Annotated in this window: 54 protein-coding genes and 5 pseudogenes (1 of these 59 only partly in view); 26 read left to right on the forward strand and 33 right to left on the reverse strand. The window is 27.4% G+C overall.

Translation table 11 applies throughout. The features are described 5' to 3' along the window. Positions 1–207 precede the first annotated feature (207 nt). Complete coding sequence (locus CMOL_RS00565) at positions 208–804, forward strand: peroxiredoxin (protein ID WP_239820359.1); 597 nt, start codon at positions 208–210, stop codon at positions 802–804. A gap of 111 nt (positions 805–915) precedes the next feature. After that, positions 916–2007 carry a flagellar biosynthesis protein FlhB gene (flhB, locus tag CMOL_RS00570; RefSeq protein ID WP_200282098.1) on the forward strand — a complete coding sequence of 364 codons (1092 nt, stop codon included), beginning with the start codon at positions 916–918 and terminating at the stop codon, positions 2005–2007. Positions 2008–2017: 10 nt separating this feature from the next. On the opposite strand, the gene motB is transcribed toward flhB, so the two are convergent. From motB to CMOL_RS00595, 5 genes are all read right to left on the reverse strand, one after another. Further along, complete coding sequence (motB, locus tag CMOL_RS00575; RefSeq protein WP_239820360.1) at positions 2018–2749, reverse strand: flagellar motor protein MotB; 732 nt, start codon at positions 2747–2749, stop codon at positions 2018–2020. Positions 2750–2751: 2 nt separating this feature from the next. Further along, positions 2752–3528, reverse strand: a complete 777-nt coding sequence (motA, locus tag CMOL_RS00580; protein ID WP_200282094.1) for a flagellar motor stator protein MotA — start codon at positions 3526–3528, stop codon at positions 2752–2754. A gap of 10 nt (positions 3529–3538) precedes the next feature. After that, on the reverse strand, positions 3539–6181 hold the full coding sequence (gene polA / locus CMOL_RS00585) for a DNA polymerase I (RefSeq protein WP_239820361.1): 2643 nt from the start codon (positions 6179–6181) through the stop codon (positions 3539–3541). Between the two features lie 73 nt (positions 6182–6254). Further along, positions 6255–6698: a YqaA family protein gene (locus tag CMOL_RS00590; RefSeq protein WP_239820362.1), complete on the reverse strand. Its 444-nt coding sequence runs from the start codon at positions 6696–6698 to the stop codon at positions 6255–6257. Between the two features lie 1378 nt (positions 6699–8076). After that, the gene (locus CMOL_RS00595; RefSeq protein WP_239820363.1) at positions 8077–8712 is read right to left on the reverse strand and encodes an NAD(P)-dependent oxidoreductase; all 636 of its coding nucleotides are present in this window, start codon (positions 8710–8712) and stop codon (positions 8077–8079) included. A 190-nt stretch (positions 8713–8902) separates the two neighbouring features. On the opposite strand from CMOL_RS00595, the gene rrpB reads away from it, so the two are divergent. The 3 genes and pseudogenes from rrpB (at position 8903) to CMOL_RS00610 (ending at position 10562) form a co-directional block, all read left to right on the forward strand. Then, on the forward strand, positions 8903–9235 hold the full coding sequence (gene rrpB, locus CMOL_RS00600) for a MarR family transcription factor RrpB (protein ID WP_200282083.1): 333 nt from the start codon (positions 8903–8905) through the stop codon (positions 9233–9235). An 82-nt stretch (positions 9236–9317) separates the two neighbouring features. Further along, positions 9318–10241: pseudogene (locus CMOL_RS00605) on the forward strand (permease). 1 nt (position 10242) lies between these two features. Beyond that, positions 10243–10562: pseudogene (locus CMOL_RS00610) on the forward strand (ArsR/SmtB family transcription factor). Positions 10563–10569: 7 nt separating this feature from the next. Here CMOL_RS00610 and CMOL_RS00615 read toward each other — a convergent pair. The 3 genes and pseudogenes from CMOL_RS00615 to CMOL_RS00625 all read right to left on the reverse strand — a co-directional run bounded on the left by CMOL_RS00615 (position 10570) and on the right by CMOL_RS00625 (position 15349). Continuing rightward, positions 10570–10952: pseudogene (locus CMOL_RS00615) on the reverse strand (MerR family transcriptional regulator). Positions 10953–11689: 737 nt separating this feature from the next. Then, positions 11690–14512 (reverse strand): excinuclease ABC subunit UvrA, encoded by a 2823-nt coding sequence (gene uvrA / locus CMOL_RS00620; RefSeq protein WP_239820364.1) that lies wholly within the window; start codon positions 14510–14512, stop codon positions 11690–11692. A gap of 51 nt (positions 14513–14563) precedes the next feature. After that, positions 14564–15349 carry a sulfite exporter TauE/SafE family protein gene (locus CMOL_RS00625; RefSeq protein ID WP_200282074.1) on the reverse strand — a complete coding sequence of 262 codons (786 nt, stop codon included), beginning with the start codon at positions 15347–15349 and terminating at the stop codon, positions 14564–14566. 209 nt (positions 15350–15558) lie between these two features. Between CMOL_RS00625 and CMOL_RS00630 the strand changes: the two genes are divergently transcribed. Genes CMOL_RS00630 through CMOL_RS00640 form a run of 3 tightly spaced genes read left to right on the forward strand, consistent with a single transcriptional unit; the run spans position 15559 to position 17076 of the window. Continuing rightward, positions 15559–15984, forward strand: a complete 426-nt coding sequence (locus tag CMOL_RS00630) for a hypothetical protein (protein WP_200282070.1) — start codon at positions 15559–15561, stop codon at positions 15982–15984. Beyond that, positions 15984–16289: a flagellar motor switch protein FliN gene (gene fliN, locus CMOL_RS00635; protein WP_200282067.1), complete on the forward strand. Its 306-nt coding sequence runs from the start codon at positions 15984–15986 to the stop codon at positions 16287–16289. Before CMOL_RS00630 ends, fliN begins: the two co-directional genes overlap by 1 nt. Position 16290: 1 nt before the next feature. Beyond that, a complete protein-coding gene (locus CMOL_RS00640) occupies positions 16291–17076 on the forward strand; it encodes a hypothetical protein (protein ID WP_239820365.1) in 786 nt (261 codons plus the stop codon). Here the strand turns inward: CMOL_RS00640 and CMOL_RS00645 are convergent. The 5 genes from CMOL_RS00645 to plsY form a co-directional block, all read right to left on the reverse strand. After that, a complete protein-coding gene (locus CMOL_RS00645) occupies positions 17051–18520 on the reverse strand; it encodes a Ppx/GppA phosphatase family protein (RefSeq protein ID WP_239820366.1) in 1470 nt (489 codons plus the stop codon). The two genes, CMOL_RS00640 and CMOL_RS00645, sit on opposite strands and share 26 nt — an antisense overlap. After that, positions 18520–18765 (reverse strand): YfhL family 4Fe-4S dicluster ferredoxin, encoded by a 246-nt coding sequence (locus CMOL_RS00650; protein ID WP_137623267.1) that lies wholly within the window; start codon positions 18763–18765, stop codon positions 18520–18522. Before CMOL_RS00650 ends, CMOL_RS00645 begins: the two co-directional genes overlap by 1 nt. Before the next feature lie 121 nt (positions 18766–18886). Beyond that, positions 18887–19558 (reverse strand): homeostatic response regulator transcription factor HsrA, encoded by a 672-nt coding sequence (gene hsrA, locus CMOL_RS00655; RefSeq protein ID WP_200282058.1) that lies wholly within the window; start codon positions 19556–19558, stop codon positions 18887–18889. Between the two features lie 80 nt (positions 19559–19638). After that, positions 19639–19956, reverse strand: a complete 318-nt coding sequence (locus CMOL_RS00660) for a dihydroneopterin aldolase (RefSeq protein ID WP_200282041.1) — start codon at positions 19954–19956, stop codon at positions 19639–19641. Next, complete coding sequence (gene plsY, locus CMOL_RS00665) at positions 19941–20552, reverse strand: glycerol-3-phosphate 1-O-acyltransferase PlsY (RefSeq protein WP_239820367.1); 612 nt, start codon at positions 20550–20552, stop codon at positions 19941–19943. The genes CMOL_RS00660 and plsY overlap by 16 nt, the downstream gene beginning before the upstream one ends. A 202-nt stretch (positions 20553–20754) precedes the next feature. On the opposite strand from plsY, the gene CMOL_RS00670 reads away from it, so the two are divergent. From CMOL_RS00670 to hemJ, 4 genes are all read left to right on the forward strand, one after another. Further along, positions 20755–21774 carry a cytochrome-c peroxidase gene (locus tag CMOL_RS00670; RefSeq protein ID WP_239820368.1) on the forward strand — a complete coding sequence of 340 codons (1020 nt, stop codon included), beginning with the start codon at positions 20755–20757 and terminating at the stop codon, positions 21772–21774. Between the two features lie 90 nt (positions 21775–21864). Further along, positions 21865–23202, forward strand: a complete 1338-nt coding sequence (glmM, locus tag CMOL_RS00675) for a phosphoglucosamine mutase (RefSeq protein ID WP_239820369.1) — start codon at positions 21865–21867, stop codon at positions 23200–23202. Further along, entirely contained in the window at positions 23195–23656 is a 462-nt protein-coding gene (gene lspA / locus CMOL_RS00680; RefSeq protein WP_200282031.1) for a signal peptidase II, read from the forward strand. The genes glmM and lspA overlap by 8 nt, the downstream gene beginning before the upstream one ends. Then, entirely contained in the window at positions 23640–24092 is a 453-nt protein-coding gene (gene hemJ, locus CMOL_RS00685; RefSeq protein ID WP_200282028.1) for a protoporphyrinogen oxidase HemJ, read from the forward strand. Before lspA ends, hemJ begins: the two co-directional genes overlap by 17 nt. A 2-nt stretch (positions 24093–24094) precedes the next feature. Here hemJ and CMOL_RS00690 read toward each other — a convergent pair whose 3' ends face one another. Continuing rightward, positions 24095–25435 carry a coproporphyrinogen III oxidase family protein gene (locus CMOL_RS00690; protein ID WP_200282025.1) on the reverse strand — a complete coding sequence of 447 codons (1341 nt, stop codon included), beginning with the start codon at positions 25433–25435 and terminating at the stop codon, positions 24095–24097. A gap of 111 nt (positions 25436–25546) precedes the next feature. On the opposite strand from CMOL_RS00690, the gene cmeU reads away from it, so the two are divergent. After that, positions 25547–25798: a CmeU family protein gene (cmeU, locus tag CMOL_RS00695; RefSeq protein WP_239820370.1), complete on the forward strand. Its 252-nt coding sequence runs from the start codon at positions 25547–25549 to the stop codon at positions 25796–25798. Between the two features lie 9 nt (positions 25799–25807). On the opposite strand, the gene CMOL_RS00700 is transcribed toward cmeU, so the two are convergent. The 5 genes from CMOL_RS00700 to ccoG form a co-directional block, all read right to left on the reverse strand. Further along, positions 25808–27268 carry an efflux transporter outer membrane subunit gene (locus tag CMOL_RS00700; RefSeq protein WP_239820371.1) on the reverse strand — a complete coding sequence of 487 codons (1461 nt, stop codon included), beginning with the start codon at positions 27266–27268 and terminating at the stop codon, positions 25808–25810. Beyond that, positions 27261–30380 (reverse strand): efflux RND transporter permease subunit, encoded by a 3120-nt coding sequence (locus tag CMOL_RS00705; RefSeq protein ID WP_239820372.1) that lies wholly within the window; start codon positions 30378–30380, stop codon positions 27261–27263. The genes CMOL_RS00700 and CMOL_RS00705 overlap by 8 nt, the downstream gene beginning before the upstream one ends. Continuing rightward, positions 30380–31480: an efflux RND transporter periplasmic adaptor subunit gene (locus CMOL_RS00710; protein WP_239820373.1), complete on the reverse strand. Its 1101-nt coding sequence runs from the start codon at positions 31478–31480 to the stop codon at positions 30380–30382. Before CMOL_RS00710 ends, CMOL_RS00705 begins: the two co-directional genes overlap by 1 nt. 69 nt (positions 31481–31549) lie before the next feature. Then, positions 31550–32197 carry a TetR/AcrR family transcriptional regulator gene (locus CMOL_RS00715; protein ID WP_239820374.1) on the reverse strand — a complete coding sequence of 216 codons (648 nt, stop codon included), beginning with the start codon at positions 32195–32197 and terminating at the stop codon, positions 31550–31552. After that, positions 32194–33561, reverse strand: a complete 1368-nt coding sequence (ccoG, locus tag CMOL_RS00720; RefSeq protein WP_239820375.1) for a cytochrome c oxidase accessory protein CcoG — start codon at positions 33559–33561, stop codon at positions 32194–32196. The genes CMOL_RS00715 and ccoG overlap by 4 nt, the downstream gene beginning before the upstream one ends. 190 nt (positions 33562–33751) lie before the next feature. Between ccoG and rpsU the strand changes: the two genes are divergently transcribed. From rpsU to CMOL_RS00760, 8 genes are all read left to right on the forward strand, one after another. Continuing rightward, positions 33752–33964 (forward strand): 30S ribosomal protein S21, encoded by a 213-nt coding sequence (gene rpsU, locus CMOL_RS00725; RefSeq protein ID WP_002780697.1) that lies wholly within the window; start codon positions 33752–33754, stop codon positions 33962–33964. Between the two features lie 150 nt (positions 33965–34114). Further along, positions 34115–34705 (forward strand): UPF0323 family lipoprotein, encoded by a 591-nt coding sequence (locus CMOL_RS00730; RefSeq protein ID WP_200282005.1) that lies wholly within the window; start codon positions 34115–34117, stop codon positions 34703–34705. 10 nt (positions 34706–34715) lie between these two features. Further along, positions 34716–35885, forward strand: coding sequence for a glutathionylspermidine synthase family protein (locus tag CMOL_RS00735; RefSeq protein ID WP_239820376.1), 1170 nt, complete (start codon positions 34716–34718; stop codon positions 35883–35885). 3 nt (positions 35886–35888) lie between these two features. Further along, the gene (locus CMOL_RS00740) at positions 35889–36827 is read left to right on the forward strand and encodes a D-2-hydroxyacid dehydrogenase (protein WP_239820377.1); all 939 of its coding nucleotides are present in this window, start codon (positions 35889–35891) and stop codon (positions 36825–36827) included. After that, complete coding sequence (locus CMOL_RS00745) at positions 36817–37308, forward strand: YajQ family cyclic di-GMP-binding protein (RefSeq protein ID WP_239820378.1); 492 nt, start codon at positions 36817–36819, stop codon at positions 37306–37308. Before CMOL_RS00740 ends, CMOL_RS00745 begins: the two co-directional genes overlap by 11 nt. 11 nt (positions 37309–37319) lie before the next feature. Further along, positions 37320–37796: a hypothetical protein gene (locus CMOL_RS00750; RefSeq protein ID WP_200281996.1), complete on the forward strand. Its 477-nt coding sequence runs from the start codon at positions 37320–37322 to the stop codon at positions 37794–37796. A gap of 5 nt (positions 37797–37801) precedes the next feature. After that, a complete protein-coding gene (locus CMOL_RS00755; RefSeq protein WP_239820379.1) occupies positions 37802–38623 on the forward strand; it encodes a hypothetical protein in 822 nt (273 codons plus the stop codon). Beyond that, positions 38623–40338 (forward strand): ATP-binding protein, encoded by a 1716-nt coding sequence (locus CMOL_RS00760; protein ID WP_239820380.1) that lies wholly within the window; start codon positions 38623–38625, stop codon positions 40336–40338. Before CMOL_RS00755 ends, CMOL_RS00760 begins: the two co-directional genes overlap by 1 nt. Here the strand turns inward: CMOL_RS00760 and CMOL_RS00765 are convergent. From CMOL_RS00765 to CMOL_RS00800, 8 genes and pseudogenes are all read right to left on the reverse strand, one after another. Further along, positions 40304–40855 carry a ferric reductase-like transmembrane domain-containing protein gene (locus tag CMOL_RS00765; protein ID WP_239820381.1) on the reverse strand — a complete coding sequence of 184 codons (552 nt, stop codon included), beginning with the start codon at positions 40853–40855 and terminating at the stop codon, positions 40304–40306. The two genes, CMOL_RS00760 and CMOL_RS00765, sit on opposite strands and share 35 nt — an antisense overlap. Continuing rightward, complete coding sequence (gene msrP, locus CMOL_RS00770) at positions 40855–41748, reverse strand: protein-methionine-sulfoxide reductase catalytic subunit MsrP (protein ID WP_200282605.1); 894 nt, start codon at positions 41746–41748, stop codon at positions 40855–40857. The genes CMOL_RS00765 and msrP overlap by 1 nt, the downstream gene beginning before the upstream one ends. A gap of 61 nt (positions 41749–41809) precedes the next feature. Further along, positions 41810–42575, reverse strand: a pseudogene (locus tag CMOL_RS00775) (hypothetical protein). Beyond that, positions 42572–43416, reverse strand: a pseudogene (gene pyrF / locus CMOL_RS00780) (orotidine-5'-phosphate decarboxylase). Before pyrF ends, CMOL_RS00775 begins: the two co-directional pseudogenes overlap by 4 nt. Further along, on the reverse strand, positions 43413–43811 hold the full coding sequence (gene nusB / locus CMOL_RS00785) for a transcription antitermination factor NusB (protein ID WP_239820382.1): 399 nt from the start codon (positions 43809–43811) through the stop codon (positions 43413–43415). The pseudogene pyrF and the gene nusB overlap by 4 nt, the downstream one beginning before the upstream one ends. Next, positions 43811–44275: a 6,7-dimethyl-8-ribityllumazine synthase gene (ribH, locus tag CMOL_RS00790; protein WP_200282614.1), complete on the reverse strand. Its 465-nt coding sequence runs from the start codon at positions 44273–44275 to the stop codon at positions 43811–43813. Before ribH ends, nusB begins: the two co-directional genes overlap by 1 nt. After that, the gene (gene kdsA, locus CMOL_RS00795; RefSeq protein ID WP_239820383.1) at positions 44275–45087 is read right to left on the reverse strand and encodes a 3-deoxy-8-phosphooctulonate synthase; all 813 of its coding nucleotides are present in this window, start codon (positions 45085–45087) and stop codon (positions 44275–44277) included. The genes ribH and kdsA overlap by 1 nt, the downstream gene beginning before the upstream one ends. After that, positions 45084–46004 (reverse strand): DMT family transporter, encoded by a 921-nt coding sequence (locus CMOL_RS00800; protein ID WP_200282619.1) that lies wholly within the window; start codon positions 46002–46004, stop codon positions 45084–45086. The genes kdsA and CMOL_RS00800 overlap by 4 nt, the downstream gene beginning before the upstream one ends. Positions 46005–46121: 117 nt before the next feature. On the opposite strand from CMOL_RS00800, the gene der reads away from it, so the two are divergent. Genes der through pflB form a run of 5 tightly spaced genes read left to right on the forward strand, consistent with a single transcriptional unit; the run spans position 46122 to position 52656 of the window. Continuing rightward, on the forward strand, positions 46122–47507 hold the full coding sequence (gene der / locus CMOL_RS00805) for a ribosome biogenesis GTPase Der (RefSeq protein WP_239820384.1): 1386 nt from the start codon (positions 46122–46124) through the stop codon (positions 47505–47507). Then, positions 47494–47988, forward strand: coding sequence for a shikimate kinase (locus CMOL_RS00810; protein WP_239820385.1), 495 nt, complete (start codon positions 47494–47496; stop codon positions 47986–47988). Before der ends, CMOL_RS00810 begins: the two co-directional genes overlap by 14 nt. Then, positions 47985–48944, forward strand: coding sequence for a tryptophan--tRNA ligase (gene trpS, locus CMOL_RS00815; RefSeq protein ID WP_239820386.1), 960 nt, complete (start codon positions 47985–47987; stop codon positions 48942–48944). Before CMOL_RS00810 ends, trpS begins: the two co-directional genes overlap by 4 nt. A gap of 10 nt (positions 48945–48954) precedes the next feature. Next, positions 48955–50190 carry a serine--tRNA ligase gene (gene serS / locus CMOL_RS00820; RefSeq protein ID WP_239820387.1) on the forward strand — a complete coding sequence of 412 codons (1236 nt, stop codon included), beginning with the start codon at positions 48955–48957 and terminating at the stop codon, positions 50188–50190. 9 nt (positions 50191–50199) lie between these two features. Next, on the forward strand, positions 50200–52656 hold the full coding sequence (gene pflB, locus CMOL_RS00825) for a motility protein PflB (RefSeq protein ID WP_239820388.1): 2457 nt from the start codon (positions 50200–50202) through the stop codon (positions 52654–52656). A gap of 34 nt (positions 52657–52690) precedes the next feature. Here the strand turns inward: pflB and CMOL_RS00830 are convergent, their stop codons facing one another. From CMOL_RS00830 to CMOL_RS00855, 6 genes are all read right to left on the reverse strand, one after another. Next, positions 52691–53329, reverse strand: coding sequence for a hypothetical protein (locus tag CMOL_RS00830; RefSeq protein ID WP_239820389.1), 639 nt, complete (start codon positions 53327–53329; stop codon positions 52691–52693). 70 nt (positions 53330–53399) lie between these two features. Further along, positions 53400–54842: a pyruvate kinase gene (pyk, locus tag CMOL_RS00835; RefSeq protein WP_239820390.1), complete on the reverse strand. Its 1443-nt coding sequence runs from the start codon at positions 54840–54842 to the stop codon at positions 53400–53402. A gap of 14 nt (positions 54843–54856) precedes the next feature. Further along, on the reverse strand, positions 54857–56203 hold the full coding sequence (locus CMOL_RS00840) for an FAD-dependent oxidoreductase (protein WP_239820391.1): 1347 nt from the start codon (positions 56201–56203) through the stop codon (positions 54857–54859). Positions 56204–56320: 117 nt separating this feature from the next. Then, the gene (locus tag CMOL_RS00845; RefSeq protein WP_200282644.1) at positions 56321–56950 is read right to left on the reverse strand and encodes a type III pantothenate kinase; all 630 of its coding nucleotides are present in this window, start codon (positions 56948–56950) and stop codon (positions 56321–56323) included. Continuing rightward, positions 56937–57224 carry a tram-like protein gene (locus tag CMOL_RS00850; RefSeq protein WP_200282647.1) on the reverse strand — a complete coding sequence of 96 codons (288 nt, stop codon included), beginning with the start codon at positions 57222–57224 and terminating at the stop codon, positions 56937–56939. The genes CMOL_RS00845 and CMOL_RS00850 overlap by 14 nt, the downstream gene beginning before the upstream one ends. Next, positions 57221–57671, reverse strand: the end of a protein-coding gene (locus tag CMOL_RS00855) for a hypothetical protein (RefSeq protein ID WP_239820392.1). Its footprint extends 548 nt past the window's final position; the window shows 451 of its 999 coding nt (coding positions 549–999); its start codon lies beyond the right edge, outside the window; it ends in the stop codon at positions 57221–57223. Before CMOL_RS00855 ends, CMOL_RS00850 begins: the two co-directional genes overlap by 4 nt.

Consider the following 57671-nt stretch of genomic DNA (forward strand, 5'->3'; position numbering starts at 1 on the left):
AAAAAAACTAAAATTTTGATAATCAAAAAATTAAAATTTTGATAATAATATTATAATACTATAAAATTACATTTATAAAATTACTTATTAAATATTTGCTAAATTTAAGTTTGAATAATATATTTATTGCAATTATTTTAAAAATTTTTTAAAGATTTAAATGATATAATTTTGTTACTAATAAAATTTATTAATTAGGAGAAAAATATGATCGTTACAAAAAAAGCTTTAGATTTTACTGCGCCTGCAGTATTAGGAAATAATGAAATAGTTCAAGATTTTAATCTTTATAAAAATATAGGACCAAAAGGTGCTGTAGTATTTTTTTATCCAAAAGATTTTACTTTTGTGTGCCCTTCAGAAATTATTGCTTTTGATAAAAGATATCAAGAATTTAAAAATCGTGGTATTGAAGTAATTGGAATTTCAGGAGATAATGAATTTTCACATTTTGCTTGGAAAAATACACCAGTTAATCAAGGTGGTATTGGCCAAGTTAAATTTCCACTTGTAGCAGATTTAACAAAACAAATTGCTAGAAATTTTGATGTTCTTTATGCTGAAGCAGTAGCACTTAGAGGTTCTTTCTTATTAGATGCTGATGGAACAGTTCGTCATGCAGTTATTAATGATTTACCATTAGGTAGAAATATCGATGAGATGATTAGAATGGTAGATACTATGCTTTTCACAAATGAACATGGCGAAGTTTGTCCAGCTGGTTGGAATAAAGGTGATGAAGGTATGAAAGCCGATCCTAAAGGTGTTGCTGAATATCTTAATAAAAACGAAAATAAACTATAATCAATATGCCTCTTTAAGAGGCATTCTTTCTTAATAAAACTTCTAATAATTTTATTGAATTTCATAACTTTTCATTATATAATTTTCTTATAATTTTAATTAGGATTACCAATGCCAGGCGAAGATCAAGAAAAAACCGAAGAGCCCACGTCCAAAAAAATAGAAGATGCTCGTAATGAAGGTAATGTTCCAAAATCTCAAGACGCTGCAGCTATAGTAACTTTAATAATAGGCTTAGCCGTTACTTTATTTACTATGGGTTTTATAGGGGAAAGAATTACAAATTTATATAGATATTATCAAAGTTTTGTAGGCATAGAGTTAGATTTGCGTATCGTTCAAGGTATTATGATTAAAAGTATTTTAGAGGTTTTAATCATGCTTGCCCCTATAGTTTTAAGTATTATGGTGGCTGGAGTTTTAGGTAATATTATGCAATTTGGTTTTATTTTTACCACTAAACCTATTATGCCAAATTTAGGAAAAATTAATCCCTTAAAAGGAATTAAAAATTTAATTTCTTTAAAAAAGATATTAGATACTTTTAAAATTCTTTTAAAAGTAGGGGTGGTTTTTACTATAGCTTTTGTAGTTCTCTTAAAATTTATGAATGAATTACCACTTCTTGAACGCTACAACTTAGTTGAACAACTTAATTGGCTTAGAGATAAAGTTATTATTTTAGCTTCTATTGTAATTATTGCTTTTTTAGTGATCGCTGTTTTAGATGTTTTTTTGGTACGATTTCAATATTTTAAAAGTTTGCGAATGAGTAAACAAGAGATAAAAGATGAATACAAGCAAATGGAAGGAGATCCGCAAGTTAAAGGTAGAATCAGGCGTTTGCAAATGGAAGCTGCGAGGCGTCGTATGGTGCAAGATGTTGCTGGAGCTGATGTTGTAATTACAAACCCTACACATTATGCTGTTGCGATACGTTACGATACTACAAAAGAGCAAGCACCTCGCGTGGTGGCTAAGGGAGTTGATTTTCTTGCTTTACGTATCAAACAAGTTGCCTATGATAATAACGTAGTGGTTTATGAAAATCCCCCTTTAGCAAGAGAGCTTTATAAGGTTTGTGATGTTGATGATTTAATTCCTAGGGAATTATTTAAAGCAGTTGCTGAAGTATTAGGCTTTGTTTATAATACTAATAATAAAGGGCGTTTAGCTGGCCAAGTAAAGAAAAATAATGGTTGAAAAGAGTAAATTATTTACTCTTTTGAATAAGATTTAATACAGATTGCTTAGCATCTTTATCTTGTGTATCGACTTTAAAATAAATTTCTACTCGATTATTTTCTAAAGCTTGAGGATTTCCATTTAAAGGATCATTAAGCCCATAGCTTTTCAAGGTAATATTTTTGGTGTTAATTCCACCTTCCATAAGATATTTTAAAACACTTTGAGCTCTAGCATATCCCAATTCATAACTTCTAAGAGAAGATTCGCTATTATCTGTATAGCCTCTTATTTCAATTTTTACTTGAGGTGGTAAATATGAAATGAGCTGAGCTATGCGTTTTAAATAATCTTGAATATCAGCAGATTCTATTTCAGAGCTATTTTTTTTAAATTCAACTTTAGAAGGTAGATTGAGTATTTCTTGATTATCCGATTGATCCAGTGCAGCTTGAAGTTTTTTGATGATTTCTTGTTGTGTAAGAGTCATTTTTTTTAATTTATTTAATTCATCATCTTTTTCTTCTTGAGAACCTTTAAATTTATGGGTATCTTGATTTTGTTGTTGTATTGTTTGAGTTGCAGTATAATCAAAAATTTTAACAAATTCAGTTTTTAAGGCTTCTACTTTAGCTGGATTGGTTTTTGAAATAGCCCAAAGAGCGATAAAAAGTGCTAAAAGTAAAGATAAAAAATCTGCATAAGGGACAGCCCATTTTTCACCAGCTGGGCATTCTGGACATTTTACTTTTTTAGCCATTTTTAACCTTTATCAAATTGTGAAATTCTAACATCATCATGACTTAGAAAATTAAAGAGTTTAGCTTCCAAATCCCTAGGATTTGCTCCTTCTGCTATACCTTTAATAGCTTCTGTAATTACAATCTGCTCTTTAACAAACTCCATTCCATTAGCTTTTAATTTTCTACCCCATGGAGTATATAAAGCATATGCCCCAAAGATTCCTGTAACTGTAGCTGTAAATGCACCTGAAATACCTGCTGCCATTGCTTGAGGGTTATCTAAAAGTTTAAGGGCCAAAATCAAACCAAAAACAGCTCCAACGAGTCCCATAGTTGGACAAGTTTCTCCAAAGACTATCCAATATTCAGCACATTCTTTATAGTGTTCTTCTAATTGTTCGGTTTGAATTTCCATACTTTCATGAATTTCTTCAAAACTTTTACCATCAACGAGCATCATCATAGCATTTTTCAAAAATTCATTTTCAATTTCATTAGTTCTTGATTCAAGAGCTAAAAGCCCATCTCTACGTGCTATAACTGCAAATTCAATCAATTGAGCTATTCTTTCTGGTAAATTAACCCCAGAGCCTTTGAAAACAATTTTTAATTCTTTATAAGCCGCTTTAACGATTTTTTTATGAGTTGAAGTCATTGCACAAAAAGCAGCAGTTGGCATAACGATAAGAAAAGAAGAAAGGTGAATAACATGTAAAGGATTCCCCCCTTCTAAAATATCCCCTACAGAAATACTTGTTACCGCAAGAACCATCCCTAGTATGGTTGAAAGATCCATTAAATTCTCCTTATTTACTCAAATCGCCCCATTTTTTGGCGATGCTAGAACTTGTTTGCAATTTTACTTTTAATTTTACTATATTTTCCATAATATCACTAGCTTTTTTAACAAAATTTATACATAAATCATCTTTAACTTCAAAAATTAATTCATCATGAATTTGTAAAATAAGTTTTTTGTTTTCATTTAAATCTTTTGAAATTTCTATCATGGCTAATTTTATAATATCCGCAGCAGATCCTTGCAAAATAGAATTAATACTTTCTCTTTCATACATAGCTAATTGCATAGGTTTTGCATTTTCAAAATCAAAATAACGTTTGCGTCCTAATAGAGTCGAGATAAAACCATTTTGTTTTGCTTCTTTTTTAACCTTTTCAAAATAATTTTTAATACTAGTGAAATTTTGAAAATATTTTTCTATATAAGATTTTGCAAGATTGGTTTCAATTTTTAAATTTTTACTTAAAGTTTTATAACCCATTCCATAAATGAGACCAAAATTAATACTTTTTGCTATACTTCTTGTTTGATAATTATTTTCTCCAAAAATCATTAAAGCTGTTTTAGCATGAATGTCTTCATTTTTTTCAAAAGCGTTTAAAAGTTTTTCATCTTCACTAAAATGAGCTAGCATTCTAAGTTCTATCTGAGAATAATCAAGACTAATAAAACTAAAACCATCTTGAGCGATAAAACATGATTTATAATCTTTAGCGTATTGTCCATGAGCAGGGATATTTTGTAAATTTGGATCTTTTGAGGAAAGACGTCCTGTAGCAGTCCCAGTTTGTAAAAAACTTGAGTAAATACGTGAATTTTTATCTTTTAAAGCTAATTTTATTAAAGGTTCGCAATAGGTAGAATAAAGTTTTGCAAGCTCTCTATAATCTAGAATTTTGGCTACAACTGGATGTTGATCAATGATTTCATTTAAAACTTTTTCATCTGTAGAATACCCAGTTTTGGTTTTTTTGCCACTAGGAAGTTTTAGCTTTTCAAATAGTATATCTCCTACTTGTTTTGGCGAGTTAAGATTAAATTTATCTTGGCATAGCGTATAGATTTCTTCACTTAAATTTTTAATTTCATTCTCGAATTTTTTCATTAAATTTTCAAGTGATTTTGTATCAAGTTTAATGCCATTTTCTTCCATCATCATAATGATTTTTATGAAATTAAATTCATAATTTTTAGCAATTTCTAATAAGCTAGAATCAAGATTTTTTAAAAAATAAAGATAAAATTTTAAGGTAATATAAGCATCTTCAGCTGCGTACTCGCAAGCTTTTTCAAGTTCTACATTTGCAAAATTTTCGCCTTTTTTTACAATATTTTCAAAATGCAAAGTTTCATAATCAAAAAGTCTAAGGGCTAAATCATCCATATTAACTTTTAAAGATGGATTAAAAAGCCAAGCTAAAACCATAGTATCTGCGTAATTTTTTGGAGGATTTAGAGCAAAATTATTTTGAATAATTTGAAAATCATATTTTAGATTGTGTCCTATTACAAAATGTTTAAAAATTAATTCTATTGCTCTTTTAGCACTAATAAGTGAAATTTGCTCTTTGACTCCTAAATAGCTATGTGTCAAAGGTACATAAAAGGCTTCATTTTCATTGATGCAAAAACTAAATCCTACAATTTTAGCTTCTTTGGTGTCAAGTCCTGTCGTTTCTGTGTCAAAAGCTATAATACTTTCTTGATCAAGTGAATTTAAAATGTCAAAAAGTTTATTTTCATTTAAAATTAACTTAGCTTTAAAATCTAATTTTTTATCTTGATTTTCAGCGTTATTGTGTATTTTTTTTAGTAAAGAATTAAGCTCATAATGTTTTAAAATTTCAAGCACATTTAAAAGAGGTTCACCTTCAGGAAACATAGATTTTTCAAGTAAATTTTCAAATTTTAAATCTTCATATAAAGAAGTGAGTTTTTTGCTCAAAAAAGCATTCTCTTTTCCTTCTAAAAGCATAGAACGAGTTCTTTCATTGCGAATCAATGTTAAATTTTCATATATATTTTCAATATTTTCAAATTCATCAAGTAATTTTTTAGCTCCTTTAGCTCCTATACCTTTAACTCCTGGAATATTATCTGAAGTATCGCCACAAAGTGCTAAAAAATCTCTAATTTGACAAGGTTTAACGCCATATTTTTCTAAGCAAGCTTCCTCGTTATACTCATTTTTTGAAATAGGACTATAAATACTTGTTTTTCCATTTTTTATAAGCTGATAAAGATCTTTATCTTGGGTAATAATACGGATAAAAATATCCTTATCTTTAAAAGTTTTTACTACAGAAGCGATGATATCATCAGCTTCATATCCTTCGCAAGAAATATTCATAAAGCCCATTTTTTCTATCATTTGTATGCAAATTGGAATTTGTTCTAATAATTCAGAAGGTGGAGGAGTTCTATTTTGTTTATAATTTGGATCGATATCACTTCTAAAAGTTTTTCCTTTAGAATCTAAGGCAAAAATAATGTAATCACTTTGATATTCATTTTTTAAACTATAAATGAAGTTGGCAAAGCCACTAATCATTCCACTAGCTTGCCCTTGTGAATTTTTAAAACCTTTTAAAGCGTAAAAAAGTCTAAAAAAAAAGCCAAAAGTATCTATAATTGTTAAAGTTTTCAATTTTTTCTCTTTTATTTTTTAAATTTTTAAGATTTTTATATTATGTCAATTTTTATATTAAAAACTCATGATTTTAAAAATAACTTGATAAAAAAATGATGAAAAAATAGCGACTAAATTTTCCAAGTAAAATAAAAAATGCACTTTTTAAAAAAGGATATTTTGCAAAACCTAGCCCAAGTGCAAAAATATCACCAACCAAAGGCAAAAAAGTAAAAAAAGCAAAAAAAGCACCGAATTTGAAAAAATTTGTATCCCATTTTTCAAGCTTTTTTAAAGATTTTTTAAAATATTTTTCCAAAATATTTTTTTTACCTAAAAAAGCCAAACCATAGGTACTTAAGCTTCCTAAAGTGTTACCTAAAGTAGCTATTATGAGCACAAGTGATGGGTTGAAATTAAGTTTTATAAAACCTAAGACAAAAGCTTCGCTTGCCAAAGGTAAAAGAGTGCTTGAGAGAAAGCATACTAAAAAAAGTCCTAAGTAGCTTATATCACTATATAAAAAATCAAACATTTTTAATCCACCAAATAAAAATAAATATTATATAAAAAATTATAATTTTTATAGTTAGGATTGGAAATAAGACAATGAGTAAATTTTTCTCACCGTTTAATCAAATTTGATTTTTCGCTTGTTTAATATTAAGCAATCTTTTTGATATTATAATTGTTTTTATATTAATAATTTTAATCATAAAAAGGGTTAAAATGAAAAAATATTTAAGTTTAGTAATATCACTTCATTATCCAGTGTTGCTTTAGCTCCAAAGTACAAACAACAAATTAATTTATTTGCTAACATGAAGTTTGTACTAATTAGATATTTGTATATATCACTAAAATAATTATTATAGAATTAGTATATTCTCAATTATTGATACGACTTTGCGTTATATATCAAAACTTCTATTAAGCTTGAAGAAACAAAGCTTATATAGTAAAATGAGAAAAATAAAAAAATATCAAAGTAAGTAAAGATATTAATAAAAATGTCGATAATCAAACATACACTAGCAAAAAAGATCGGCTTTTAATTATATCTACTTATATCTTTAAAAGGACAGTAGGTTTTGTTTCTTTGTCTATTAATCTAGAAAGTCCTTGCACTCTTTTACAAATCATAATATTTAAATTAGGTATGGATTCGCTTTAGTTAGTTATTAAAAAAGTTTTTATTATTCTATCATTAGAACTGTCCAATCGACATAATTCAATAAAATTTTTTGTGAAATAATTATTTTTATATCTAGGTTAAAAAATTCTTTAAAATGGTATATTTTGCTTTTTAGTAATAGCTATAAATATCCATTTGCATAATTTTAAGTTCTGGCATAGGCAAAAAGATTTAAATTATGATTATAATTTTAACAACACTGCTTATAGTTTTTATCCATTTCTATATGGTCTTATTTTGAAAATATCATCATTTTAAGTTTAAAAAGCTTGAATTTAGATATATTAGAATATTTTTTATTCTAAAAAGCCTTTGGTTGTGTACTTCTACCAAGAGTTAAAATTCTATGTAATATATTAAGAGGTTTTTCATAAAGCCTTTTAATAATTTATATTTACTCTTTTAATACTTGGAGAAGCACTTTGAATAAGGGATAGAATATTCCATAGAAAATATGCAAGAGAGAATTTTGATAAAAAATCAATCTGTATTTCGACTAATACCTATTTAAAAATTTCTAAGAAACTAGGCGTTTCTTGCTCTTTTTTATTAACATAGTAGAGCAAGAACTTTTATTTGTGTATTTTAGATTAACTTTATTCCTTCGTACTTCCTATTTTACTAATTAAGCTATTAAAAAATATAGCATTTAGGTATATATAGTATTTCTAGGTTGTAATGGAATTATAGGTTTGGAAATTTTGAATTAAATTGTATTTCATAGACCTATTACACCAATACGTGTGTTTTCATAATGAGAATTAAGTACTAAGTCTATCATAGCATTGGCATAATCACTATAGCTGATTTTACTTTCATTGTTAGCATTAACTTCAAATTTTTCGCCTATGATTTTATAATGATTGGTTTTTGGAAGATCTGGTGAAAAAATAGCAGATGGACTCACATATACCCATTTAAAACCTTTTTCATTGCGTAAAAATTCCAATACTTCCGCATTTGCTTTAGCTATATCCAAATACTCTTTAGGAAAATCAGGCATATCCATAAGTCTTGTAGTATGATTCTCATCCATATATAAACTTCCAGCACCCCCTACAACAAATAATTTAACCTTGCTTCCTTGTAAAATTTCACTCAACCATTCTATATGCTTTTTATGCAAGCTTAAATTTTCCCATTCTCCAAAAGCGTCGATAATAATATCAAAATCTATCAGATCTTTAGAATCAAGCTCAAAAAGATCTTTTTGTACTATTTTAGCTTGAGGTAAAAATTCATTCATTTTAGAGCTATTGCGTACAAAACATACCGGCTCTAAATTTCTTTTTAAAGCTTCTTTGCTGATTTCTTTGCCTACTTTACCACTTGCACATAAAATTGCTATTTTCATAAATATCTCCTTTTTAAGTATTTTTACATAAAAAATGCAATCTTGAAATTATAAATATATTTACTACTAAAAATCAAGTAGATATTATTTTATAATATAGTATCTATTTTAGGAGTATTGTGTTATTTTAATATTTTAATGAGATAAATTTTTTAAAAATATGTTATAATTTTAAAAAATAAGGATTATAATGAAAAAATATCATTCTCTTTGTCCTATTGAAACCACGCTTAATTTGATAGGAAATAAATGGAAAATTTTAATTATTCGAGATTTATTGCAGGGGACTAAAAGATTTGGAGAGTTGAGAAAAAGCATTTCATCTACAAAAAATCAAAATATCTCTCAAAATGTCCTTACACAAAATTTACGAGAATTAGAAGAAGCAAAACTGATCAAACGCAAAGTTTATGCAGAAGTTCCTCCAAGAGTTGAGTACTCACTTACATCTTTAGGCAATAGTTTAGAACCCATCTTAAAAAGTCTTGAGAATTGGGGAGATAGCTATAAAAATATCGTTTAAAAAATAAATTAATATATCAATATATATTGACATATTAATTTATATATGTTTATTTTTGGAAATATTTTTACAAGGATAAAAAATGCAGTCTTTTTTAAATACTTTCAAAGAGTTTTTATATCTATTTGCTGAGCTTTCTATACTTTTTATAGCTATTTCTTTTTTAGTTTCTATATATCAATCAAAAATACGAAGGAATTTTTAAAACAACTTGCTGGTAGTAAAATTTCAAGTTATTTTAAGCTATATTTTTAGGTGCTTTAACGCTATTTTGTTCTTGTTCTACCATACCACTTTTAAGAGCTTTTTTGGAAGTGAAAGTAAAACTTAGCGTAACTTTAGTTTATCTTTTTACTTCGTCTGTTATTAATCCTATTTTTTCCATGCTTTTTGTAACTTTTGGTTTAAAGTTAAGTTTGATTTATGTGGTTTTTTTTGATATTTATTATTTCTTTTGTTTTTTCTAAATTTAATGAAGAGAGTTTTTTAAAACATATTTCTAAAAAATACAAAATCAAATATTTTTATTCAACCTTGCAATCCTAGCGATTTTATTTTTAAACAAAAATCATGTTGTGCAAATACTCAAGATAAGCCTAAAAATATAACGATAAACTATAAAGAATTATTCAAAGAAAGTTTGAAAAATTATAAAAATTATTACCTTATATGGTTGTGGCAGTTTTTATTGGTGCTTTTATTCATGGTTTTATTTCTCAAGAAATTTAAAAATACCTAAATAGCAATGAAATTTTAAGCATTATATTAGCGGTTTTTTAGGAATTTTCCTTTATTTAAGAGTGGAAACTATTATTCTTATAGGCTTAGCACTTTTGCAAATGGGAATTTCTCAACGAGTGATTATAAGTTTTTTAATCGCTGGTACTGGATGTTCTTTATCTGAGCTTATTTTACTCAAGCAAATGTTAAAATGAAATTTTTATTTGTTATGATTATTTTAGGCGTGTTTATATCTTTTGGAATTTTTATTAATTTAAGGAAATAAAATGCAAAAATTTTTAACCATTATTTCAGCGATCAATGATGAAAGTAGGGTTTTGATTTTGTATCATCTTTTAAGATATAAAGAACTTTGTGTTTGTGATTTGCAAGAGTTTTTAAACATGGATCAATCAAGACTTTCAAGACATTTAAAAATTTTAAAAGATGCGGGTTTTTGTATGTAAGACGTCAAGAAACTTGGGCGTATTATGGGATTAATGATGAGCTTTTAAAACTGCATTTAGATATTTTTGACAATATTAAAAATTTAGAGCTTAAAAATGCTATTAAAAATGAAAATATTATTATCCAAATTTGCCTTTAATATAAAATCAGCCCTTGAACTTATGTAATTTATCACAAGGTTGATAATCCTTACTTTCTAGATTAAACCTATCAATTTGATCTTTTAACATATCATCATAAATTTTTATTTTTTAGCTAGAATTTTTTCACTTTTTTTAATATTTTGATCTGATTTTGTATTTTTTTTTCTTTATTTGCTTTAACATCTCTTATCTTTTTTGGCAATTTTTATATCCAAAGAGTAAAATGTTTTATATAATGCCTAATTTGTTCTATTGATATACTTGAATTTCTAAGCCATTCTATCTATTTTACCTATCCTACATCGCTTTTTGAAAAATATTTCACACTATTTTCAATTTTTTGACAAAAGAAAACAAACCTTTTTTATTAAAGTATGGGCACTAATTTTTGTTTCTTTTTATACTTCTTTTATAGTAAAGCCATAATTTTCTTCTTTTAAATAATTATTTACAATAAAAGTTTATTTTGTATTTTATTTGATAAAATAATATTAAAAATTTTAGTTTTAAACTAAAAATAAGCATAAAATATATTTTTCAAGATTATGTTTAAAACTCTTTAGTATTTAATTTTTTCTATTCTTTTGGTTTTTTTAAATTTAGAGTAAATTTTATAATCTTATATGTATCAGGATTTGTTATAGCATATAATAAATTTTTTGCTATAGTTCTATAAAGTTAGGTAGCTTAATTTTATTAAAATCGCTATAGTATTTAACTTTCATTATTCATTTGTGTATCTAAGTAAGCTAATCAAATTAAGGAGTTTTTATGTCTCCCCTATGGTTTCAACTTTAAGTTTAAAAAACCTAAAATTTAGATATAATTTCACAAAATGCTTACTATATCACTTCATAGTTAAATTTGATTAAGAAATTTCACCAAAGGTTAAAACTTAAGGCGGATTTTATTATATTAGAATGCAAATTGTTAATATTTTTTATCTCTTTTAATACTCGTTTTTCTGCCCTTTTTTTCTCCTTTTTTAAAATATAATGTTTATAAAGCTTAAAAAGTATATTAAAATACTTTAAAATTAAAGAAGGAGTTTATGAAAATTATTATACTTATTTTATTAATAATTTCCATATTTGCTTATATTGATAAAGTCAAAAAGAAAAAATTATTTTTTAGTATTGTTAATTTCTAAATCCAAATAATATCCAGTATAAGATCCAGTTTTTTTATGATCTTTTGCTACTTTTTCTACATTTCCTGTGCTGATTACTTTTCCACCTTTTATCCCACCTTCTGGACCCATATCGATGATATAATCAGCATTTTTAATTACATCTAAATTATGTTCTATAACAAAAACAGAATTTTTAAGATCAACTAAATGTTGCAATACGGAAATAAGTTTATTAACATCTTCAAAATGAAGTCCAGTAGTAGGTTCATCAAGAATATAAAGTGTTTTTCCAGTATCGCTTCTACTTAATTCTTTAGCAAGTTTAATTCTTTGAGCTTCTCCGCCGCTTAAAGTTGTGGCATTTTGTCCCAAAGTAAGATAATCAAGTCCTACCTTAACTAAAGTGTCTAGTTTTTGACGAATTTTTGGTACTGAAGCAAAAAATTCATTAGCTTCTAAAACACTCATATTTAATACTTCACTGATATTTTTTCCTTTATAATTAATTTCTAAGGTGGCATCATTATAGCGTTTTCCATGACAAGTATCACAAACCACCATAACATCGGGTAGAAAATGCATTTCTATTTTAATTTCTCCATCACCACTGCATTTTTCACAACGTCCTCCTTTAACATTAAAAGAAAAACGTCCAGCTTTATAACCTCGCATTTTTGCTTCTTTGGTAGCTGCAAAAAGATTTCTTATTTCATCCATAGCACCTGTATAAGTAGCAGGATTAGAACGTGGAGTTCTTCCTATAGGACTTTGATCAAGATAAATAACTTTATCTAGCTTATCAAGTCCTTCAATTTCTACGCCACCAAGTTTTTTAACTTTTTTGGCACGATTTAATTCTTCTTGAGCGAAGGGCAAAAGAGTTTGCAGAATAAGAGAACTCTTACCCGATCCTGAAACACCAGTAATAGCAACTAGATTTTGTAAAGGAAAACTAACGCTTAGATTTTTAATATTATTAATATTAACATTTTTAAGTTCTAGCCATTCTTTTTGTTTTCTGTTATAAAGTTGTGAAATTTGTTTTTTGCCATTCATATAAAGCGCGGTTTCACTTTTACTTTTTAAAAGTTCTTTATAAGTTCCGCAAAATACAACTTCTCCGCCAAATTTTCCTGCTTTTGGGCCAATATCTACTATAAAATCTGCTTCTTCAATAGTCATTTTATCATGTTCTACAACAATTAAAGTATTACCTTTTTGTTGCAAATTTCTTAAAGTTTTTATGAGTTTTGCTGTATCTCTTTCGTGAAGTCCAATACTTGGCTCATCTAATACATACATAACTCCACTTAATCCACTTCCAATTTGAGAAGCAATGCGAATTCTTTGTGCTTCGCCACCACTTATAGTTCTTGCATCACGTCCTAAAGAAAGATAACCAAGACCTACATCATACAAGAAAAAAAGTCTTTCATTAATTTCTTTTAATATGGGTTTTGCAATAAGTTTTTGTTGCTTACTTAAATAGGAAAAATTTTTTTCATTGGAAAAAAAAGTTGTGCTATCTTCTATGCTCATATCTAAAATTTCACCTAAATCTTTTTTTGCAACGCGCACAGCTAAACTTTCAGGTTTTAAACGATATCCTTGACAATCTTTACAGATTTTTTCACTCATGTATTCGCCTAAATCTTTTTCATCTTTTAGCATCTCATAAGCCATTTTAACAACACCCTCAAAAGTTCGTTTTAAACGATTTCTTTTCCAAAAAAATTCTATAGTTTTTGCATTGCCATATAATACAAGACGTTTTTCTTCTTCGCTAAGTTCTAAAAAAGGTTTTTTGATGGAAATTTCATTTTGTTCGCAAAAGGCAATTAAAAATTTATAATAATAACTTTTATTAAAACCATACATGATTTTTACAGCACCATTTTCTATACTTAAATTTTCATCAATAATCTTTTTCATATCTAAAGTATAACGAATACCTAATCCATCACAAGATTGACAAGCGCCTTTTGGAGAATTAAATGAAAAGCTTAAAGGTTCTAGGGGAACAAAAGAAATTTTACAATTAAAACAGGCTGAATGCTCACTATAATGGTAGTGTTTATTAATACCCATTTCTTCGTGATTTAAAACTTCAATTTCAATTTCTCCAAAACTTTCTTCCAAACCTTTTTCGATATCACTTGCAAGCCTTGAAAGTAAATCTTCACTAATTTCAAGACGATCAATAACTAATTTTATCGTGTGTTTTTTTGTTTTTGCAAGTTCTATTTCTTCATCAAGTCTAACTAAAACTCCATCAATTTGAGCTCTAACATAGCCTTTATTGCGTAAATTTTCAAGCAAATCAGTATAGGTGCCTTTTTTTTCTCTTATTAAAGGTGCATAAATAATAATTTTTGCTCCTTTGGGAAATTTTAGAATTTCATTGACTATATCATTAGCGCTCATGGATGAAATTTCTTGACCGCATTGATGGCAATGTTGTATACCTATTCTTGCATATAAAAGTCTTAAATAGTCATAAATTTCGGTAATAGTTCCAACAGTAGAGCGAGGATTTTTAGAAGTTGTTTTTTGATCAATAGCAATAGCAGGAGTCAAGCCTTCTATTTTATCCACATCAGGTTTTCCTACTTTATCCAAAAATTGTCTCGCATAAGCACTTAAACTTTCTATATAACGGCGTTGTCCTTCAGCATAAAGTGTTCCAAAAGCAAGTGTTGATTTTCCACTACCGCTAAGACCCGTAAAGACTATAAGTTTATTTTTTGGAATTTCAAGATTAATATTTTTTAAATTATTTTCTTTGGCGCCAATAATTTTAATTTTATCATTCATAGTTTTTCCTAAAAATTTATATAAAAAATCTAAAATTTTAACACAATTTTACTAAAAGCTGATAATTGCAAGCTTTTTAAGCAAGGAATGCGTTGTTCCAAGTATCGATAAAGCGTAAATGCAAAGTAAAATTTTTCTATGAGAAGAAATTTGCATTTTTTCAATAATTTTTATACCAATAAAAACTCCTATCATTGAGGCAATACCTACAATAATACCTTTATGAATCACCACATGATCGATAACTCCTGAAGTTGATAGAGATAAAACTCCAGAAATAGAGGCAAAAATAACAAAAAATAAGGATAAAGAAACTACTTTTTTACTATCATATCCTAAAAAATAAGCTAAAATCGGAGCAATTAAAAGCCCACCGCCTATACCTAAAGAAATTGCAAAAATTCCAGTAAAAGAACCGGCTATAAACAAAATAATATTTTTTTGCAAGGTGCTTCTTTCATTTTTAACAGCATTTTCCTTAACACCAAAAGCATATTTTATAAAAAAAACACAACTAACACATAAAAAGATTGTTGTTAAACTAATATCATTTAAAAATTTTAAAAGTAATCCACTAAAGCTTGCTCCTAAAAGCCCACCAAGTCCTATAACAATACCATCTTTAATATTTAAATTTTTCTTTTTATAATTAATATAAGATCCAAAAATTGCAGCAAAAATCATTTGTAAAACTGAAATTCCAATTGCATGATGAGAGCTTTCGTTTAAAACAAGCATTGCAGGGACTATAACCATGCCTCCACCTATACCAAAAAGACCTGAAGTTATACCCGAAAATATGCCTATTAATAAATAAGGTAGATCTGAAAAATTCATATTTCTTCCTAAGTGGTTGGTTGATTTTATAAGTTAAATATTTTATCTTATTAAACTAAGTCTTATCTTACATTTAGTGATAAAAAGTATTTTAATATTTATCTTTTCGTGTTATTTATCTAGTTTGTATAAATAGTTTATAAGCAAATTTATTTTATTATAATTTATAATAATTATTATAGGGTTTTAATTAAAGGCGGTTATATATTATGTTAAAAACTCTTGAATATTCCATAGTCCATTTTTTTGAGCACATTTTAGAGATCCATATGGAACCTGTTGAAGAATTAAAAGGTGAATTTTATGGCTCTAGTATTTCTGTAGTAGAAAGAAATAATAGAGAATATAATTTTTATTTATTTTTTTCGACAGAATTTTTACATTTAGTTTCAACAATTTTAATTGGAGAAGAAGATTTTCAAGAAGATGATAGGTGTGATCTTGCTAAAGAATGCGCCAATCAAATTGTAGGATATGCAAAAAAATTGCTCAATGATGCTAAAGGTAGTGATGATGAGTATAAGCTTGGCATACCAGAATATTTAGGAAGAATAAATAACCCAAATATTATTTTAGACCAGTCATTAACTTATGGTTTTAAAGATTATTGTTTTAGAATAGGATATTGTCAATAATGAGTAATGAAATAGAATTTGAAGCTCATGGACTCTTACAATCTTATGAGGATATTTTAGATATCAGTGTAGATTTTGTCAGTGAGCTTGGTACGACAAATATGAGCGTGGCAGATCTTTTAAGATTAGAAGTGGGTTCTGTGATTGATCTTGAAAAACCTGCTGGCGAAAGTGTGGAGCTTTATATCAATAAACGTATCTTCGGTAAAGGAGAAGTGATGGTTTATGAAAAAAATTTAGCAATAAGAATTAATGAAATTTTAGATTCTAAAACTGTACTTCAATACTTTAAAAAAGAAATATAGAATGAGATTTTTTTTATTGTGTTTTTTAACTTTACCTTTGTTTGCAGTTAAATTGGTCGATTATAATATTTATGATAGAAATGATCGAGTGGATTTGATGCTTTCTTTTGATAATGCTTATAATGGAAAAATTTCTCAAACAAAAGATAAAAATTTCATTCTTTTAACTTTTAGTAAGCTAACATATTCTAAAGATGAATTAAAAAATTTAAGTTCTAAGCTCGTTGATAGAATCAGTATTAGCTCCAAAAATAATGATACTTATATTATGTTAAAAAACAAACAAAATATTTCACTTAATGTGAGTTCTATTAATGATAAATTCGGGGTAAGAATTAGAGTTACGCAAGAAAATAAGCAAAAAGAATTAACTCAAGATTCTATTTTAAAATCAAATCATGAAAAAGAAACTCCATTTGAATTTAAGGATAAAAATTTGGTTAAATATGATTATACAAACTATATTTTAGTTATGGTAATTTTAATAATTTTACTTGTGATACTTTGGTGGCTTAAAAATTCTTTGATTTCAAAAAAAAGTGGTATTTCAAGAGATTTTCGTATGGTTTTTCAAAGATTTTTAGATAAAAATAACCAATTAGTTGTTTTTGAATATGATCATAAAAGATATACTATGATAATAGGTAATTCCAATGTTATTTTAGAAAGTATGAAGATAGAGCAAGAAAAAATTGACTCAGAAGAAAAAGAAAAAAATTTTGATTCTTTTTTTGAAGAAAATAAAAAACGCATACAAAATCTTATAGAGCAACGTCAGAAAAAATGATACTAAGGTTTTTGATTTTTGCAATTTTTTTCAATTCTTCTTTTGGCAAATTTAATTCTTTAAATTCATTAAAAATATAAAGCGTATTATCTAAAACAGAAAAATTAATTTTGCTCTCATTGGCATTATTTAAGGTTTTTGCTAAATTAAGTATAAAATTTAGCCAAGAAAGAATATGGAAATTAGGTAAAAGTTGCTTATGGGGTTCTAGATTATAAGGGTTGATTTTTTTTCCATTTAGTTTGATAATATTTGCGATTAAAACTTTTTCTTTATGTGAAAAACCATAATTTAATCCACCTAAAACAAAATGGGCAGAATGTTCATTTGAAAAATAAAAATTTAAATATTCTCCTATATGACACAACTTAGCTGCGGCCAATAAACTTTGTTTATAATAATCATGAATTTTATGAATATTTTTTAAAACATTAAATAATTGCATTGCAAATTTGGCTGTATGATTGTTTTTATTTTCTTGTAAAAATCTATCTTGCAAAGATTTTAAGCTAGGGTTAAAATTTGTAGGAAAATGATTGTTTGGGCGTAATAAATCTTTTAAATATATACCTTCTCTAATTCCTACTCCACTTGTTATAATATGTTTTGTATTAAGCTTTTGGGCGATTTTTAAAAATATAAAAATTCCTTTTTTTATAGTATCAAAACGATCTTTTTTGATGCCAAAATTTGCCAAGGAATCAACTTTAGCTTCAAGAATTTTTTCGATATGTTCTCTTTCATCTTCTAAATCATAGCGAAAATCATGTAAATTTTTCAAAGGATAGGAATTTTTTTGCATAATAGAATTTGAAATAGCTCTTAAACTTCCACCTATTGCTATGAGATTGTGATTGCAAAATTCTTTAGGGATTTGTTTTAAAATAGGATCGATAAATTGATTTAAAGATTTAGCAGTTTTTCCTTTATCAAAAAACAATTCTTTTAATCTGACTGTTCCTATATCTAAAGAAATACAAGAAACTATTTTATTGTTTTTGATTAAACAAAGTTCGCTTGATCCTCCACCTATATCAAGAGTAGTAGCGTCTTTAAAAGGGCTTAGAAGATTTAAAGCGGCTAAACCACCTAGATAGCTTTCTTCTTTTCCGTCAATACATCGAATATTTAAATTTAAATTGGTTTTAATTCTTTTTATAAATTCTTTAGAATTTGGAGCGTCTCTTAAAGCTGAAGTTCCTATGATGAAAATTTTTTTACACTTGTGTTTTAAGGAACATTGTTTGAAAAATTTTAAAGCATTTTCAGCCTTTTGCATAGCTTCTTCTTGAAGAATTTTGCCATTATTATAAGAATTTTCACCCAATCTTACTTTACGCTTATATTCACAAGTTGTGTAAAAACCATATCTTGAAGTTTTTTCAAAAATCACCATTCTAATTGAATTTGATCCCAGATCAACAACAGCGGTTTTTTTAGCCATTATAGATCTCTATTGCGATTTTTTAATTTTAACTCTTCTATACTTTCTATATTATCAGGATCTGGAATAATGCATTCATAAGGACAGGCTACTATACAAGCAGGTTCTGAAAAATCATTGACGCATTCGGAACAAAGATCAGCATCAATAACATAAATTGGACTATGTTCATAAATAGCCTCATCGGGACATTCTTCTCTGCAAGCGTCACAACATACGCAATCTTTTGTTATTAAAAGAGCCATTATAACCTTTCTATAAACTAAATAATATTTGTCTAGTTTATACAATAATCAAACTTAAATATAATATAAAAATAAATAAAAAAGATAAATTTTACACCATTTATTTGGTGCAAAATTTTTATTAGGATTTTTTAGGAAAGCAGAAACGATATCCTCTTCTACGAACTGTTTCAATAGTGGAAATATTTAAAGGTTTATCCATTTTTTGACGAATTTGATTGATAGCTACTTCGATAACATTTGGAGTTACAAGTTCAGGTTCTTCCCAAATAGCATCTAAAAGTTGCTCTTTGGAAACAATTTGATCCGAGTGTCTAGCTAAGTGAGTTAAAACCTCAAAAGGTTTTCCTTTAAGTTCTATATCTTGTTCTTTATAGGTGATTTTTTCTTCATCTGGATCAATAATAAGATCTTCAATTTTAATTACATTTGTTCCGCCAAGTCTTAATCTTGCTTCGATTCTTGCCAATAAAATATCAAAATCTAAAGGTTTTTTTATAAAATCATCAGCACCTGCTTTAAGAGCTTTTATTTCTGTTTCTTTATCGGTTTTTGAAGACATGATAACTATTGAAGTTCTAGGAGATTTTTGTTTTATGATATTAATAAGCTCTGAGCCATCGCCATCGGATAAATTCCAGCTAGCTAACACTAGATCATAATGTCTTATTCCAATATAATATTCTCCATCTTTAAAATTTTCCGATGAATCTGTTTGGTAACCAAATTCATTAAGTTTATCTATAATAGACTTATTAAGGCTAATTTCATCCTCTATAACTAAAATTCTCATTGTTTTATCCTTCATAATAAGAAAATTTTAAAAAATTATAACATAGTTTAAGTAAATGTTTAGATATCTTTAAAAAAAAATTAATATCTTTTTTTTAATTTTACCCCAACTATGCTATTTTTTATTATTTTAGGTTTAAAAGTTGCTATTTTTAAATAAATAATTTGAGGAAATTTAGAATGAAGTTTTTCACATACAAAATCTACAGATTCTTCTAAGGTAAAAAATTTCTCTTTTTTATAAATTTTTTTAATTTTTTTTGAAACCTTTGCATAGTCTAAAAAATCATTTGCTTTGGCTTTTAGTTTGACGCAAATTTTTTGTTTTTTTTTGCGTTCAAAGTTTAAAATTCCAATAATACATTTAAAATGTATTTTTATGCTTATATGACTTTGCATTCTTTTTTGAAAATCAATCTATAGATATTTGGAATATGTTTATAAAAAATAAGAAAAGCTATGATAAATACTGGTGCATGAGTGTTAATAACCTCCATATTATAATTGAAAATAAAAGAGCTACCAATAAAAGTTACCAAAGCTAGTAATGATGCTAAAGAAGAAATTTTAAAAATTTTACCCACAATAAGCCAAATAATAAAAGCCGTTATAACTTCTAAAGGCAAAAGCACAATCATAGCCCCAGCACCTGTTGCAACACCCTTGCCACCTTCAAATAATAAATAAATTGAATAGCAATGTCCAAATACAGCTAATACAGCAACACTCCAAAGTATGTTTAAATCATAATTTAAAAATTTTAATATAAGTAAAGGTAATGCAGCTTTTGCAAAATCTAGAATCACTGTTGCAATGGCAAGTTTTTTAGCTAAAGTTGGATTGTATTGTTTTACAACCCTTAAAACATTAGTTGCTCCTATATTTTTTGATCCTTGATTTTTAATATTTATATTTGCAAATTTTTTTGTCAAAATTAGTCCAAAAGGAATTGCGCCTAGGCAATAAGCCATAGCATAAATAATTAAATTTTCCACTGTAATAAACCTCGTAATATTTTTTAGGTTTTTATAATTTAAGGTATTATAGATAAAAAAAATAAATGAGTCTAGTTAAGAATAAAAAATACTAATACATATTTTTTATTCTTATTTAAGTATTAAAAGAATACTATTTATTCATAATTTATTAAGATAAATTAATAAATTTAAAATTTTAATTCCATAGTAAGGAGTAAGGATGAGAACTTTATTGTTTACAGCAATATTTGTTGCTTCAAGTCTAAGCGCAATGAATTTAATTGATGAAGCTAAAAATTCTGGTTTAAAACCTTTGCCAAAAGATCAAAAAGGTGTTGAGGAAATTTTAAAATCAAATGGAATAAAAGCAAGCCATTTTGATCTTAGAAAAGTTGAACTTGGTAAAAAACTTTATTTTGATCCTAGACTTTCAAAAAGTGGTATTATTTCATGTAATACTTGTCATAATTTAGGCTTAGGTGGTGCAGATGGAGTTTCAACGGCTATAGGAAATAAATGGAAAGAAAATCCTCATCACTTAAATTCTCCAACTGTTTATAATGCATTTTTAAATAATGTGCAGTTTTGGGATGGTCGTGCTAAAAATTTAGCAGATCAAGCTAAAGGTCCTATACAATCAGAACCAGAAATGGCTACTCCTGCAAAATTAGCTGTTGAAAAAATTTCATCTTTACCTGAATATGTGAAAGAATTTAAACAAATTTATGGCAAAAGCGGTGTTAGTTTTGATAATATAGCTGATGCGATAGCAAATTTTGAAAGGACTTTAATTACTCCATCACGTTTTGATGCTTTCTTAAATGGCGATGAAAAAGCTTTAAGCAATGATGAGAAAAAAGGTTTAAGACTTTTTATAGATAAAGGATGCGTAGCTTGTCATAATGGAGTTAATTTAGGTGGAAATATGCAACCTTTTCAAGTAGCTGGAAAATATAAATTTTCTAATTTAGGTGATTTTAAAGGGGATGCAAATGGAATGGTTAAAACACCGACTTTAAGAAATGTTGCTGAAACAGCTCCTTATTTTCATAATGGTGCAATTTGGAAATTAACTGATGCTATTAAAGAAATGGGAAGTGTACAACTTGGAATCAATATTTCTAACAAAGATGCAGAAAGTATCGAAACATTTTTAAAATCCTTAACAGGTGTTAAACCTAAAATAATTTATCCTCAGCTTCCAGCTTCTACTGAAAAAACACCACTACCTCAATTTTAAATTAAACTAATAGACTTTTTAAGTCTATTAGTTTTTTAGACTTTATTTTTTGTTATAATTTAAAGCAATACTATCAAAAAAAGGATACAAATGAAACTTTTTGGAACAGATGGTGTAAGAGCAAAAGCTGGAGAATTTCTAGATAGTTTTTTAGCAATGCGTTTAGCCATGGCTGCTGGAATTTATTTTAAAGATAAGAGTATTACTAATAATATTTTAGTAGGTAAAGATACTAGACGAAGTGGTTATATGATAGAAAATGCCATTGTATCAGGTCTTACTTCTATAGGATATAATGTTATTGAAATAGGACCTATGCCAACTCCTGCCATTGCTTTTTTAACAGAGGATATGCGTTGTGATGCGGGTATAATGATTTCAGCTTCTCATAATCCCTATTATGATAATGGTATTAAATTCTTTGATGCACATGGAAATAAGCTTAATGAAGATATTGAAAGAAAAATTGAAGAAATTTATTTTAATGACAAGCTTATACAAGATTCCAAAGTAAGCATGGATCAGATAGGACAGGCTAAAAGAATCGATGATGTTATAGGACGTTATATCGTTTCAATTAAAAATTCTTTTCCTAAAGATTTGACTTTAAAATCATTACGTGTTGTTTTGGATGTGGCGCATGGAGCTTCTTATAAAGTGGCTCCAACTGTATTTAGGGAACTTGGAGCAGAGGTTATTGTAATCAATGATCAACCAAATGGGCTTAATATTAATGAAAATTGTGGAGCTTTGCATCCTTCACATTTGGCATCTGAAGTAATAAAATTTCGTGCAGATGTTGGTTTTGCTTTTGACGGAGATGCTGATCGTTTAGTGGTGGTAAATGAAAAAGGCGAAGTAGCACATGGAGATAGCTTATTGGGTGTTTTAGCTCTTTATTTAAAAGAACAGGGCAAGCTAAAATCAAGTGTTGTTGCAACTATTATGAGCAATGGAGCATTAAAAGAGTTTTTAAATAAGCATGAAATTTTACTTGAGACTTGTAATGTTGGAGATAAATATGTGCTTGAAAAATTAAAGACAATTGGTGGAAATTTTGGCGGAGAACAAAGTGGACATATTATTTTTAGTGATTATGCTAAGACAGGGGATGGGCTTATAGCAGCTTTACAATTTAGTGCATTAATGCTTTCAAAGAAAAAAAGCGCTAGTGCGATTTTAAGTCAAATTAAACCTTATCCGCAACTTTTAACAAATTTAAAAATTTCTGAAAAAAAAGATTTAGAAAAAATTAAAGGTTTGAAAGAATTAAAAAGAGATTTGGAAAATAAAAATATTAATTATTTATTTCGTTATTCTGGAACTGAAAATTTGATTAGACTTTTGTTAGAGAATAAGGATATTAAAGTTTTAGAAAAAGAAATGAATAATGTTATTAATTTTTTCAAGAAAGCTTTAAATGAATAAAAATTTAACATTTATTTTTTGTTTCATAGCAGCATTTGTTTTAGATCAATGGGTTAAACAATTAACTTTAGGTGGAATGAGATGGCAAAGTGAATATTTTGATTTAACTTTTGCTTTAAATACCGGTATTGCATTTTCAATGCTCAGTTTTTTAGACCATTATTTAAAATACTTTCATTTGGTGTTTATATTAATACTTGCAATATATCTTTTTTGGCAAAAAAAATTTTTAAAAGAACATATTGTAGCTTTTGGAATAATGTTGGGTTCTGGGTGTTCAAATCTTTTGGATCGTTTTGTACATGGTGGGGTTGTAGATATGTTTTTTTGGCACAAATGGTTTAATTTTGCTATTTTTAATGTAGCTGATGTTATGATAAATATTAGCGTTGCGTTAATTTTTATACAAGAAATTTTTTTAAAAAGAAGGAGTAAAAATGACAGAATGGATTAATGAGTATTATTTTTGGATTAAATGGGTGCATTACTTAGCTTTTGTTTCTTGGATGGCTGGACTTTTTTATTTGCCAAGACTCTTTGTGTATCATGTGGAACATAAAGAAAATAAAGGTTTTGTTGATGTGGTAAAAATTCAAGAAAGAAAACTTTATTTTGCTATACAAAATCCTGCGATGATTGCGACTTTAATTACTGGAAGTTTAATGCTACATGCCCATAAGGAAATTTTAATGGAAGGGGCAGCTTATATGCATGTGAAACTTACCTGTGTAACGCTTTTAATCCTTTTTCATATACATAATTATTTTTGTTTAAGAGCTTTATCTAAAGATATTTATACAAAAAGTGGAAAATATTTTAGAATTTATAATGAATTTCCTACAATTATGTTTATTATTATTGCTTTAATGATTGTCGTTCGTCCATTTTAATTTTAATTCGCTTTGAACTCCATACTAGCGGGTTCAAGTGGATTAACATTTTCTTTCATAATGTCAATAAAATTTTTATTTTTAATACGTTGATTATCCCTGAAAACTGCACGAACAAGATCCATTCCAGTATAAAAATCTTTCATTAAAACTACAAAAAGATATTGACCAAATTTGCTTGTAGTTAAAAAATTCCCTTCTTTTTTAATAGCCCCGCTTATTTTAAGACCTAAAAGTTCTATAAAAAGCTCCTTTTCAAGATTGCAATTAAGAGTTTTATTAAAGCGTTCAATATCTATTTTTCCCGCAAAAATTTCAGTTAAAAAGACGTATTTTATAATCTCTTTTTTGTCAAAATTAGCTTTTGCAATATTTGCATTTTGTTTTTCTTTTATCAGTTTTGAATAATCATTTAAATCAAAAGCATTAATTAAAAGTTCTCCATCTAAAAAGCTAAAAGCACCACTACCAACACCTAAATATTCATGGTGAGAACTTACATATTCATCATTGAATGTATTTTTTTCCAAAGAAAAACTCCATCCATTATTTTGTTGATAATCTTTAAAAAAGTCTCGTATAATTTGATAAAATTTAAATTCATTATCTTGAATGCTTACGCCCAAACTTTTAGCTATATTATCTTTGGTTAATCCCGATTTCATTAAAGGGTAAGTTGTAATTTGTTGAGGAGCTAAACTTTTAGCAATTGTTAAATCATTTAAAAGTTGCTCTATAGTTTGTCCCGGAAGATTAAAAATCAAATCAATACTAAAAATAGGCAAAATATTCATTGCTTTTGAGATTTTTTCTTGAAGCATTTGCGAAGAGCCAAATTTATTATATCTTGCAACTTTTTTTAAAATATCATCATTAAAACTTTGGACACCACAACTCAATCGATCAATTATACCTTTAAACATAGAAAGTTTTTCAGGTTTTATATGATTTGGATCTGTTTCGCAAGAAATTTCTTTAATGTCAAAAATTTTTTTACAAAGCTCTAGGGTTTTTAATAATTCTTCTTCGTGAATAAGAGTTGTACCGCCGCCAACATACATAGAAGTAAAATTAAATCCCTTTTCTTTGATCAAGATAATTTCTTTTCTTAAATTTTCAAAATAAATTTTAGCTAATTCTTCATCATAATAATATTTATGAAAACTACAATAAGGACAAAAGGTATGGCAAAAAGGTATATGAGCATAAAGCATATAAGTTTTATCTTCTTTTGGAATTTTTTCTTTTGGCTCTTTTAAAAGTTCAACATTAAAACCCTTCTCTAAAGATTTTTCCATCATGATATGAGAATATTTTAAAGCTAAATTTTGAAATAAATTCATAGAATAAACCTAATAATTAAAGTATAATAAAGAACTTTATCAAATTTTTACTAAATTAATGGTAAATTTTTTATATTTTGATGAGAAATTATTTTAAAAGGATAATATATTATGGAAAAATCAGAAATTGTTAAGAATTTAAATGCTTTATTTAAAAAAAGATCAGAATTTTATTCTTTTTTTGATGAAAATATTGAAAAATTACAAAATACTGAAGTTTTTGATTTTAAAAATGCAAAGGATTTAAATGCTGAAGAGATATATAAATTGTTTTATCATTATGATTATGCAATAAGAAAAATATTACCAGCTATTTATAAGGCTTATAAAATTACAAATGTTGATTTAGAAAAAGATTTCTAAATCAAGCATTTATTTTAAAGAGTTCTCTAAATTTTGAATTTCTTCTTTTTGAGTGCTTTCCCAAGAATTTTCATCTTGTTGATTAAATCCTCCACCAAAAGCTTTAATAACATCTACTATAGAGTTAGCATAAGAGTATTTTGTATTGTTAAAATTAATTTGAGAATTAAGCCAATTTTGTCGAGCTTCTAAATAATCTTGTAAAGACATTTCTCCTATATCATAACGTTCTTTAGCAATTTCATAAATTCTTTTATAAGCTTGCTCGCTTGATAAAGCATTGTCATATTGCAAGCGTATATTTTTTCTAGAAATTAAAGCATATCGAATTTCTCCAAAAGCTGTTTTTAAAGTATTTTCATAGTTTATAAAGGCCTCATCTTTATTTAATTTAGCTAAATTAATATTTTCATTTATTTCGCCCCAGTGAAAAATAGGCATTAAAAAACTTCCACCTATATTCCAAGTTTTAGATCCATTTTTTACTAAAGTATCTAAATCATTACTTTCAAAACCTAAAAGCCCAGTTAAAGAAAGACTAGGCAAGAAAGCCGAACGAGCAACACCTATAAGATAATTTTTTTGCATGAGTTTCTCTAAAGAAGAGCTAATATCTGGGCGTTGCAATAAGATCTCACTAGTAATTCCAGTTGGAATATCAAATTCTTTAAGATTAAAAGTTTGATAGTCTTGGTCTTGATAAAGTATGTCATTTAAATCATTTGAAGTTAATATTTTTAGAGCTTTGAGATAATTTTCTTTATTAAGTTGTGCTTGATTATACTGTAAAGAAATACTTTCAAGATTAGCTTTAGCTTGGGATAATTCATATTCTCCAGTAGTTCCTGTTGAAAATTTTTCATTATTAATGCGATAAATTTCTTGTGCTGCTTCATAGGCTTGTTGCAAAATATTTTCATTTTCATATGCATTCACAAGATTGAAATATGTTTGAACTGTATTTGAAATGATAGAAAGTCTTGCTGCTTCATAATCATATTGACTTGCCTCAAAAGAAGATTTACTTGCTCTGTAAGAATCTCGGTATTTACCCCAAAGATCAATTTCATAGCTTAAATTAAGACCTATCTTAAAGTCATTGCCATAATTAAATTGACCGCTTTTGTTTGTTGGTGCATTTATTGAAGTTTTACTTCTTAAAGCATTTGCACTTGCATCAAATTTTGGCATTAAATTGCTAAAATCAATTCCTAATTGAGCACTAGCTTGTTTTAAATGTATATAAGCAATTTTTAAATCAGAATTGTTTTTAAGAGCCAAATTGACGAGTTTATTTAAATGATCATCTTCAAATTCTTTCCACCATTTTTGATCAATGTTATTATTATTTTGTTTATCATTGGCAAAAGTATAATTCGCTTCAGGAATATTTAAATTCGGACTTAAAGAGCAAGCTGAAATAAATAATCCAAGACTCGCAGTAATACTCATAGAAATAATTTTATTCATGGATCTTACCTCTTTTTTTATCAATCCAAATGCTTAGATTTTCTAAAAGATAGAAAAATAATGGAACAAAGAAAATTGCTAGAGTTGAAGCAGCAACCATTCCACCTATAAGTCCAGTTCCTAAAGCATGACGAGCAGCGCTTCCTGCTCCATGGGCAAAAATCATTGGTAAGACGCCAAAAGTAAAAGCTAATGAAGTCATAACAATAGGTCTAAATCTTAATTTTGCAGCACTAACAGCAGCATCAAAAACACTCTTTCCTTTTTTTAGATGTTCTTCCATAGCAAATTCGATAATCAAAATTGCATTTTTTGCTGAAAGTCCAATTAAAAGTAAAAGTCCAGTTTGAAAATATATATCATTGTCAAACCCTGAAAGAGCTACTAAAAGAAAAGAACCAAATGCAGCAAAAGGAACAGCAGTAACAACAGCAAGTGGAATAAGCCATCTCTCATATTGGGCTGCTAGAATTAAAAATACAAAAACCATTCCTAAAATAAAAGCATATAATCCAGTTCCTTTGGAATTAACTTCTTGATAAGCTGATCCTGACCAAGCAATAGAATAATCGCTTCCTAAAGTTTCTTTGGCAACAGTTGAGATCGCTTCAATGGCCTGTCCAGAAGTATAACCTGGTGCGGGATCACCTTGTATAAGAGCAGCTGGAAAAAGATTAAATCTTTTAACATCATCAGGTCCAGCACTTCTAGCAAGGGTTAAAAATGAGTTAAGAGGTATCATTTTTCCATCATTTGATCTTACAAAGATATTTCTTAATGCATCTTGAGTATTTCTAAAATCTCCTAAGGCGCGAATATTGACTTGAAAATTTTTTCCTAACATAGGAAAGTCATTAACATAATAAGTTCCTATTGTTGCACTGATGGTATTGAAAACATCTTGCATATTGAGATTAAAATATTTCATTTTATCTCGGTCAATAATAAGCTTATATTGTGGAAAATTGGTATCAAGTGTTGTTCTTACATTGGATAATTCTTTTCTTTTTCTTGCTACTTCTAATAATTTATTAATATCTTGTTGAATTTGATCATAAGTTTTCCCGCTTTTATTTTGAGCATACATCTCAAAACCACCTGTTAGACTAAGTCCAGGAATTGCAGGAAGATTAAGGAAATAGCTTTGAGCATTTCTATCATTTGCATATTGACCAAATAGCATACCAATGATTTGATCAGAGCTTAATTTTCTTTCACTCCAATCTTTTAGTTTTAAAAATGTTGCCGCAGCATTTTCTTTTAGAGAACTTGTGAAAAGATCAAAACCTACAAGAGAAACAGCCGATTCTATACTATCAATTTTGCTAATATTTTTATTCATACTTTCTACTTCTTCTATGGTTTTATGTATAGGAGATCCAGCAGGTAGATTGATAATACTCATAACAACACCTTGATCTTCGGTTGGCACAAGTGAGTTTGGCACAATTTTATATAAATAAAAAATCGCCCCTAGCATAATACAAAAAATGAGAACAAAGCGAATAGTACGTTTAAGCATATAAGCTACACCAGCACTAAATACAGATGTGCTCCAATCAAAAAAATCATTAAATTTTTGAACAAAATAGAAAGGTTTTGACTCATTTCTTGTTAAAAAAATTGCAGATAATGAAGGAGTTAATGTGAGTGCAACAAACCCCGAGATAGCAACAGAAGCGGCTAGAGTTAGGGCAAATTGCTTTTGAATTTCTCCTACAAATCCTGAAATAAATGATACAGGGATAAAAACAGCACAAAGAACAAGAACAATAGAAATAACTGGCGAACTTACTTCATTCATAGCTTGTATGGCTGCATCTTTGATTGAAATATTAGGATCAGAATGTATGATTCTGTCAATATTTTCAACTACAATAATAGCATCATCAACGACAATACCTATAGCTAAAACAAGAGCAAAAAGAGTTAAAAGATTGATACTAAATCCAAGCAAATAAAGTACGGCAAAAGTTCCCAATAATGAAACAGGAACAGCGATCATTGGAATAAGAGTTGATCTGAAATTTTTCAAGAAAAGATACATAACAATAAGAACCAAAATTAAAGCTTCAGCAAAAGTTTTAATCACTTCTTTAATAGAGGCCTTAACGAAAATTGTTGTGTCAAAAGGAACTTTATATTTTAAACCTTGAGGGAAATTTTTAGAAAGTTCCTCAAGTCTTTGATTAATTAATTTTGCAGTGCTAACTGCATTAGCACCTGATTGTAAATTAATCATGATTGGAACGGCTGGTTTGCTACCTAAACGTCCAGTTGAACTATATTCTTGAGATCCTATTTCTACATTTGCTATATCTTTGATTCTTAAGAAAGATCTATCTTTATTGGTTCTTAAGATAATATTTTCAAATTCTTTAGGAGTAGAAAGTCTTCCTTGCATTGTTATAGAAAGCACTTGAGCAGACTTATTAATAACTGGTTCTTCACCAATTTTCCCTGTTGCGTATTGAGCATTTTGTTCATTAATAGCATTAATAACATCAGTAGCGGTTATATTAAATTTGTTTAATAGATCAGGTTTTAGCCAAATTCTCATGGAGTAATTTTTACCCCCTATGGCGCTAGCATCTCCAACTCCAGGAATTCTTTTTAATTCATCTAAAATATTTAAAGTGGTGTAGTTAAAAATATCTACATCACTCATTGAGTTATCATCTGAATAGATAGAGATAACTTCAAGTATCGAAGAAGAAGATTTTCTAACCGTTACTCCAAGCTTTTTAACTGCTTCTGGGAGTTTTGCTGTTGCAGCGGAAATTCTATTGTTTACATTGACCGTTGCTTGATCAGGATCGGTTCCTATATCAAAATAAACTGTGAGTTTCATTTGACCTGTAGAACTTGTAGAGTCCATATAAATCATATTATCAACTCCATTGATTGCATCTTCAATAGGAGTTGCAACGGTTGAAGCTATAGTTTGGGCATCTGCACCTGTGTAACTTGCCGTTACTTGGACTGTAGGAGGAGTTAGTGCAGGATATTGTTCTACAGGTAAATTAATTAAACCTATAGCTCCAGAAATTGAAATAATAATTGCAACAACAGAAGCAAATATTGGCCTTTCTATAAAAAATTTAGAGAACATTATTTACTCCCAATTTCTTGAACTTCAGTTCCAATATGAATTTTTTTGAAATTATCTAAAATAATTTTATCGCCATTTTTAATTCCAGAGTCGATAATTGCATATTCATTATTTTGGTAGTTAATATGAATTGGACTTTTTATGACTTTATTATTAACTATAGTATAAACATATACTTCATTTTGATCTTGTTTGATGGCACTTTGTGGTATTTTAAAGCCATTTTTTTGAATGAATCCCTCTGAAGTAATTGTGGCAAATGCTCCTGGTAAAAGACTAGAGTTATTATTATCAAAAATAGCTTTAGCTTTAACAGTTCCACTATCTGCATTTATTACAGAATCGATAAAATAAAGTTTTCCCTTAACCTGTTCTCCATTTAAATTTAATGTAGCTTGGATATTTTTAAGATCCCATTCCCCACTTTGGGTGTTTCGCATAATATTAAGTTTATCTGTATCAGAAATATAAAATTCTGCATAAATTGGATTAAGGTTTGTAACACGAACTAACTCTGTATTTGCAGAATTAACATAATCTCCTATATTAACTAAAGCATCTCCAACAACTCCATCAAATGGTGCAAGAATTTCAGTATGATTAAGATCGATTTTAGCATTTTGTAAATCAGCTTTTGAACTTGCAAGTTCTGCTTTTGCGCTATCAAAAGTTGCTAAAGAAGCATCATATTCTTTTTTTGAAATAGCTTTTTTTGAAAATAAAATTTTATTTCTTTCATAATCTTTTGAGGCATTATCAAAATTAGCTTTTGCCATCAAGAATTTCCCTTGTGCAGAATTAACGTTTGCTTCAAATTTATCGGGTTCAATGAGAAATAATTTTTGACCCTCTTTAACCATATCACCTGCTTTAAAATATTTTTTTAATATCACTCCGCTTACTTGAGGTTTTAATACCACATCATAATCACTCACAAGTTTTGCTGGATAAGTAAAACTAAGGGGCAAATTTTCAGATTTTGCTTCCATAAAGCTTACTGGTATTGGATTTTGTTGCATTTTCGGAGTTTCTTTTTTTTCGCAACCATAAATTAAAAATACAATACTTACTAAAAGAATATTTTTTATAATTAATCTCATCATTTTTACCTTAATTTTCGTTTTTTTATTATTAAAATATTTTTTATATTTTAGCTTAAATTTTATTAATTAAACTTGATTTGGTATTCTACAGGCTTTATTTGAAATGCCATTTAAAAAAAGATCGACTATAAATTTTATATGTTCTTCTTGTTCTTTTTTACTCATAAGCTGGGAGTCTACTAAAACATTTAAAGTAAAATAAGGTTCTTTTAACATATTGCAAAAAGTAATAGCTAATTTTGCAGCATTATCTTTGATAAATTGATCTTTTTGTTTTGAAAAAAGATCTGCTAGAAGATTATGAGCAAAGAATTTTTGATTATCTTGCATCCAATTTTGAAGATAATTTATATTATAAACTTGAGAAAAAATAATTCTTCCTAAAGAAACCATTGAGGCTGTATTATATATTTTAATAAAAACTCTAGCAAAAGAAATTAAATTTTCTTTTAATTCTTTATCTTCAGAAATATGAATTTGAGAGGCAACTAGCTTGAAATGTTTTTTGCAAACATCATTTAAAATTTCGAAAAATAAACCTTCTTTGCTTTGAAAACAATCATAAATATTAGAATAAGAGCCTCCAGAGATTTTTATAATATCGCTTAGGCTGACTTCTTGAAATCCTCGTGCTAAAAAAAGTTCACAAGCAACCTTTTTTATTCTATCTTTTCGAGCTAAATTTTTCTTAGAAAGCGTCTTGTTTGAATTCATTTAACCTCCTTAAAAATTGAGATTTTAGGATAAATAAAAATCGTTTTTCTAAAAATAACAATTTTGTTATCATCTTTAGCATAAGCTTTTATATGAAGTGGAAAAATAATATCTTTTTGATTATCATTGGCAAGTTTTTTTATAGCCCTAATAATAACAATTTTTTTACTTTGTTCTCCGGCTTCAAGTTTAAAAGGTTTGCTTGGGCGAATAATTTCAATACCATTATCAATGCCTTCTAGTTTAGCTTCAAAATAATATTCATGATCTTTTATATCTGTGTTTTGAAATAAAAATGTATATGCATTTGAAACTTCTATATTGTCCCCTGCGCGTGAAATTTGGTATAGTTCGCTACTTCGGTTGATATTTAAAAGCATATGTTCTTTTTTGCTACCCATAATAATTAAGATAGTTAAGATAATTCCAATAACAATTAAATATCCAATAGTTCTAAAGCGAAAATAATTAATTTTCTTATCTGTTTCTATTGATTTGATACTTGTCCAGTTGATTAAGCTTGGACGATTGAATTTATTTTGAATTTTAGAACAAGCATCGGCACATTCTAGACAATTAATACATTCAAGTTGCATTCCCGCTCTAATATCAATATGTGTTGGACACACGCTTACACAGGCTTCACATCCTATACATTCTCCTTGAGGAGGTTTTTTATGAAGTTTAAATTTACCATCAAAAATAACTCCACCACGTTTTTCATTATAAATTACTTGCATGGTATCGCGATCAAACATAACCGATTGTATTCTAGCATATGGACAAACATATATGCAGAATTTTTCTGCAAAATAAGTAACATCAAGAGTAAAAAGTATACTTCCAAAAAATAAAATTCCTATTAAAAGAAAATGTTCATTAGGATTTTTTAAATATTCAAAATAGTCTTCTGGCGGAATAAAATACCAAAGTAAATTACTTATGGCAATTAAAGAAATAAGGTAAAATAAAATAATAGCAATAATTTTTTTAAAATATTGTCCAGGATATTCTTTTTGCTTATTATTGATATTTTTTCTAATTTTCAAAATTTTTGTTTGAATTAAATCTCTATAAATAACCCTAAAAATAGTTTGTGGGCAACTCCAAGCACACCAAATTCTACCACCTAATGTTGTTATAAAAAATATAAATAGAAAAAGAAGTATAAGAATAAAAGGCATAAGATAAAATTCTTGAGTGGAAAAAGAAATAAAAAATAAATTTAATTTAGCATGGATAAAGCTTAAAAGAAAAAAATGATTCCCATTAATTTCTATAAATGGTAAACTCAATGCAATAATACTAATAATAGCATAAATAATATAACGCCTTTTTGTGTAATTAGTAATAAAATTTTGCATTTATTCCCTTTTTTATGTTGTTTTTTATGCTATTATAATTTATAAAAACTAAAATAATTTTTAAATGTTTTCTAAGTTACCTTTAAATAAGAATTATTTAATGATAAATACTTTATAATCTTTCCCCTTAACAATAAAAATTTTTAAATTTTGTTAAGCAGAATTAAATTTATGAAAGGTGGTGAGGATAGTGCCAGGAATTAAGGTGCATCCTAACGAGTCTTTTGATGAAGCATATCGTAAATTCAAAAAACAAGTTGATAGAAATCTTGTTGTAACTGAAGTTAGAGCGAGAAGATTTTTTGAGCCTATGACTGAAATTCGTAAAAAGCAAAAAATTTCAGCACGTAAAAAAATGCTTAAAAGACTTTATATGCTTAGACGATACGAATCAAGACTTTAAAATCAAAAGCCTTTTAAGGCTTTTGATAAATTCTTTAAAATCTTATATCAAACTTTTTTAAATACAAAAATTATTTTAATACAAAAGAATGAATTTATTATTTTTTGTTAGAATTAATCATTAATTTTTGATTATTAGGTGCTAGATACTATGAAAAGAATTAAAAAAATTATACAAATTGGGATGATGAGTGGTTTGGCAGCTGTAGCAGGAGGTGCTTTAGTTGCTTGCAGTAATGATAATTCAGAGACTTCAAATCAAAATTCAAATATGAAGGGTGCTTTTGTTATTATAGAAGAAGTTGCTCCTGGTCAATATAAAATAAAAGATCAATTTCCTAGCGATGAAACTAGAGTGGTTTTGAAAGATTTAAATGGTACAGAACGAATTTTAAGCAAAGAAGAAATGGATATGCTTATAAAACAAGAAGCAGAAAAAATAGATAATGGAACATCTAATTTGACTCAAAGCAATCCTCAAATGAGCAGTGGCGGATTAAGTTTAGGTGAAACCTTGCTTGCGAGTGCTGCTGGAGCTATTATAGGAAGTTGGATAGGTTCAAAACTTTTTGGAAATCAAAATTTTCTTAATCAACAGCGAGGAGCTTTTACAAACCAAAGTGCTTACCAAAGAAGCGTAAATAGTTTTAATAAAGCAAGTACAAGCAAAGCTTCAAGTTCTTCTAAATCTGGTTTTTTTAAAGGTGGGCTTAAATCATCAAATTCTGGATTTGGTTCTTAAAGGAAGATTTATGAGATTGTTAAAAGTTGATAAGCTTCAAAAGGATTATTTAGAAAATATAGGTTTTTCTTGGCATACTGATGAAGATGGTAGTGATTATATTAGCGATACTTTAGTTTGCGTTAAAGAAAATGAAGCAAATGCTTATTATGAAGCATCTAATGAGCTTTATGATATGTTTATAGCGGCTGCACAAAATGTGATTGATAATGATCGTTTTGATGAGCTAGGTATTCCTTTTAATCTTGTAGAAGCTATTAAAATGAGTTGGGAAAATGATGTTCATTGGCATTTATATGGAAGATTTGATTTTGCTGGAGGCTTGGATGGAAAGCCTATTAAGCTTTTAGAATTTAATGCAGATACTCCAACAGCTCTTTTTGAGAGCGCAATTTTGCAATGGGCTATTTTAAAACAAAATAATATGGATGAAAATCATCAGTTTAATAATATTTATGAATGTTTAATGGAGAATTTTAAAAGACTGATTACGCTTGATGATGATACTAGTTTATTTCAAAATTATTATCAAGGCTGGAAAATTCTTTTTTCAAGTATAGCTGGAAACAAAGAAGAGGAAATTACGACGAAATTATTAGCTTATATTGCTAATGAAGCGGGATTTGAAACTAATTTTTCTTATGTAGATGAGGTTGAATTTAGCGATGAGGGTATTTTTAAAGATGGAATTAACTATGAATATTGGTTTAAACTGATTCCTTGGGAAGATATAGCAATAGAAGAAGGAGATCTTGCAATGCTTTTAACGCAGATCATGCGTAATCAAAAAGCTATCATTTTAAATCCTGCTTATACCTTGATATTCCAATCAAAAGGTATTATGAAAATTTTATATGAGCTTTATCCTAATCATCCATTACTTTTAGAAACAAAAGATCAACCTTTGACTGGAAAAACTTATGTTAAAAAGCCAGTTTTTGGTAGAGAAGGAGCTAATATAAGCATTGTTAAGGGTGAACAAATTTTAAAAGAAAATGAAGGACCTTATGTAAACAATAAATTCATTTATCAAGAATATGTAGAATTAAATTCATATGAAAATGAGTTTTATCAAGCAGGAGTATTTTTTGCTTATGAGGGATGCGGTTTAGGTTTTAGAAAAGGTGGAATGATACTTGATAATTCTTCAAAATTTGTTGGACATATTATTAAGGAGTAAGCAATGAAATTAGTATGTTTAGATGCAGCAACTTTAGGAAATTATGATTTTAGTGTTTTTGAAAAATTCGGAGAAATTAAACTTTATGATACAACCAAAAATAAAGAACAAACAATTGAACGTTTAAAAGATGCTGATATTGTTATGACTAATAAAGTAGTGATTGATAAAGAAATTATAGACGCTTCTTTTAATCTCAAACTTATATTAGAAACTGCTACAGGATTAAATAATATAGATGTTGATTATGCTAGAGAAAAAAATATTGTAGTAAAAAATGTAGCTGGATATTCTACAATGAGTGTTGTGCAACATACTTTTGCTTTAATTTTTGCTTTTTTAAATCATATTCCTTATTATGATCAATGGGTGAAAAATGAAAAATGGTGTAAAAGTCCTATTTTTACAGATTTTAGTAGAATTTTAACCAGTATAGAAGGTAAAAAACATGGTATCATAGGGCTTGGTTCTATAGGAAAAGAAGTTGCTAAAATTTCAAAAGCTTTTGGAGCTAAAATTTATTATTATTCTACTAGTGGAGCAAATGCAAATTCAGAATTTGAACGCTTGGAATTAGATGAGCTTCTAAAAAATTGCGATATTATAAGCATTCATGCCCCGCTCAATAATCAAACTATGAATTTATTAAATTTGGAAAAATTGGAATTATTAAAAGATGATGCGATTTTGATTAATGTTGGTAGAGGCGGTATTATAAATGAATTAGATTTAGCAAAAGCGATGGATCAAAAAAATATCAAAGTTGGGCTTGATGTATTAGAAAAAGAACCTATGCTAGAAAATCATCCACTTTTAAAAATTAAAAATAAAGATAATCTTATTATTACTCCGCATGTTGCATGGGCATCTAAAGAAGCTATTAATATTTTAATGAATAAGGTTTATGAAAATCTTAATGAATGGATAAAAAATGGCAAGTGAACATAGTTTTGATATTTCTGCAGCGATTGATAAACAAGAACTTAAAAATGCTTTTGAACAGGCAAAAAAAGAATTGGATTCAAGATATGATTTAAAGGGTATTAAAACTGAAATTCAATTTAATGAAAAAGACAGTATTTTTAAGCTTAGTTCTTCAAGTGAATTAAAGCTTGATGTTTTAAAGGATATTGTTATTTCTAAACTTATTAAAAGAGGTATTAATTCTAGTGCCATTAAAGAACTCTCTCGCGAAAATGGAGCTATGTTTCACTTAAATTTAAAGGCAAATGATTCCATAGATAGTGAAAATGCTAAAAAAATCAATAAGGCTATAAAAGAGAGCAAATTGAAGGTAAATTCTTCAATTAGAGGAGATGAAATTCGTGTTGTAGGAAAACAAATTGATGATTTACAAGTTGTGATGAAAATTGTTCGTGAGCTTGATCTTGAGTTAAATATCAGTTTTAAAAATTTGAAATAAGGTTTAAAATTTTGAAAAAAGTATTTGTTTTCTTTTTAATATTATTGTTTTTTAATGCTTGTGCTATCAAAAATCAAAATAATTTTAGTCAAAGCATAGCAATAACTATCAATTCTCCGTTTCTTAAAATGAGTGATTTTGGATTTTTAATAAAAGAAAATCAAGCTTTAAATTTAGAGGTTTATCATTTAGGTCAAGCTTTTTTTAATTTAAAAATTAAAGATAAGATCTGTCTAAATGCCGTATGTTATGATAAAAGAGTTTTTAATAAAAAATTTTTTAAAAATGAATATTATGATGATATCTTAAGTGATATTTTAAATGCAAAACCATTATGGCAAGGAAAAAAAATACAAAAAACCACTGATGGATTTAAACAAAATTTAAAAGCAAAAAATTATGAAATTTTTTATGAAGTTTCTAAAAATAAAATCATTTTTTTTGATAAAGTTTCACGTATAAAAATCATTTTAAATTATCAAGGATAAAAATTTTGAAATTTTTTTTATTTTTATTTTGCATAATCAGTCTACTTTTTTCTAAAAACTATAAAGGAGAGGTATTTTTTTATAATTTAAAAGACAAGCAAATTTTTGCTATAATCTATGAAAATGCACCTTTTATACCCGTATTTGATAAAGATATTAATCAAACGAGTCCTAGTTTTATAGTTTTAAGTGATCTTAATACGAGTATAGAAATTCCTATTTTTAAAATTTCAAATGTTTGGAAAGACGGGGATAATATTTATAAAATTAATGATGCCAAAGAGTTAATATTGGATAATAAAAAAATTAAAGCTCAAAAACTAGGTTTTGCAAATTTGTATCTTTTTGAAGATCAAAATAATATTAAAATAAAGAGCTGTTTAGATTTTTTAAAAAATGATGAATTTAATAAAATTCATCAACGAAGTAACAAAGAATTTGATTTTGAACAAATTATTCAAAAGCCTATATTTTTAAAAGATGGAAAATTAAGTTTTCAAGAGCAATATTATTTTTATAAAGATGATATGGAGCGTCCAATTTTAGAACTTAATAATTTTATTTATGATATGAAAAAAAATGCTTTTATTCATTTAAGTCAATTGTATGATTTAAAAAATCATCGATTTTTAGATCTTTTGCATCAAAAACTTAAAAATTTTTGTGCAGAATGTTTTGAAGATATTGAAAAAATGGATTTTAATGATAATTTTTTATTAACTCCTTATGGGGTTAAAGAATGCTATTTGCCTTTTGAAAATCATTTTTTAGATGAAAATATTTGTATCGATTTTTCCAATAAAGAAATAGAGGAATTTAAAAAATAATGTTAAAGCTTAAGGAATTTCTAAATTTAAAAACTATAGAAAAAACTCAAATTTATAAAGAACTTAAGTGTTCTAAAAATGAAGCTTTGATTTTAAGAGAGCTTTGTAAAAATTATGTTATTTCCGTTGCCTCTGTAAATGCATTTACTCTATTATCTAGTATTTTTGGTATGGAAAAATATGCGTATTTAGATGTTTTAGGAGATTTAAAAAAACTTATAGAAAGAGGTTTTGTTAATCAAAATTCTAGCTTTTTCAAAAATATTGAAAGCAATAAAAATCAAACTTTGAGTTTAAATTTATTACAGTGTGAATTAAGTTTAAGTGAATATTTTTTAGAATTTTTAGAATCAAAATCTAATAATTTAGATTTTAGTAAAAAAGAAGCTTATGCTGATTATTTAGAATATCTTAAAGATGAATTTATACGAGTTGAGCTTTATGAAAGATTGAGTTTTATTAGAAAAAGTGCTTATAATAGTGAATTAAAGGAACAAATTAAACTTTGTGAAGACTATATTAAGGAGCGTTTAAAAAAAAGTAAATTTTATAATGTTTTAGCTGATATTTTTAAAGAATTCAATCTTAATCAAAAAGAACAAATTATTTTTTTAACACTTTTAAGAGAAGAATATTTATTGAGTAATGAAAATTCTACTTTTAGAGAAATGAACTTTTTATTGTCTCTTATAAGTGAAGATGAACTTGACAAGCATAAAAATAAAAGATTACTTCAGGAAAATTCTCCACTTTTAAATTTAATAGAATATGATGAGTATTTAAATTCTTTCGGAGATATTTCAAAAAGTTTTTTTATTACGGATGAAATTTTGCAAAGGGTTATTAATTTTGAACCAAAACAAAGCAAAAAGGTTAAAATTGAAAATGTTTTAAAAGATCAAGATATTTTTGAATTAATAGAACCAAGGGTTAATATTAATGATATTATTATGCCTGAAAATACTAAAGAGCTTTTGCAAAGTATTCTTAAGCAACAAGATAAAAAAGTACTTGAAAGATTAAATTTATGGGGAATAAAAAACAATAAAAATATAGAGGCTAAGATTATTTTTTATGGGCCTCCTGGTACGGGAAAAACTATGTCAGCACTAGCTATGGCTAAATCAATGAAAAAATCGGTTCTTAGCTTTGATTGTTCTAAAATTCTTAGCAAATGGGTTGGAGAGAGTGAACAAAATGTTAGAAAAATTTTTGATACTTATAAGAATATAGTACAAACTTGTAAACAAAGTCCTATTTTATTACTAAATGAAGCTGATCAATTTTTAAGTACAAGAATTGAAAGTAATGCAGGAAGTGATAAAATGCATAATCAAATGCAAAATATTTTTTTAGAGCAGATTGAGCGTTTTAATGGAGTAATTATTGCAACTACAAATTTTTTAGAAAATTTGGATATAGCATTCTCTAGGAGATTTGATTATAAAATAGAATTTAAAAAGCCTGAATTTAAAGATAGATTGAAAATGTGGGAAAAATTTTTACCTAAAAAAGCCGAATTTGATAGAAAATTTGATATTAATATTTTAGCTAATTATGAATTAAGTGGAGCTCAAATATTAATGATTATTAAAAATACAGCTTTAAAAGTTGCAATTTCTAAAGAAGGAATTTTTTATATGCAAGATTTTTTAGAAAGTATACAAAAAGAACTTAATTCTAGTTTTGACAAAAGTAAGATCGTAGGTTTTTAATATAGCGTAAAATAAAATAAATCATTGACAAGATTAAAGCACTCCATTCCCAAAACATAGGGATTTTAGGACTTAAAAAATAATGATAACTTGCGATGATTAAACATAAATATCCTAATTTTCTTATTTTATATATTTTTTTAAAGAAATTAAAAGAACTTAAGAACATTAAACAAATAATAATAAAAGCCACAAATCCAGTTGTCTCTAAAAAATGATATAAGATGTCATTAAATAATCTATAAATTTGAGCATTTCTATCAAAAATAAAATAATTTAAAAAATGGATAATACTCCAAAAAGTTGCAAAAAATCCCAAAAATTTGGGATAATTTTTTGTTGATTTGAATTTAAATAAAGAAAAAAACAAACTTAAATTAAAAAATATTAAAGCAAAAATTCCTGTATTAAAATAAATTTCTTTTACAAAATCAAAAGCTCTAAAAATGTTATAAAAAGAACAAATCAAACTTGCCAAGAAAGCTATAAAAGCGATAAAATTAAAATATTTACGCATTAGAAATTAACCTTTAGATCCATACCTTTGTAAAGTTTTGCAACTTCTTTTTCATATCCATTAAACATCAAAGTAGGTTTTGTGAAAAAATCACCTAAAGCTCTTTCATTTGCTTGAGACCACCTTGGATGAGATACATTTGGATTAACATTAGCGTAAAAACCATATTCATTTGGGGCATAATTTTGCCAAGTTGTGCGAGGTTGTTTTTCTACAAATTCAATTTTTACAATAGACTTGATACTTTTAAAACCATATTTCCAAGGAACAACTAAACGTATAGGGGCACCATTTTGTGGTTTTAAAGGTTTTTTATACATTCCTACAGCAAGTAAGGTTAATGGATGCATTGCTTCATCCATTCTAAGTCCTTCAACATAAGGATAATCTATAGTTGGAAAAAGTGCATTTTGATCAGGAAATTGATTTTTGTCTAAAAGTGTTGTAAATTTAACAAATTTAGCTTTTTGGGTAGGTTTTACCTTTTCTATTAGTTGACGCAATTCAAAACCAATCCAAGGAACTACCATAGACCAAGTTTCAACGCAACGAAATCGATAAATTTTTTCTTCCAAGGGAAATTTTAATATATCTTCCATGCTTAAAATTATTGGCTTTTCAACTTCTCCACTTATTTCGATTTTCCAATTTTGAGTATTAAAATTCTGAGCTAGAGCAACAGCCTTTCGCTTATCAGTAGAAAATTCATAAAAATTAACATAATTTATTGCTAACTCTTCATCGCTTACTTTTAGATTGTTAAGATTTTTATCTTCAATAAAATTAAAAGCAGAAAGTTTAGAGCCAATTAAAGTTGAGCTAACAAGAGCTCCAATGCCTAATTTTAAAAATTCTCTTCTTTTTTGATATAAATATTGGGGTGTAATATGCATAATTTTTCCTTATTAAAAATTTTTATTATTAAAGCATATTAGAGCTAATATAAGATTATTTTTAGGTTATTTTGTCAAGTTCTAGATTATAAAGAATTTCTCCACATAATTCTTTATAATTATTTGATAGTTTTAATTTTGAAATTTCTTGCATAAGAATTTGCACTTCTAGTTCTTTAAGTTTTGCAAGTTCGCGTTTAAAATTTATATAATAAAGAGTATTCTTTTAAAATGATTTCGTAAATATTAAAAGAGCCATCAATAAGATAATTAATCGCTTTGTCAAGATGTTGATTGTAATCTTTTAAATTAAGAGAATTAAGAACCATGATGCAAAGGTGGATCATTGCTAGGTGAAAGTAATTAAGACATCTTTCTGGAAGAGTTAAAATATCGCTTTTTTTAAAATGATCTAAATTTTGAAAATTCTCTATTGAAAATTTATATCCAAAGCTTTCATCAATACTAGATATAATAATTTGGAGTTTTTGATCTTCATTAAGTTTTTGTCTAAAGGCTACAAAATAGCCTAAAGCTTTATAAAACATTTCAAAAAAAATAATATGTTTGTTTTCTCTTAAGCAAGAAAGATTAAGACTTTTTGGTGCTATAGAGTACTGTTGCATATATTTTTGAACTTTTAAGGCAATTTTATTTCTTATACCTGTTAAGTAATTAAAATCTTTTTGTTTTAAAATTTGATGATAAAAAAACACAAAATCTTTAATTAAAATTCGATTGTTTTTTTCAAAAGAAATAGTTGAATCCACGCTAATAAATTGGTTATAAAGATTAAAATAATCACATTCTAATTGTTGATAATTCAATACTTTATCCCGCACTTTTGATAAAATTCTTTCAAGGCTTTTTCCTTATCGGGTTGAGTTTTAATCCATTCTTCAAAATTTTTACAAATATCCCATTCTTTTTTTTGATTATTTTCATAAATTCGATCTATATTTTCTTCATTTATTTTTTCTTTACTCATCTTATATGCCTCAAAATCTTTTCACAAATTGCTTTAGGATTTTTATCTTTATATATAGGACGTCCTATAACTATAAAATCACTTTTATTTTCTTTAGCTGTTTCTAAATTTGCTACTCGTTTTTGATCATCATTATTTTCTCCAAAAGGACGAATACCTGGTGTTAATGTTAAAAAATTTGGATGAGTATTATTTTTAATATTTTTACTTTCAAAAACAGAACATACCATTCCATCAAGTTTATTTTGATAAGACATTTTGGCAAAATTAATTACAGCATCGTTAATACTTTGTTTATAAATATTGAAAAAGTTTTCTTCATCAAAGCTAGTGAGTGCAGAAACAGCTAAGACTAAAGGACGTTTAGGGAGTTTATTAAGTCGGTTCATCACTTCTTGCATCGCTATATTTCCAACGCTTGCGTGGATATTAATCATATCAACCCCAAGTTTGGCAATTTCCTCACAAGCATCCGCAGTTGTATTAGGAATATCGTGAATTTTTAGATCCAAAAAGATTTTAAAATCATCTATTTTTTTTAACTCTTCTATAAATTTAAAACCATCTCTTAGATAAGCTCTTAGGCCTATTTTAAGCCAAAGATCTAAACCTTTTAATTCTTTGGCTATATTAAGACATTCTTCTTTGGTAGCAAGATCTAAAGCAACACATAATTTCATTTTTTAGCCTTAATTAATGAATCTAAAACTCCGTTGATAAATTTAGGAGAGCTATCATTGGCTAATTCTTTGGCTAATTCTATTGCTTCATTGATTATGATTGCGCTTGGTGTATCTGTAAAAAGTAACTCATAAGCTCCAAGTCTTAATATAGCCCTTTCTATATATCCTAACTTTTCAATTTTATTTTCATTAAGATGAATATTTAATTTTTCATCAATATCATAAAGATTGTGAATAATGCCTTGGTATAAATTCAAAGTAAATTTTTTTTGATCATTACGAATTTTTTTTTCATCTAGATAATCATTGATAAAATGTTCATTTCTTTCATTTATTTCTAAAGCATAGAGCAAAGAAATGACACTTTGTCTGACTTGATGACGTGTTGCCATTAAATTTCCTTACTTAAATTAAGCATTTCTATAACTGTAACCATAGCTTCAAAACCTTTATTTCCAGCTTTACTACCTGCTCTTTCTATAGCTTGTTCTATAGTATCTGTTGTAAGAACACCAAAACTTACAGGAATATTATGATTTAAGCTTATATTAGCGATACCTTTTGTAGTTTCTGCTGCAACATAATCAAAATGCGGAGTTGAACCTCTAATAACAGCACCTATACAACAAATTGCATCAAATTTCTGACTTTCTATAGCTTTTTTTAAAATAAAAGGAAGTTCAAAAGCGCCAGGAACAAGAATAAGGCTTAAATTTTCTTCTTTACCCCCATGTCTTAAAAAAGCATCTTTTGCACCTTCGACAAGACGATCGGTAATAATATGATTGAATCTTGCATTAATAATTGCAATTTTTTCATTAGAATTAAGATTGAGTTTTCCTTCAATAATTTTCATTAAATATCCTTTATAATATTTTGTATTTGTAAAAGTGTTTCGACACAATTTTTAAGGCGTGAAATATCTAGCATATTTGGTCCATCGCATAGAGCTTCGCAAGGATTGATATGGGTTTCAAAGAAAAATCCATCTACGCCAACTGCTGCTGCTGCTCTTGCTAAAGGTTCTACAAATTCGCTTTTTCCTCCACTTTTTCCATTAGCAGCTCCTGGCATTTGAACACTATGAGTTGCATCAAATACAACAGGTGCAAATTCACGCATAATGACTAAAGATCTCATATCTACAACTAAATTTCCATATCCAAAGCTAGAGCCTCTTTCAGCAACAAAAACTCCATTTTGTTTAGCTATTTCATAACCTTCTTTATTTATACTTCTAGTTTGAAGAATTTTTTTAACACTATATTTAATGTCACTTGGATTTAGAAACTGTCCTTTTTTAATATTAACTTTTGATCTAGTTTTTCCAGCTGCAACAAGCAAATCAGTTTGACGGCATAAAAATGCTGGAATTTGAAGTACATCAGCAACTTCACTTACAATTGATGCTTGAAAACTTTCGTGGATGTCGGTTAAAATTTTCATATTAAATTCATTTTTAACACTTTCTAAAATTTTAAGCCCTTCCTCGATTCCAGGGCCACGAAAAGAGTCAATACTTGTGCGATTAGCTTTATCAAAGCTAGATTTAAAATAAAATTCTATATTTTTATTTTCATTAAAAATTTTAAGTTGTTCAGCGACTTTAAATACTAAATCTTTACTTTCTATAACGCAAGGACCAGCAATTAATATCATTTTTTTCATTTTTTTCCTTTTACGACTAAAATTAATCCTCCACAAATTATTCCTATTATACCTAAAAAAACCATAGCACTTGGTAAATTATCACCCAAAATTAATCCAACAATTAAACTAAAAATGACATCAAAATAACTAACGCCTGCAACAATACCAGCTTGTTTAGCTATTCCATAAGCTTTGGTTACATGAATTTGATAAATGGTTCCTAAAATTCCCATAATTAAAATAATTATCCATGATTTTAAACTGGGCATGATAAATGGAGCTAAGATAAAATCCATATGTAAAGAGTGAAAATTAAAAAATTCAGCCCCTATCATTGAAAGTAAAGGCATGAGCGTACCAAGAAAAATAAACGAAAATGCAATTTGTTCCGTGGTATAAGATTTTCTAAGTTTTCTTACGCTTGTGAGTGCTAATGCTGCTAAAAAACCACTTGTGATACCTATGATAGAGTTTTTTAAATCAAAACCTGAATGATAAGCTTTATCAGCCCAAGGTTGGGTAATTAAGAGCATGCCTAAAAAAGCTATAAAAATTCCCATCCAAGCTTTTTTTCCTATGCTTTCTTTGAAAACAAAAAAAGCAATGAGTGTGATAAAAATAGGTGCTGTTTTTTGAAAGGCAAAGGCTCCGCCTAGGGTGATATTTGAGATATTATAAAAAAACATATAAAGTGAAAGTGTGCCTGCAACACCTCTAAATACTAAAAGCCAAAAATGTCCACCTTCTTTATGAACTTTCGATCGTTTTAATAACCAAAGTAAAAATACAACTCCTATAATATTTCTAAAAAACATAATTTCAATAGAACTCATTTCTTTGCTTAAAATTTTAGCACAAGCTCCCATAAGTGTAAAATCTAAACATGCTAAAAGCATAAAATAAATTCCTAGGTTGTGTTTAATAAGTTTTCGCATTTTTATTCCTTTAGGGACAAACTTGAAAAATGGATTAATTCTAGTCTTTTTTGCTTAATATTAAGGCAAATTTTATATAATTTTCCTTAAAAAATTTCATTTAAAAATAGGAAAAAAATGCAAAGCATTATATTGATAGGAAAACCTAATGTTGGAAAATCAAGTCTCTTTAATCGGATGGCAAAAAGAAGAATAGCAATTACAAGTGAAATTTCTGGCACAACAAGGGATACAAATAAAACTGAAGTTTGTATTGGTTCTAAAAGTGCTTTTATTATTGATAGTGGAGGACTTGATGAAAGTGATGAGCTTTTTAGAAATGTTAAGAAAAATACCTTAAAGGTTGCCAAAGAAAGCGATATTATTCTTTATTTGGTTGATGGAAAATTAGCTCCAGATGAAGAAGATAGACGCTTTTTTTATTCTTTAAAAAAATTAAATAAACCATTGGCTTTAGTTATTAATAAAGTAGATAATAAAAAAGATGAAGAAAGAGCATGGGAATTTTCAAATTTTGGTGTAAAAGAAATTTTTAATATTTCAGTAACTCATAATGTTGGACTTGACGAGCTTTATAATTGGTTGGAGCAATTTTTAAATGAAACTAGTTTAACTCCTGATGAAGAGCAAGATTTGGAGGATTTTTTAGAACATTATAATGAAAATAAACAAGAAATGCAATTTAAAGAAGTAGATCAAAACCATATTAGAATAGGAATTGTTGGTCGTGTTAATGTTGGAAAATCAAGTCTTTTAAATGCATTAGTTAAGCAAGAACGTAGTGTTGTTAGTAGTATTGCTGGAACTACAATTGATCCTGTAAATGAAACTATAGTTTATCGAGATAAAACAATAGAATTTGTAGATACTGCAGGCATTAGAAAGCGTGGAAAAATTCAAGGATTGGAAAGATTTGCTTTAAATCGTACAGAAAAAATTTTACAAAATTCTCAAATCGCACTATTAGTTTTAGATGCAGATGAGGGTTTTAATGAGCTTGATGAAAGAATAGCAGGGCTTATCGCTAAATATTATTTAGGTGTTATTATAGTTTTAAATAAATGGGATAAAAGTCAATTTGATTTTGATAAAGTGGTTAAAGAATTAAAACTTGATCGTTTTAAATTTTTAGCTCATGCACCTATTGTGAGTGTTTCGGCTTTAAGTGGAAAAAGAGTACATGTGATACTTGATAAAATTTTGCAAGTTTTTGAAAATTTTATACAAAAAATTCCAACCTCAAAACTTAATAATTTAATTGAAAGTGCAACTAAAGCACATCCATTGCCACATGATTATGGAAAATTGGTTAAAATTTATTATGCTGTACAATATGATATTGCTCCGCCAAAAATTGCTTTAATTATGAATCGCCCTAAGGCCTTACATTTTAGTTATAAACGTTATTTGCAAAATAAAATCAGAAAAGAATTTAATTTTGAAGGAGTGCCTTTAATCATTGCTTCACGTAAAAAAGGAAGCAGGGAAAATGATGAGGGATAATATTGTTTTTATTGGTTTTATGGGGTGTGGAAAAAGCACTATGGCAAGAAAATTAGCTATAGAATTGGATCGAATTTTTTTAGATAGTGATTTGTTAATTGAGGCAAAATTTAATCAAAGTATTAATGAAATTTTTGAAAATAAAGGAGAATATTTTTTTAGAAAGCAAGAACAAAAGTTAGCTGATTTTTTTATCCTTTGTCAAAATACTTGTATTGCAAGTGGTGGTGGTTTTATTAATGTGAAAAATTTAGAAAAAATAGGATTGAGTATTTATTTAAGGGCTGATTTTGAGTATTTAAAAAAACGTTTAAATAAGGACGAAATTGCTAAAAGGCCCTTATTTTTTGATGAAATTAAAGCAAAAAAGTTATATAATGAAAGAATAAAAATTTATGAAAATAAAGCTGATGTCATATTGGATATTGAAAATAAAAGTATTGATGAGCTTATAAGAGAATTGAAAAAGGTAGTTAAATGAGAGTATTAACCGGAATTCAGCCTAGTGGAGATTTACATATAGGAAATTATTTTGGCGCAATTAAGCAAATGATAGACACCCAAAATACAAGTGAGATGTTTATATTTATTGCTAATTATCATGCCATGACTTCTTTACAAAACGGAGAAAAATTAAAAGAAAATTCTCTCAAAGCTGCTGCAGCTTTTTTGAGTTTTGGTATAGATCCACAAAAAAGTATTTTTTGGCTACAAAGTGATGTGAAAGAAGTTATGGAACTTTATTGGATTTTATCACAATTTACACCTATGGGTCTGTTAGAGCGTGCACATAGCTATAAAGATAAAATTGCCAAAGGGCTTAGCGCTTCTCATGGGCTTTTTTCTTATCCTGTTTTAATGGCGGCTGATATTTTACTTTTTGATACTCAGCTTGTTCCTGTGGGTAAAGATCAAATTCAACATGTAGAAATTGCACGAGATATCGCTTTAAAAGTAAATAATGAATGGGGAGAAATTTTTATTTTACCTGAAGCTAAAATCAATGAAGAACTCGCTGTTATTGTAGGTACTGATGGATCTAAAATGAGTAAATCGTATAAAAACACTATAGATATTTTTAGCGATGATAAAACCTTAAAAAAGCAAATTTCATCAATAATAACAGATAGTACTGCTTTAGGAGATCCTAAAAATCCTGAAGAATGCAATGTTTTTAAAATAGCAAAATTGTTTTTAGATGATGTAGGGCAAGAAAATTTAAGAAATCGTTATTTAAAAGGAGGCGAAGGATATGGACATTTTAAAATGTATTTAAATGAATTAGTGATTGATTATTTTAAAGAAATAAGAGAAAAATATAATGAACTTTTAAATAAACCTTCTTATTTAAAAGAGATTTTGGATTTTGGTGCGAGTAAAGCAAGAAAAGTTGCTCAAGAAAAAATGCAAAAAATTTATACTAAAATAGGCTTATGAGGGGTGCAAAATGCTTGATTTAAAAAAATTGCAAAATCAATTTGATGAGGTGAGTCAAAAGTTAAAAAATAAAAAAGTTGATGAGGAAATGTTAAAAAAATTAGCTGATTTATTTGCATTATTAAAAAAAGAAAAAACAATTTTAGAAGAGCTTCAAGCTTTTCAAAATAAATTTAGCAAAGAGCTTGCAAGTGCACAAGATAAAGAAAAACTAAGAGCAAAATTGAGTGAAAATAAAATTAAAATCAATGAGCAAAATCAAAAAGTAAATGTTTTAGAAAATGAGCTTGAAAATATTGCCCATGCTATTCCAAATATTCCAGATGATATCGTTCCTGTGGGTGAGGATGAAGATGAAAATGTAGAAATTAAAAAAGTTCTTACTCCACCAAATTTTGATTTTAAACCAAAAGAGCATCACGATTTAGGTGAAAGTTTAGATTGGCTTGATTTTACAAGAGGGGTTAAAATTTCTGGAAGTCGATTTTGCGTGCTTAAAAATGAAGGTGCTTTATTGAGTAGAGCTTTAGTGAATTACATGATTGATTTTAATAGAAGTCGTGGTTTTGATTTTGTCAATGTGCCTTATTTGGTCAATAGTGCTACCATGTTTGGAACTGGACAATTGCCAAAATTTAAAGATGATATGTATAAAGTAGATGATGAAGATTTATATCTTATTTCAACTTCTGAAATTCCAGTAACTAATCTTTATAGTGGAGAAATTTTAGCAAGTGAAAGTTTGCCAATAAAAATGACTTGTTATAGTGCTTGTTTTAGAAAAGAAGCAGGTAGTGCAGGGCGTGATACAAGAGGAATTATTCGTCAGCATCAGTTTGAAAAAGTGGAGCTTGTAAGCATTACTAAACCTGAACAAAGTGATAGTGTGTTTAATGAAATGGTAGAATGTGCTAGTGATTTACTAAGTTCTTTAGGTTTAGCTCATAGACATTTGATGCTTTGTACAGGAGATTTAGGTTTTAGTGCTGCAAAGACCATTGATCTTGAGGTTTGGATTCCTTCTCAAAATAAATATCGAGAAATTAGTTCTGTATCTAATTGTCGTGATTTCCAAGCAAGACGTGCCAAAATTCGTTATAAAAATGAGCAAGGCAAAAATGAATTAGTTCATACTTTAAATGGATCTTCATTAGCAGTGGGTAGAACCTTAGTTGCTATTATGGAAAACTATCAAGATAGAGAAGGAAAAATTATTATTCCTGATGTTTTAAGAAAATACTTTTAAAGAAAATAAATGGCAGAAAAAGAAGATATAGTATTAGAAAAATCAGAAGATGATTTAAATAATAAAGAAAGACTTGATGAGAGTTTAGGAGAATTTAAGGGGCAAGAAGGGCAAGCTCCTGATGATGAAGAGTTTGTTTCTTTATCCGAAGAATCTAATGAAGATGATACAGGTTTTAGTTTTACAAGAGAAAGCGCACCTGAAGAATTTTCATCTTTTGAAAAAACTCAAAATCAACAATTAATCCCTTGGTATAAAGATAGAAAATTTATGTCTCTTGTTGGACTTTCTTTGATTATTATTTGTGTTTTGGTTTTTACTTTAACTTATTTAGTTTTCAATGAAGGAAATATTAAAGCAGATATTATAGCTTCAAAACCAGTTGAAAAATCTGAAATTGTTCCAGATGAATCTTATAAATATGAAGATATAGCTAAAGTAGATGCTATGATACAAAAGGCTAATGCACTCTATCTTAAAGGCGAAATTCAGCAATCTTTGAAATTATATAAGCAAATTGCAGTTTATAATGAGTCTTTATCTAATTATAATTTAGGTGTTTCTCAAATGAATGAAGGAAAACTGCAGGAGGCTTTTGAAAGTTTTAAAAAAGCTATAGCTAGCGGTGAAAATCAAACTGTATCTGCTATTAATGCTGCAGTATGTGCTTTAAAGCTTAATGATGAAGAAAAATTTAAATATTATATTGATTTAGCACAAGTTTATCTTCCTAAAGAAGGAAAATCAAAATTATATAATTATTATTTAGCTTTGATAGATTATTATAAAGGATATTATCCAGAAGCTTTGCAAATGTTTCAGCAAGTAAACATCGATCCTTATAATGATATTTCTAAATATTTATCGGCTAAAATTTATGCCAAGATGGATTTTGATACTAAGGCCGTGCAGCAACTAAATTCACAAGGAAATTTTGAACCTAGTCTTTCTTTAGGTCTTTTATATGCTAGAATGGGAGAATATGATAAAGCTAAAACCTCTTTAAGTACTGCTATGAAAATTGATAGAGACTTTAATCAAAGTTTAGCAGCTTTAAGTCTTGTTGATATTAAAACAGGAAATTATCAAGATATGCTTATGCGTCTACAAAATGCTTATAAAAAAGAGGAAGATCAATATAAAATTTTAGATCGATATAAAATTAAAGTACGATTAAATAATGATTTATTTAATATTGCTATAGCGCAAAGTCATTTTTCTAAAGATTTATTGAAAAATTTAAAAAATCAGTTTGATTTACTTTTTTATTATGCTCCTTATCAGGTTTTTGATTCTAAACAGGCATCATTGTATATAGAAAAAGCTAATATTACAAATTTTGTAGATGATAGTGCAGATTCTGGAGGATATTTGGCAACGAGCAATGTTTTATCTTCTACAAATGTAAAAATTGCCAATATTATTAATCATGCCCTAAATCAACAATTAAGACTTGCTAATGAAGAATTTCAACAATTGTTAAAAAACTATCCAGAACATAGTATTTTACAATATAATTTAGCATTATCTTATGCCCAAATGCAAAATTACGAATTAGCCTATAAATACTTTTTTAGCTCCTATCATTTAAATCCTAAAAATTATCTAGCAGGAGTTTTTGCTTTATTTTGCGCTAAATTAAATGATTTGGATACAACTAAACTTTATAATGAAATTGTTGAAAATATGGGTGCTGATACAAATTTTAAAGCAAATATGCAAAAAAGTATGCTATTTTTGGTTAAAAATGATTATGTTTCAATGCTTCCATATTTAGATGAAAAAACTTCTAATACTCCTTTAAGTTTAATGTTTAAGGCAATTATTGCTAAAAATAATAATCTTAGCAATCGAATGGATGTTGAAATAGCTAAATTAAGATCACAACTACCAGAAGATATTATTGCAAATATTTTATATTTTAATTCTTTAAATTCTAATCTTAATATTAAAGAATATGCCCAAAATGCACAAATTCATTTTAAAAATTTAAAACTTGATTATCGTAGCGTTTTTGGAGGTCCTAATATTGCAAGAGAATTCTATGTTGATTTGATGCATGTATCTGGAATTTTAAATTTAGAAAGAAATAAATTTAAAGAATTGATGAATACTTCTAAATTTGAAAGCGAAAGTATAATACAAACTCTGGCGTATTTAGATATTTTTGCTAAGCAATTTGAAGAATCTTATGCGCTTTATAACATTTTAATTGATGATTATAAAATTAAGGATACTAGAACTTTATTTTTAGCTTCAGTTGCAGCCATAGGGGCAAACAATCCAAATTCAGCTATAGCATTATTGCAACTTTCGAAATTAACCGATAAAAATAATAAAGAAAGTAAAGCTGCTCTAGGTTTACTTTATCAAGAAGTACAAAATTATGAAGCTGCTATCAATCAGTATAAAACATTACCAAATAATTTTAAGAGTAAATTTTTTACTTTTGATATTAAAAATTAAAGATGTTTAAAAAATATTTAAACATCTTTATAGATTAAGCTTGAAGATCTAAAGTTTTTCCCCCGAGTTCGTCAATGCGATCAGTAACTTTTTTAATTGCTGCATCCATTGTATCTTGGCTGATTTGAGGAAGCTTTTCACCCCACATTTTTTCTGCTTGCTCAAATCCTTTTTTTATCCCATCAAGCCCCTCTTTAAGTTTATCAACATCGTTTCCTGCTCCGTTGATGACAAAATCAGCAATACGATTTGCCGTATTATCAACACCAAAAAACCCATCTTCGCTTATAAGCTGCTTTAATTCATCGGTGTTCATTGAAAGTGGATTTTTACCACTATAACCTAAAGATGCAAAATCAATATTAGAAAGAATAGATTTTGCGGTGTCTAAATTTCCTCCATTTAATAGGCCTTCAATTCCAGCTTGAGTACCGCTTGTACCAAAAACTTCATTCATGGTTTGTTGTTGAAACTGAACCATATAAATTTGGGTAATACCTTTTCCTCCAAGTGAGCTTAGTTTTTCAAGAGTATCTTTATTGATATCTTTACTTGAGCTAGCACTTTGAAGATTTGCATCTTTGGTATTTTTTTTAGTATCTTCATCTGCCTTTTTATTGCTAACTTGGGTTTGAGTCATGCTAGCGATATTTGAGTAAGTATTCACTTGCATTTTTGCTCCTTAATAGTGAGGTTATATTTTATATCGACTTTTTTAATAAAATTTTTATATTATTTAAAAACTATTTTAAATAATAAGATATTTGTTCTTTTTCAAGTATTCTAATAAGATTACTTGTGCCTTCTACTCCTGTTGGAAAACCTGCTGTTAATATATAACATTGATCTTCATTAATAAAATCTTTTTCTACACCTAGTTTAACTGTGTTTTTTATTAATTCGGTTAAATGATCACTTTTATTAACCAAAATAGCTGGATTAACTCCCCATACTATACTTAATAAGTTAAGAGTTTTTTCCGAATGAGCTACAGCTATAATATCCATGCTAGGTCTATATCTAGAAATTTTCATTGCTGATTTTCCGCTACTTGTAAGAGAAAAAATTGCATCAGCGTTTAAATCTTTGGATAAATTTGCACTTGAACGCATTATTTTATCTGTATTGTCTAAATTTTCAAAATCATTAAATTTATTATAAGGATAATTTTTTTCTGTTTCTATGATGGTTTGGCACATGATATCAACAGCATTAGCAGGATCTATGCCTACAGCACTTTCTTCGCTAAGCATTACAGCATCACTGCCATCTAATACTGCATTTGCCACATCCGAAATTTCAGCTCTTGTAGCGGTTTTGCTTTTTGCTAAAGAAAAAAGCATTTGAGTGGCTGTAATAACTGGTTTTGAAGCATTATTAGCTTTATGAATAATCTCTTTTTGAATATTTGGAACTTTATAATAAGGTACTTCAATACCCAAATCACCGCGTGCCACCATAATACCATCACTAGAATCAATGATTTCATCTATATTTTCAACCGCATCAAATTTTTCAATTTTGGCAAAAATAGCTATTTTCGCATTATGTTTTGTTAAAATTTCCCGCACTTCATTAATATCATGAGCATTTTGAACGAAAGAAATAGCAAGAAAATCAACTCCATTTTCTATCCCCCAAATCAAATCATTTTTATCTTTTTGAGTGATTACATCAATATTAATTTTTGTATTTGGAAAATTGATACCTTTATTTGAATTTAAAAAACCATCATTTTCAATAAGAGTTTGAATTTTCTCAGAATCAATACTAATTACTTTAGCACGAATAGAGCCATCATACAAATAAATATAATCGTCAATTTTTAGCATATTTAAAATTTCTCTTTGATTGATGCTAAGTTTGTAATGATTATCTTTAATTTTATCTCCTAAAATTGTTTCATAATAAAAATCAAGCCTATCTCCTTTTTTTAATTCAAAAGGAGTTTTCAATTCTCCTGTTCTAATTTTTGGACCACTTATATCTTGTAAAATTCCTATTCTAGTATTGAGTTCTTTGGCAACTTTACGTATAGTTTTAAGATTATTTTTATGATACTCATGAGTTCCATGAGAAAAATTTAATCGGAAGACATTAACACCATTGATAATCATTTGACGTAAAACATCTTCGCTTTCACTTGCTGGTCCAACAGTTGCTACGATTTTTGTTTTTTTAAGCATGAATAATCCTTATTTTATAATAATTCTGAATTAAATTTATCTTCATTAAATTTAGCTCCTAAATATTGACACATTAATTTCGCATCTCTTTGCGCATTCCCTAAACAGCTTGTTGCACCTGGACTTGGAGTCATATTAAAAATGATTCCAGGAATTTCAGCAATACTTGCTTCTCCTAACATCAATTCTCCTCTTTTTTTATCAATAACTTGAGGACGAACTCCACCAAACCCTTTTGCATAATATATATCATTAGCTTTTAAACTTGGAACTATTTTTCTAGCGTCTTTTACAAAGATATTTTTATTAATAAAAGGTAATTCAAAAAGATAGTTATAGAGTATATAATTTCTAATAGTTGGATCTTTAAACATATTAAAAGTAACCCTAAGAACAGTTTTATCAAATTTTAAAGCCTCGAAAAATTCGGGTACAGATTTTAACCCATGATAGCGTTCTAATTTTGGAATAACGAGTGCAGTTGGTCCAAAACGTGTATTCATGTTAGCAAGTAAATCAGGATCTCCATGCAATGCTGCAAAAGGTAATTTTGGGTTTTGAACCATATAAACTTTACCATTGAGTAATTTTTGTTTTGTAAGATAAAAGCTACCTGCAACAGGCCAACAAGACTTATCTAAGCCTAAATTCATTTTATGTGCTAAATATAAAGAATGTGCGCCAGCATTTACAACAACAGCTTTGGCATAATATTCTTTATAGGTATTTGTTCGTAGGAGAAAATAGCCATCTTTTTTTTCTATATGGATGATTTCTTCATTAAAAGCTACAAAAGTATTTTTGTTTTGCAATTGTCCTTGTTCTATAAGACTAATACTCATCTTTTCAAAATCAACAGTTGTAAAAATTTCTCCAGCTTCTACGCCCATAGCGCAAATATTTTCAGGTCTATCATGTATCCCATCTTTTCCAAGAGCTACCTTAGGTTCAATGGATTTGATTTTCTCTTTATTAAAAAATTGTATATAAGGGTAGAGTTCTTTAAATTCTTCGTAGCGTTTTTCCATATAATCACATTCTATATCATCAACAGCTAAGGCCATTTTTTGATGAGAAAACATAAAACGATTTTGAGCATTTTGCAAAATACCGTATTTTACTATCATATCTGCTGTCGTTTTAACTTTTTTAGCTTTTTCTAAAGTATAATTTGTTTCAATATCACCACAATGTATGGTTTGAGAATTACTTGTTCCTTTTGAATTTAAAGTCGAAGGAGAATGATATTTTTCTATTAAAGCGATATTTTTGATATCTGTATATCGTGCGATTTCATAAAATAATGCAGATCCAGAAATTCCAGCTCCTATGATTAATATGTCAAATTCTTTTTTAGGCATTATTTTTTCCTTTTTTTATAAATCATAGAATTTATTTATAGAAGTTTAATTGAATTTGTTTTACAAATGGTTAAAATGTGTCAAAATAATATTTTTAATGAGAATTTTTGTAACATTCTATATTAACAAATTGGGATTTTCTTGTATTATTTTTTTCATACCTCTAAAAACTAGAAGCTTATCATAAATAGCATTATCAAAATAATTTGCTAAAAATTGTCCATCACCACCAGTAAAATAAAGTTTTTTATTTTGCGCTGTATCTTTAATAAGTAAATAAATACTTTTAAAAACTCCATAACTTAAAGCATCTTTTGTTTTTTGTGGAAACGCATCGAAACTTACTTGAGTGTTAAATTCATATTTTAATCTAGGTGAAATATGGGCATATATTTTTCTAAAATTTGTGATTCCTGGTAAGATAAATCCCCCAAGATGTATAGAATTGGCAATAATATCAATTGTAATGGCACTTCCAGCATCTACAATAACTCCATCATCTATCGTATAGCATGCAGCAATACGATCAATCCCTAATCCTTGATAAATAGTATCAAAAACAAAAAATGGCTCCAAATCGATAAAATTTTTTCGCGCTTTTAAATGATTTTTTAAATTTTCATTAACATTTATATAAAAAATTTTTTGTTCACTTTTATATTCTAAAAATTGTTCAATGCTAAGTGTAAAATATTTATGATCTTCTAAAAAATTAGCATTAGAATTACCAATATCACAAAATAGCATAAATATTAAATCCTTTTTCGCTAAGATATTGATTTGCTTTAGAGCAAAGAGCACTTTTAATAAAAAATAACTTTTTGTTTTGATTAAAATTGTTTGCTAAATTTTCTAAAAATAAAGCATTTTTTAAAATAAAACGAGATTTTCCAGTATAAATAAAAAGCACAATTTCTTTATTTAAAGCACATAAATAAGTTTTTTTTGTAGTTAAATTTTTTAGATCAAAAGTTTTAAGATCTAAATTCAAAATATCTAATGCTTCTTTTAAAATACTCATTGTAAATCTAAAATTTTATCTCCATAATAAAATTTACCATTACCCATAAAAGAGATTTTTTCAACAGGATCTGAGAATTTGAATATTTTTATATTTTCAAGATTTAAATCCGATTTTATTAAATATCCTGTTTTTTCAAAAGCATATAAATGATCATGATATAAATTCACTTTTGTAAAGATGGCAAAATCGAATTTTTTTTGCTTCAGTATTTTTAAATTATAATCAGTTTTAACAATATTTCCATTTTTTTCAAATATAAAAATTGCATGATCACTTACTACAATATCTTTAATATCAAAATCTTGATAAATAGTTCTTTTAGGATCAATTATCATTACTCTTTTTGCTGTAGCTGCTACAATTTGATTATTTTGAATACTTAGATGAATAATATTGTTAAAAAAGTTTTCTGCAGAAACAACAATGTCTTTGACAATATTTAAG

The sequence above is a fragment of the Campylobacter sp. RM10537 genome (assembly GCF_022369435.1).
Taxonomy (GTDB): domain Bacteria; phylum Campylobacterota; class Campylobacteria; order Campylobacterales; family Campylobacteraceae; genus Campylobacter_D; species Campylobacter_D molothri.

Excerpts from the sequence above, each read along its gene's own strand:
- CMOL_RS00800 (WP_200282619.1), bottom strand. The coding sequence starts at position 46,004 with ATGCGAAAACTTATTAAACACAACCTAGGAATTTATTTTATGCTTTTA.
- CMOL_RS00565 (WP_239820359.1), top strand. The coding sequence starts at position 208 with ATGATCGTTACAAAAAAAGCTTTAGATTTTACTGCGCCTGCAGTATTA.
- lspA (WP_200282031.1), top strand. The coding sequence starts at position 23,195 with ATGAATAAAAATTTAACATTTATTTTTTGTTTCATAGCAGCATTTGTT.
- uvrA (WP_239820364.1), bottom strand. The coding sequence starts at position 14,512 with ATGAATGATAAAATTAAAATTATTGGCGCCAAAGAAAATAATTTAAAA.
- motB (WP_239820360.1), bottom strand. The coding sequence starts at position 2,749 with ATGGCTAAAAAAGTAAAATGTCCAGAATGCCCAGCTGGTGAAAAATGG.
- hsrA (WP_200282058.1), bottom strand. The coding sequence starts at position 19,558 with ATGAGAATTTTAGTTATAGAGGATGAAATTAGCCTTAATAAGTCTATT.
- msrP (WP_200282605.1), bottom strand. The coding sequence starts at position 41,748 with ATGCATATTACACCCCAATATTTATATCAAAAAAGAAGAGAATTTTTA.
- CMOL_RS00730 (WP_200282005.1), top strand. The coding sequence starts at position 34,115 with ATGAAAAGAATTAAAAAAATTATACAAATTGGGATGATGAGTGGTTTG.
- CMOL_RS00650 (WP_137623267.1), bottom strand. The coding sequence starts at position 18,765 with ATGGCTCTTTTAATAACAAAAGATTGCGTATGTTGTGACGCTTGCAGA.
- flhB (WP_200282098.1), top strand. The coding sequence starts at position 916 with ATGCCAGGCGAAGATCAAGAAAAAACCGAAGAGCCCACGTCCAAAAAA.
- serS (WP_239820387.1), top strand. The coding sequence starts at position 48,955 with ATGCTTGATTTAAAAAAATTGCAAAATCAATTTGATGAGGTGAGTCAA.
- CMOL_RS00595 (WP_239820363.1), bottom strand. The coding sequence starts at position 8,712 with ATGAAAATAGCAATTTTATGTGCAAGTGGTAAAGTAGGCAAAGAAATC.
- CMOL_RS00765 (WP_239820381.1), bottom strand. The coding sequence starts at position 40,855 with ATGCGTAAATATTTTAATTTTATCGCTTTTATAGCTTTCTTGGCAAGT.
- pyk (WP_239820390.1), bottom strand. The coding sequence starts at position 54,842 with ATGCTTAAAAAAACAAAAATCGTAGCAACTGTTGGACCAGCAAGTGAA.
- CMOL_RS00715 (WP_239820374.1), bottom strand. The coding sequence starts at position 32,197 with ATGAATTCAAACAAGACGCTTTCTAAGAAAAATTTAGCTCGAAAAGAT.
- CMOL_RS00660 (WP_200282041.1), bottom strand. The coding sequence starts at position 19,956 with ATGCAAAGTCATATAAGCATAAAAATACATTTTAAATGTATTATTGGA.
- trpS (WP_239820386.1), top strand. The coding sequence starts at position 47,985 with ATGAGAGTATTAACCGGAATTCAGCCTAGTGGAGATTTACATATAGGA.
- der (WP_239820384.1), top strand. The coding sequence starts at position 46,122 with ATGCAAAGCATTATATTGATAGGAAAACCTAATGTTGGAAAATCAAGT.
- glmM (WP_239820369.1), top strand. The coding sequence starts at position 21,865 with ATGAAACTTTTTGGAACAGATGGTGTAAGAGCAAAAGCTGGAGAATTT.
- CMOL_RS00845 (WP_200282644.1), bottom strand. The coding sequence starts at position 56,950 with ATGCTATTTTGTGATATTGGTAATTCTAATGCTAATTTTTTAGAAGAT.
- CMOL_RS00740 (WP_239820377.1), top strand. The coding sequence starts at position 35,889 with ATGAAATTAGTATGTTTAGATGCAGCAACTTTAGGAAATTATGATTTT.
- hemJ (WP_200282028.1), top strand. The coding sequence starts at position 23,640 with ATGACAGAATGGATTAATGAGTATTATTTTTGGATTAAATGGGTGCAT.
- CMOL_RS00645 (WP_239820366.1), bottom strand. The coding sequence starts at position 18,520 with ATGGCTAAAAAAACCGCTGTTGTTGATCTGGGATCAAATTCAATTAGA.
- CMOL_RS00830 (WP_239820389.1), bottom strand. The coding sequence starts at position 53,329 with ATGCAAGTGAATACTTACTCAAATATCGCTAGCATGACTCAAACCCAA.
- CMOL_RS00850 (WP_200282647.1), bottom strand. The coding sequence starts at position 57,224 with ATGAGTATTTTAAAAGAAGCATTAGATATTTTGAATTTAGATCTTAAA.
- CMOL_RS00690 (WP_200282025.1), bottom strand. The coding sequence starts at position 25,435 with ATGAATTTATTTCAAAATTTAGCTTTAAAATATTCTCATATCATGATG.
- CMOL_RS00735 (WP_239820376.1), top strand. The coding sequence starts at position 34,716 with ATGAGATTGTTAAAAGTTGATAAGCTTCAAAAGGATTATTTAGAAAAT.
- CMOL_RS00710 (WP_239820373.1), bottom strand. The coding sequence starts at position 31,480 with ATGAGATTAATTATAAAAAATATTCTTTTAGTAAGTATTGTATTTTTA.
- CMOL_RS00840 (WP_239820391.1), bottom strand. The coding sequence starts at position 56,203 with ATGCCTAAAAAAGAATTTGACATATTAATCATAGGAGCTGGAATTTCT.
- CMOL_RS00700 (WP_239820371.1), bottom strand. The coding sequence starts at position 27,268 with ATGAATAAAATTATTTCTATGAGTATTACTGCGAGTCTTGGATTATTT.
- kdsA (WP_239820383.1), bottom strand. The coding sequence starts at position 45,087 with ATGAAAAAAATGATATTAATTGCTGGTCCTTGCGTTATAGAAAGTAAA.
- CMOL_RS00640 (WP_239820365.1), top strand. The coding sequence starts at position 16,291 with ATGAGATTTTTTTTATTGTGTTTTTTAACTTTACCTTTGTTTGCAGTT.
- ccoG (WP_239820375.1), bottom strand. The coding sequence starts at position 33,561 with ATGCAAAATTTTATTACTAATTACACAAAAAGGCGTTATATTATTTAT.
- CMOL_RS00810 (WP_239820385.1), top strand. The coding sequence starts at position 47,494 with ATGATGAGGGATAATATTGTTTTTATTGGTTTTATGGGGTGTGGAAAA.
- CMOL_RS00745 (WP_239820378.1), top strand. The coding sequence starts at position 36,817 with ATGGCAAGTGAACATAGTTTTGATATTTCTGCAGCGATTGATAAACAA.
- pflB (WP_239820388.1), top strand. The coding sequence starts at position 50,200 with ATGGCAGAAAAAGAAGATATAGTATTAGAAAAATCAGAAGATGATTTA.
- cmeU (WP_239820370.1), top strand. The coding sequence starts at position 25,547 with ATGGAAAAATCAGAAATTGTTAAGAATTTAAATGCTTTATTTAAAAAA.
- ribH (WP_200282614.1), bottom strand. The coding sequence starts at position 44,275 with ATGAAAATTATTGAAGGAAAACTCAATCTTAATTCTAATGAAAAAATT.
- rrpB (WP_200282083.1), top strand. The coding sequence starts at position 8,903 with ATGAAAAAATATCATTCTCTTTGTCCTATTGAAACCACGCTTAATTTG.
- CMOL_RS00625 (WP_200282074.1), bottom strand. The coding sequence starts at position 15,349 with ATGAATTTTTCAGATCTACCTTATTTATTAATAGGCATATTTTCGGGT.
- fliN (WP_200282067.1), top strand. The coding sequence starts at position 15,984 with ATGAGTAATGAAATAGAATTTGAAGCTCATGGACTCTTACAATCTTAT.
- CMOL_RS00670 (WP_239820368.1), top strand. The coding sequence starts at position 20,755 with ATGAGAACTTTATTGTTTACAGCAATATTTGTTGCTTCAAGTCTAAGC.
- nusB (WP_239820382.1), bottom strand. The coding sequence starts at position 43,811 with ATGGCAACACGTCATCAAGTCAGACAAAGTGTCATTTCTTTGCTCTAT.
- CMOL_RS00760 (WP_239820380.1), top strand. The coding sequence starts at position 38,623 with ATGTTAAAGCTTAAGGAATTTCTAAATTTAAAAACTATAGAAAAAACT.
- motA (WP_200282094.1), bottom strand. The coding sequence starts at position 3,528 with ATGGATCTTTCAACCATACTAGGGATGGTTCTTGCGGTAACAAGTATT.
- CMOL_RS00590 (WP_239820362.1), bottom strand. The coding sequence starts at position 6,698 with ATGTTTGATTTTTTATATAGTGATATAAGCTACTTAGGACTTTTTTTA.
- CMOL_RS00630 (WP_200282070.1), top strand. The coding sequence starts at position 15,559 with ATGTTAAAAACTCTTGAATATTCCATAGTCCATTTTTTTGAGCACATT.
- CMOL_RS00705 (WP_239820372.1), bottom strand. The coding sequence starts at position 30,380 with ATGTTCTCTAAATTTTTTATAGAAAGGCCAATATTTGCTTCTGTTGTT.